This window comes from Arthrobacter sp. efr-133-R2A-120 (assembly GCF_030209835.1).
GTDB lineage: Bacteria > Actinomycetota > Actinomycetes > Actinomycetales > Micrococcaceae > Arthrobacter.
In genome coordinates this window covers 1-54,970 of sequence record NZ_JARVRF010000032.1, presented here as the reverse complement: position 1 = coordinate 54,970, position 54,970 = coordinate 1, and the positions used below count along the sequence as shown (strand labels likewise).

Here is a 54,970-nt window from a genome sequence, read left to right as displayed (position 1 = left end):
CCAAAGCGATCCGTGCGCTTGCGCATGCCGCCCGGCTTGAGGTCATCTCGGAACTGTATTCCACGCAGCTGAGCCGTACGGCTACCGAGCTCGCGGCACAGACCGGGCTCACGCCGAGCGCCATGAGCTACCACCTGCGGGCCCTCCAGAAGTGGGGGATTGTGACTGCCGCGGACAACGAGGGCGATGCACGCGAACGCCGTTGGAAGGCCGCGGGCTCGGACTTCACCATCAAATCCGGCGGCAACGCTCCGAGCCCGGAGATCGCCGTCGTCGAACTCGAACTGGACGCTTTCCGGCGTCGGGCGACTGCCTTCACCCGGGCCCGTGGTGAGCGGCGCCAGCGGGGCGAGGCCGCGAACGAGGCAGCCGCCATGGTGTTGTCCAGCGATCTGCTGTACTTGACCCCGGATCAGCGGACGGATCTCAAGGCCAAATTCCAGGACCTCATCAGGTCATATGAACTTGAGGATCCCACGCGGATTCCCGAAGGAGCGGTGCGAATCGCTACGATGTGGTCGATGATTCCGGACGACCGGACGCCGGCTTCAAGCTAACCCAGACACCGTTCCTCCACAGCACTTGTGCACATGGAAACGCACGATTCTGCAAAATATGGTGAACTAGGCCAATATGGGCACGAGCCCAAGCAATTCATTTTTCTGTAGGAGAACCGTGCCCAGCAAGGCAAAAACCGGCAAGAAACTCGTGATCGTGGAGTCTCCGGCCAAGAGCAAGACCATCGCCAAGTACCTGGGCGAGGGCTTCATTGTCGAGGCCTCGATCGGCCACATCCGCGACCTCCCGCAGCCGTCGGACCTCCCTGCAGAACTGAAGAAGACCTCGGTTGGCAAGTTCGCCGTCGACATCGAGAACGACTTCAAGCCGTATTACGTGGTGTCTCCGGACAAGAAGAAAAAGGTTGCCGAACTCAAGGCCCAGCTGAAAGACGCTGACGCGCTTTACCTCGCAACCGATGGGGACCGCGAGGGCGAGGCCATCGCGTGGCACCTCCTGGAGGTCCTGAAACCCAAGGTTCCCGTCTACCGCATGACCTTTGGTGAAATCACCAAGGAAGCCATCCACCGGGCCATGGATAACCTGCGCGACGTTGACAGCGCCCTCGTGGACGCCCAGGAAACGCGCCGCATCCTGGACCGGCTATACGGTTACGAAATCTCCCCGGTGCTGTGGCGCAAGGTTGCCCGCGGCCTGTCCGCCGGCCGTGTGCAGTCGGTCGTGACCCGCATGGTGGTTGACCGCGAACGCGAACGCATGGCGTTCAAGTCTGCCTCGTACTGGGACCTGACTGGCCAGTTCGGTACCGGCTCCGCGACTTTCAAAGCGAAGCTCGCTGCGGTCGACGGCGCGAAGGTAGCCAGCGGCCGTGACTTCAACGACGACGGCGTCCTCACCTCCGCAAATGCGGTTCACCTCAACGAGGAACTCGCGACGTCGTTGGCCGCCGGGCTGGAGAACGCGGACTTCCGCGTCCGCTCCGTCGACACCAAGCCGTACACGCGCCGTCCCGCGGCGCCGTTCACGACGTCGACCCTTCAGCAGGAGGCCGGCCGCAAGCTGCGCTTCACCTCCAAGAGCACCATGCAGATTGCCCAGCGCCTGTATGAAAACGGCTACATCACTTATATGCGTACCGACTCGTCCGCCTTGAGCGACGAAGCCCTCACGGCGGCACGCCGCCAGGCCGCCGAGTTGTACGGTCCCGAGTACGTGCCGCAGTCTCCCCGGGTCTACGCCAACAAGGCTGCGAACGCGCAGGAAGCCCACGAAGCCATCCGCCCCGCGGGTGACTCCTTCCGAACCCCGGCCCAAGTGGCCAACCACCTGACCGGTGACGCTTTCCGGCTCTACGAACTCATCTGGAAGCGCACCATCGCCTCCCAGATGGGCGACGCCAAGGGCTCCACCGCCACCATCCGCCTCGGCGCAGTGGCTAGCGATGGGCGCGACGCCGAATTCTCGGCCTCCGGCACGGTCATCACCTTCCCGGGCTTCCTCGCAGCCTACGAAGAAGGCAAGGACGAGAGCCGCGGCGACGACGACTCCGACGAAGCCCGGCGCCTGCCCAACGTGGCCAAGGACGATTCCCTCACCGCTTCGGAAATCGTTGCTGTTGGCCACGAGACCTCGCCGCCGCCGCGGTACACGGAAGCATCGCTGACGGCGGAGCTGGAAAAGCGCGGCATTGGCCGCCCGTCCACCTACGCGTCGACGATCTCCACCATCCAGGACCGCGGCTACGTCCGGAAGCAGGGGTCTGCGCTGGTTCCCAGCTGGATCGCCTTCTCCGTGATCCGCTTGCTGGAGCAGCACTTCACCGACTACGTGGACTACGAATTCACGGCGGACATGGAAGGCGACCTGGACAAGATCGCCAACGGCCAGGCAGTCGGTGCCGCTTGGCTCAAGCACTTCTACTACGGTGAAGACGCCGATCCCGGCCTGCTGAGCATCGTCAACAACCTCGGTGAAATCGATGCACGCGAGATCAACTCCGTGCCGATCGCCGAGGGCATCACGTTGCGCGTGGGCAAGTTCGGCCCGTACCTGGAGAGCTCGATCCCCACTGTCGACCCCAAGACCGGCGAAGTCGTAGAGTCGGCGCGTGCCAACGTTCCCGAGGACCTTGCTCCGGACGAGCTCACTGCGGCCAAGGCCGTGGAGCTCATGGAAACGGCTGCCCCCGAGGAACGTGTCCTGGGCGCGGACCCGCACACCGGGCACACCGTGGTTGCCAAGAACGGCCGCTACGGCGCCTACGTCACCGAGGTCATCCCGGAGATGACGGAGGAGCAGCTGGCAAACCAGCCGGTGGAGTACTACAAGAACGGCAAACCCAAGCCGCCGAAGAAGCCCGTCAAGGCCAAGCCGCGCACAGGCTCGCTGTTCAAGTCGATGTCTGTTGACTCGATTACCCTCGACGAAGCCGTGCAGCTCATGAGCCTGCCCCGAGTGCTCGGCGCGGACGCCGAAGGCAACCCCATCACCGTGCAGAACGGCCGCTTCGGGCCTTACTTGAAGAAGGGCACGGACTCGCGGTCCATCGGATCCGAAGAAGAGATCTTCACCATCACGCTGGAACAGGCACTCGAGATCTACTCCCAGCCGAAGCAACGTGGTGCCCGTGCAGCCGTGCCGCCTCTTGCCGAGTTCGGTCCGGACCCGGTCTCGGAGAAGAACATCGTGGTGAAGGAAGGCCGCTTCGGCCCGTACATCACCGACGGCGTCACCAACATCACCGTTCCGCGTGCCACGTCCCTCGAGGAGCTGACCCGGGAGCAGGCGATCGAGCTGCTTGCCGAGAAGCGTGCCAAGGGCCCGGTCAAGCGGACCACCACGGCCCGCAAGGCGCCTGCGAAGAAGGCTGCGGCGAAGAAGTAGCCGTTGCCGTGGATGCCCCAGAGCGCTAAGGACACGCATATTCCCTGAGGACACCGGAATTCGGGCGTCCTCAGGGAATACGTGTGTCCCGGGGAATTATCCGTGTCCTCAGTGCAAGGGCGGGCGGCGGGCCGGCAGCGAGACCGCCGGGAATTGCTTCGGGCGGGGGAACCGTGATCGAGTGGAACCATGACAGATCAGCCTGCAGCCCCGGAATCCCTGCCCCTAAACGACCTTGAGTCCAAGCTCGCAAAGGCCGGGCAACCCGACGCGAACCCGGTGGACGTCATCCTGGCCTTCCTGAACAACGAGGTCTACATCCTGAGCACCGACTCCTTGGATCAGCCTGACGCGGCCGTGGAGCCACTTGTCCTTGCCAACTCCGAGGGCCAGCCTGTCCTCGCAGTGTTCAGCCACCCGAGCCGGGTGGAATCGCACTTCCTCAAGGCCGCGCCCAACGTCCTTGGCACCCACGGCGCTGCGATTCTGGACAGCATCGGTGACGAGCTGGGCCTCGTGATCAACCCCGGCAGCGAGCACGGCTTCGAGATGGGCCCGGAAGGCATCGCCAACGTCCGACGCGACTTCACCCGCGCCGACGAAGCCGACGACGCCGACGCAGAAGCGGACACCGAGCGCCCCCAGGACTAATTGACCGGCAGCCGGCACGAATCGGCAGTCGTACTTGCTTCACACGCTTCGAATCGGGGAATAATGGCAGAATGCGTCTTGGCGTCCTAGACATCGGTTCCAACACCGTCCATTTGCTTTTGGTGGACGCGCATCCGGGCGCACGCCCGGTCGCGTTTGCCTCCCACAAGCGACCACTTTCGCTGGTTCAGTTCCTGGACGCCGACGGTAACATCAACGACGCCGGGCAACACGAGCTGATCGAATTCGTCCTCGAAGCGTGGGAGTTCGCAGCCCGCCACAAAGCCGAGGATCTCCTGGCTTTTTGTACCTCGGCCATCCGCGAAGCGACCAACGGCGTCGAGGTCCTTGCCCGGGTGAAGCACGAGACCACCGTGACCCTGCAGGAACTGACAGGCAGCGAAGAAGCTTCCATGACGTTCTTCGCGGTTCGACGCTGGTACGGCTGGGGCGCCGGTCCGATCCTGGACCTGGACATCGGCGGCGGCTCCTTCGAAATGGCGTTTGGCCAGGACGAACTGCCCGAGCTCGCGGTCTCAGTGCCGCTTGGAGCGAGCCGCTTGACGAGGGACTGGCTCCACAATGACCCGCCCACGGCCAAGAGCGTCAAAGAGCTGCGTAAGTACATCCGCCACACACTCAAGCCCGTCGTGCGCGAGTTCAAGCAATTGGGCCGGGCCAACCTGGTGGCCGGAACCTCCAAAACCTTCCGTTCGCTTGCACGCATCGCAGGCGCGGCCCCCAGCGGCGCCGGTCCATACGTCAAGCGCGAACTCCACGCCACGGACTTGGGCCTCTGGGCGCAGCGGATCTCGGCCATGACCGTCGAGGACAGGCTGTATCTCCCTGGCGTGTCCGATGCACGGGCGGCGCAAATCCTCGCAGGAGCCCTCGTGGCCGAGGCCGCATTGGAGATGTTCGAGTTTCCCACCATGGAGATCTGCCCTTGGGCCCTGCGCGAGGGATTGATCCTGCGCCGACTCGACCAGCTGATCTTCGATGGCCCGCTGGCCCCGGCCCCGCATGTCGGGCTCGGCGGCGCGGTCCCGGTGCCACGCCTGGGCGCCAACACCGGAACGGCCGCGCCCGCGGCAGTATCTATACCGATCCCCACCGCCGGGAGGCAGGCCAACTAACATGAGTACCGACGTCGAGCACTCCGAAGAAGACACGCCGAGGATCCCGGTGGCGCTATCCAGCGCTTCTGTCTATCCGCTCAGTGTCCACGACGCCTTTGCCGTGGCCCAGGACCTGGGGTACGACGGTGTCGAGGTGATGGTGACCAACAACGCCACCAGCCAGAACCCGGATGCACTCATCCAGCTAAGCCATCGATACGAGCAGCAGATCGTCTCCATCCACGCGCCCACCCTGCTGCTGACCCAGCAGGTTTGGGGTCCGGCGTGGAACAAGATCGAGATGTCTTGCCAGATGGCGCGCGAAGTCGGCTGCAACACTGTGGTGGTCCACCCGCCGTTCCGGTGGCAGTCGAACTATGCGGAGAACTTCGCTGCCGGCGTGCGCGAGATCGCGGCGATGTACCAGGTTCATATCGCGGTAGAGAACATGTACCCGTGGCGTGTGCGCGGCCGGGAGGCGCTCGCTTACCTTCCGCACTGGGACCCGATGGGCCAGGATTACGACGACGTCACGTGGGACTTCTCGCACGCCGCCACAGCGGGTGCCAACAGCCTTGAGGCGATCCGGGCGCTCGGGAGCAAGCTCCGCCACGTCCACCTCACGGACGGTTCGGGCTCGGGCAAGGACGAGCACTTGATCCCCGGTTATGGGACCCAGCAGTGCGCCGAGGCACTGCAGTATCTCGCATCGAACGGATTCGAAGGCACCGTGGTTGCCGAGATTTCCACGCGCAAGGCCAAAGCTGCCGGTGAACGCGAGGAGTGGCTCGCCGAGACACTGCGCTTCGCGCGCCAGCATTTGGGGGCGCCGCTCGTGGGAGCCTTCGAGATCTAGGGTTCCCGGGGATTCGGGACCCCGACGACGGGCGGCTGGGGCGCGCCGTGGCCGCTTGCACCGCGTGGCCGGTTCCGCCGCCGCACGCGTTGCGGCCGGTCTCCGTCGTATCCGCGGCTTCGTTCCTTAAACGCGAAAGCACCGGCGGTCGATACGGGAAAATGGGGGGAAACCCGTTCGACCACCGGTGCTTGTGGCGGACATCCCCATGCCCGCCTCATCACTCGCACCCTCAATGAGGTAATTACTAAGTTACGGAGCGATATTGGGTGCAGCCTGCAATAACCTTGGGAACTAGCTGGGAATCCTGGCTCCCCGAGAGTCCTGCAATTGGTTCTGCAGCGGCGCGGCTGAACTGGCATCATGGACCCATGAGCAACCGAATCGCATTCCTTGGCTGTGGGTCCATGAACGAGGCCATTCTGGGTGGTTTGCTTGCCGCCGGAATGGATCCTTCGGACGTCGTCGCCACCGTCCGCCGCGCAGAACGCGCCGCCGAACTGGCTGAGCGCCACCATGTCATGACCATCGCCGGAGCCGAGGAACCAGACAACAACAAGCTGGCTACGAAGGGCGCTTCGGTTGTCATCCTGGGTGTCAAGCCTGTGGGCATCGCTGATCTCGCCCGTGAAATCTCCCCATCGCTGGCCAAGAACACCATTGTGATCAGCGTTGCCGCGGCCGTGTCCATCGCCCAGCTGGAAGCTGCCCTGCCGGCGGGCCAGCCGGTCATCCGCACGATGCCCAATACGCCCGCCAAGCTGGGACGCGGGGTAGTCTCCGTTTCGCCCGGAACCAACTGCACTCCAGCGCAGCTCCAGCAGGCCAAGGACATCCTCGCCGCGGCAGGAACCGTCGTGGAAATCCCCGAGGAACAGGTGGATGCCCTGTCCGCCATCAGCGGCTCGGGCCCTGCGTACGCGTTCTACCTTGCCGAGGCCATGGCGGCCGCCGGCGTCGAACTTGGCCTGGATCCTGAGCTCTCCCTCATGATTTCACGCGAAACCGTGGCAGGCGCCGGGTTCATGCTTGCCGAGCCGGGAGCGGACCCGACCGCCCTGCGCATCGCCGTGACCAGCCCCAACGGCACCACGGAACGCGCCATCGCGGCGTTCAACGACGGCGGGATACCCGCGATCATCGCCGACGGAGCCCGCGCCGCAGCGGCCCGGGCGGCGGAAATCACGCAGCAGCTCGCTTAGTCCCTCCCGGCGAGGCTACGGCTCCATTCGCACTGCAGCTACGGCCGCGCCGCGAACCGTTCCAGCAGGTCCACGTGCCCGGACACAATCAGCATGTCGCGGCCGGAAACCTTCGTGTCGGGCCGGGCATAGGTGAAGTCTTCGCCCGGGGATTTCACGCCGACAATGGTCACTCCGTATTTGGAACGGACCTTTGACTCGTCCAGCGTGAAGCCCACGGTTTCCTTGGGCGGGTACATTTTCACGATGGCGAAATCGTCGTCGAACTCAATGAAGTCCAGCATGCGCCCGGAGACCAGGTGCGCAGCGCGGACTCCGGCGTCGGCTTCGGGGTAGATGACGTGGTTGGCGCCGATGCGCGTGAGGATCTTGCCGTGCGAAGCAGTGATCGCTTTCACCCAGAGGTGTTCGATGCCCAGATCCACGAGGTTCACCGTAATGAGCACCGAAGACTCGATCGACGTTCCGACGCCTACGACGGCGGAACTGAATTCCTGCGCGCCGAGCTGGCGGAGGGCATCGATGTTGGTGGCGTCCGCCTCGACGACGTGGGTCAGCACGGAAGCCCAATTCTGCACGAGGGTGCGGTCCCGCTCGATGGCCAGGACTTCGCGTCCCTGTTTGACGAGCTGCTCGGCGGTGGCTGCACCGAATCGGCCCAAGCCGATCACCAGCACGGGCGCGTTGTGCGCCGGCCGGTTGGGGGCGCCTGTTGAATTAGCCAATGATCGGCCTCTCTTCCGGGTAATGGAATAGCTGCCTGCGCTGGCGGAGGGCCAGGGCGGAGGCAAGGGTTATGGTGCCGATACGGCCGGCGAACATGAGGGCGGCGAGGACGTAGACCCCCGACGGCGGCAGTTCGGCACTGAGGTTCGTGCTGAGGCCCACGGTTGCAAAGGCTGAAATGGTTTCGAAGAGTACCCGGTCCAGGCTGGCGCCGCTGATGGCCAACAGCAAGAATGCTGATGCGCATACCAAGGTGGCACCAGCGACGATCACTGAGATGGCTACCCGCATGGTGCCTTCGGGGATCGTGCGGCCGTAGACCTTGACGTCGTCGTCGCCCCGGGCCTCAGCCACGATGGCGAGGAACATGACCGCGATGGTGGTCACCTTGATGCCGCCCGCCGTTGACGCCGAACCGCCGCCGGCGAACATGAGCGCGTCCGACAGCAGCCTCGTGGTGGAATCCATATGGCCCTGGTCGACCAGGTTGAAGCCACCGGAGCGCGTCATGACCGAGGCGAAAATCGAATGCGTGATCTTGTCACCGACGCTCATGTTGGCGATGGTGTTGGTGTTGTCCCACTCCATCAAGGCCCAGAGGACTGCGCCGGCAATGAGGAGGATCACGGAAACCTGGATGGTCAGCTTGGTGTGGAGGCTCCACTTCCTCCAATTGAGGCCGTGCCGCCTGAGCACCAGCATCACCGGGAAGCCGAGGCTCCCGAGGAACACGCCAAGCATGAGCGGCACAAGAATCCACAGGTCCGTTTCGTACGGAACGATTCCGTCGGAATGCGGCGTGAAACCGGCATTGTTGAAGGAGGAGATCGAGTAGAAGATCCCGTGCCAGACGGCCTGCCAGAAGTCCTCGCCGAGCGTCAGGAACCGGGGAATCATTGCGATGGCCAGTATGGCCTCGATGGTCACGGACGTCGAGATGACGATCCGCAACAATGTACCCACTTCGCCCAAGCGCCCGGCGTTGTTCATGGCCTCTTGGGCAATGAGCTTGCCCCTCACTCCCAGCCGTTTGCTGACCATGAGCGCCAGGAGGGATGCGAGTGTCAGGGTTCCCAATCCACCCACGAAGATGCCCACGAGAATTACGAGCTGTCCGAAAAAGGTCCAGTGCGTCGCCGTCGACACAACCGTCAAACCGGTCACACAAACGCTGGAGACAGCGGTGAACAGGGCTTGGTGGATGGGAGTGACCGCACCGTCGGCCGATGCCGCTGGCAGGGAAAGCAGACCGGTGAACAAGATAATCGCGAAGACGTACGCCGTCAGCGCCAATCGGGCCGGTGAGGAGTTGGCGATGTTGTCGATGAAGTCGCGGATGCCCGTGAAAATCCACAGGCCTCCCCGCTCCGGCTGGACGGTTTGCCAGCTGGCCGGGTCTCGGGACCTCGACTGGCTCTGAGTCATGGCAGTGCTGTTCGCTTCTGGTCGATTGATTCTGCTTTCTTGAGTAGTAAACCACTAATCGCCCGCCGTAACGGGGCAGGTGGGTTCCGCCGCTCGGGTAGCCTGTCATTGATGACTTCCTGGGCAGGCCTCCGTCCGTCCGCGCTGCCAACGACGGTGGCGTGGGATCCCGCCATGACCGCATACAATTTCGGTCCCTCGCATCCGATGGCCCCCGCCCGGCTTGAGCTGACGGCCAGGCTCGCCGCGGCGCTCGGACTGTTTGATTTGAAACACGTCTCGGTCCAAGCGCCCGAGGTGGCGTCCGACGTTGAACTCCTGGCAGTGCACAGCGCCGAATATGTCTCCGCGGTGCGGCGTGCAAGCGAAGACCCGACGACGCCGGACCCGGAACGCGGGCTCGGCACCGAAGATGATCCGGCTTTTGCCGGGATGCACGAAGCCAGCGCCCGGCTTGCTGGTGGTTCGCTGCTCGGGGCCGAGGCGATCCTGTCCGGGACCGCGGTCCGGGCCGTCAACTTCGGCGGCGGCCTGCATCATGCCTCCCGCGAGCGGGCCAGCGGCTTCTGCATCTATAACGACGCCGCACTCGCCGTGCAGAGGCTGCTCGACGGCGGTGTGCGGCGGGTCGCGTACATCGACGTCGATGCCCACCACGGCGACGGCACCCAGAGCATCTTCTGGAACGACCCCAGGGTACTGACGATTTCCCTGCACGAAAGCGGGCTCTCGCTGTTCCCCGGAACGGGATTCGCCAACGAGATCGGCGGCCGGGACGCCCTGGGCACGGCCGTCAACGTGGCGTTGCCTGCTTGGACGGGGGACGCCGGGTGGTTGCGCGCCTTCCATGCCGTGGTACCGCAACTCGTGCAGGCCTTTGAACCGGAAGTCATCGTGAGCCAGCATGGCTGCGACTCCCACAAAGTCGATCCCCTCACGCACCTCAACCTCAGCGTGGACGGCCAACGCGAGGCGGGCACCGCCGTCGCGGGCCTCGCTGCCAGGTTCTGCGAAAACCGTTGGATCGCCACCGGGGGAGGGGGCTACGACATTACGGGCGTGGTACCGCGCACGTGGAGTCATTTGATAGGCATCGTGGCCCAACATCCCGTCCAGCTGACGGCTCCGGTCCCGGAGGCTTTCCGGAGCTATGTCAGGGAAAAGTACGGAGAGTCGGTGCCGGAACTCATGGGCGACGGCGCGGACACATGGTGGCGTTCGTGGGAGATCGGCTATGATCCCGCCGACGCCGTGGACCGCACCATCATCGCCACCCGCAAGGAAATCTTCCCGCTTTACGGGCTGGATCCTTGGTTCGACTGATGGCTGCTCGGCCGGCTGGCCCAAGGCTCGGTCAACGCCGCGCGCATATGCGAAATAGTTGATGCCTTTTGGCGTATATGTCGCTAGGGTGGGAGGCATGGTGACTGACGACGTATTTGCCGTCATTGCTGAGGCAACCCGGCGTGACATTCTGGTTTCCCTCCGCTCTGGGGATAAGGCTGTGGGGGAACTGGTGGAGGAGCTCGCAGCGAGCCAGCCCACCATCTCAAAGCATTTGAAGGTGCTCCGCGAAGCGGATCTCGTCAGCATGCGCGCGCAAGGACAGAAACGCTATTACGCGTTGAACCCCAAGCCGCTCGCCGGCGTTGCCAGCTGGCTGGAGACGTTCGACGTCGGACCCGCCAAGCCAGCGGTCGAGGCCGCCACCCCGGCCCGTAACCCCCGGCCACGTTCGGCAGGCCAGCAGGGCGCAGGCGCTGCGAATAAGCAGCTCACGCAGCCCGACGGCGAGCCGCTCGTCGCTTCTCTGGCGAGCACCGACGTCGAGCGCTCGACTGAAGCCGTTCCCGCCACCGGAGCTGTTGCTGCCGTCGCGGGAATCGACGACACCATGCCGCAGCAGATCGGCCGCACGGTTGGCCGTGCCGCCACCAAGGCTGCAGACCTCCTGGCGAACCTGCCGAACCTGCCCAACCTGCCGAAGTTCGGGCGGAAGAAGTAAAGGAGCATCGGTCGTTCCAACTGGCGATGAGGATGCACTCCCCGCTCCTGTCCAAAATGGGCCTGCATGAAAAGCCAGCATGCTGTCCCGAGCTATGGCGTGGAGTCCGCAGATTACTCTTCGGCAGCAAAAGATACGGACTCTACCGGGAAATTGGTCGATGTGCAGCCTGACGGCCCGGCGCTGATCCTGACTGACGGGATACTCCGGGTCAGATACGCTCCCCCGCCACCGATGAACGCGGGGACATCGTGGTCGCCGCCAACACGATCCTCCATGTCGCAATCCACCCCTCCCGGCTCATATTGCCCATTATTGACCTGAGCTAAGAAGCGCCGGACCCGTCCCCCGGCCGCGCTTTTTGCTTACCTCTGCCCTGAGGGCTGCCTGGTCTTATTCGGTTCGGATGGAGACTGGCGTGCGTCTGATGCGAGCATGGCGGGGTCGTTGCAGATCCGCCGTTCGGCGCAGAAGTTGTAGGGAGTCACATGGATTCGAGGCTGGAAGCAGTCCGGGACACCGTCTTGGCGCGGAACCCGGGCGAGCTGGAATTTCACCAAGCCGTCACCGAGGTCTTTGAAAGCCTTGGCCCGGTGCATGACCGCCACCCGGAATTCCTCGAGGGCGCCGTCCTTGAGCGCCTGTGCGAACCGGAGCGCCAAATCATCTTCCGCGTCCCGTGGACCGACGACGCTGGCCGTGTTCACGTCAACCGCGGTTTCCGCGTCGAGTTCAATTCAGCCTTGGGCCCCTACAAGGGCGGACTGCGCTTCCACCCCTCGGTCTACTTGGGCATCGTCAAGTTCCTCGGTTTCGAACAGATCTTCAAGAATGCCCTGACAGGCATGCCTATCGGTGGCGGCAAGGGAGGCTCGGACTTCGATCCCCGCGGCCGCTCGGATGCCGAAATCATGCGCTTTTGCCAGTCCTTCATGACCGAGCTATATCGCCACATCGGCGAATACACGGACGTTCCTGCCGGCGACATCGGCGTGGGAGGCCGCGAGATCGGCTTCCTGTTCGGCCAGTACAAGCGCATCACCAACCGCTACGAGTCGGGCGTGCTGACGGGCAAGGGAATGTCGTGGGGCGGCTCCTTGGTCCGTCCGGAAGCCACTGGTTTCGGCACGGTCATCTTTGCCCAGGAGATGCTCAAGACCAAGGGGAGGTCTTTCGATGGCCAACGGGTCGTGGTCTCCGGTTCGGGAAACGTGGCCATCTACGCTATCGCCAAAGCCCAGGCGCTTGGCGCCACCGTGGTGGCCTGTTCCGACTCCGCGGGCTATGTGGTTGACGAGGCCGGCATCGACGTCGCACTGCTCCGCCAGATCAAGGAAGTCGAACGGGGCCGCCTCACTGAATACGCGGAGCGACGCCGGGGCGCCAGCTACGTGGCCGGCGGCTCGGTCTGGGACGTCAACGGCACCGTTGCCCTGCCGTGCGCGACGCAAAACGAGCTCGACGGCGACGCGGCAGCCAAGCTCGTCAGCAACGGTCTGCTGGCAGTCGCCGAAGGCGCCAACATGCCCTCCACTCGTGAAGCCGTTGCGGTTTTCCAGGATGCGGGCATCCTGTTTGCGCCGGGCAAGGCAGCCAACGCCGGTGGTGTGGCGACGTCTGCCTTAGAGATGCAGCAGAACGCCAGCCGCGATTTCTGGTCCTTCGAACACACGGAAGCACGCCTCACGGAAATCATGGTGGGCATCCACGATCGTTGTGCCGAAACCGCGGAGGAATACGGTGCGCCGGGCAACTATGTCCTGGGTGCCAACATCGGCGGCTTCGTGAAGGTCGCCGACGCCATGTTGGCGCAAGGCCTCATCTAGCCCCAACTAGCTCGCAGTAGGTGTCGTTTACAGGGCTGAAAACGACACCTACTGCGAGTCAGTTGGGCAGCCCGACCTAGTGCTCCAGCAGGCGAACGTGGTCCGGGTTGAGTTCCGAAATCCTGGTGACTCCGAGCAAGGCCATCGTGCGGGCCATGTCCTTTTCCAGGATCTGGATGGTGCGGTCCACGCCTGCGCGCCCGCCGGCCATGAGTCCGTAAAGGTAGGCGCGCCCGATCAACGTGAAGTCGGCACCGAGGGCCAGAGCTGCCACGATGTCGGCGCCGCTCATGATGCCCGTGTCCAGGATGATGGCCGCGTCGCTGTTGTCGGCCTTCAGCGCCGCTGAGACCTCCGGAACGAGGTGCAGCGGAATCGGTGCCCGGTCCAGTTGGCGCCCGCCGTGGTTGGAGATCACGACGCCGTCCGCGCCGTGGTCCACCACCTTGCGGGCATCTTCCACCGTCTGGATTCCCTTGACCACGAGCTTGCCCTTCCAGGTTTCGCGCAGCCAGTCGAGATCGTCGAAGGTCAGGGTGGGATCGAACATGGAGTTGATGAGGTCTGCCACCGTACCCGTGTAACGGGAGAGCGAGGCGAACGTGAGTGGCTCGTGGGTGAGGAAGTTGAACCACCAGGCGGGCCGGTACGAGGCATCCAGGACGGTTTTCACCGTGAGCGCCGGCGGAATGGTCATGCCGTTGCGGACGTCCCGCAGCCGGGCGCCCGCGACGGCGGTGTCCACCGTGACCATGAGGGTGTCGTTTCCGGCCTTGGCGGCGCGCTCGATCAGTTCCAGGGAACGGTCCCGGTCCGTCCAGAGGTACAGCTGGAACCAGTTACGACCATTCGGAGCCGCTGCTGCAACGTCTTCGATGGACGCCGTTCCCATCGTGGACAGCGTGTACGGAATGCCCGCTGCTTCGGCCGCCTGCGAGCCCGCGTACTCACCCTCGGACTGCATCATGCGGGTAAATCCCGTGGGTGCGATACCGAACGGAAGCCGGGATTCCTTGCCCAGGATCCCGGTGCTGAGGTCGATGCTGGAGACGTCGCGCAGGATCCCCGGCCGGAACTCGATGTCCTGGAAAGCCTGGCGGGCCCGGCGAAGGGTGATCTCCGCCTCCGCTGCACCGTCCGTGTAGTCGAACGGCGCCTGGGGGGTGCGTCGCTTGGCCATATCCCGCAGTTCCCAAATGGTGGATGCGCGGCGCAGCTTCGCCGCGTTGCTGAACTCGGGCTTCTTGAACTTCATGAGCGGCGCCAGGTCCGCGTATTTGGGAACCCGGCGCTTGAGTGCCGCGGGGCGCCCGACGACGGTGGGGACGTTCGCGGGCACCTCAAGGGAAGGGGCGCTGCTCGGCTGGACGGTCTGCGTCATGGTGCTGTCTCCCGTGTGCTTGTGTGGTTGGACCACACTCTATGCCATGTGGTCCAACCACATCAACTACTATTTATCCATGCGAACGCACGAGCTCGTCCTGAGTTGGATCGAAAAGCAATTGTCCGACGGGCATTTGGTGCTTGGCGGACGGCTCCCCGCCGAGCGGGCGCTGGCCGAACAACTGGAGGTCTCGCGGACTTCGGTCCGCGAAGCCATCCGCATCCTGGAGGCCATGGGCTTGGTGCGGGCAGGCGTCGGCTCTGGCAAGGACGCCGGGACGGTGGTCATCGCGGAACCGGCCGCGGCACTTGGCTCCGCGCTCCGCCTCCACGTGGCCACGCAGCATTTGCCCGTCGCCGACATTGTGGAGACCCGGGTCCTGCTCGAATCATGGGCGGTGTCCCGCGCCAAGGCCGACGCCCCCGAACTCAAGGAAGCAGCGAGGCTCCTGGACGAGATGGACGTGAGTGCCGCCGTCGATGATTTCCTCGCGCTGGACGTCGCCTTCCACTTGGCGCTTGCGGAAGCCGCGGGAAATGCCGTGGTGAGCACCATTATGGGCTCGCTGCGTGAAGCGATCGAGGGTTACGCCGCCGCGCTCACGGCGAACCTGCCGGATTGGGATCACACCGCCGATCGCCTGCGGTCCGAGCATCGCGCCATTTTGGAGGCGGTGAACGACGGCGACGGCGGCCGGGCGGCGACGCTCGTTGCCGCGCACATCGAGGGGTACTACCGGGAGGCCGGACTGGGGAAGGCCCCTGCGGAAACTAAGCCTTGACCGGTCCGGTGCTGCCCCTGAGCTCAATCCGCGGCGGGAAGTAGTTCGTGGGGGAAGCGGCGTCGTTGGTCTGGATCTGCTCCCGCATGCGTCGCCACGCAAGGTCTCCGAGGTCGGAGATCGGCACGGCGGCAGTGGTCAGCGGCGGCATGGTGTACCGGGCAAAAGGCATGTCATCGAAGCCCGTGAGTGACAAATCTTCCGGGACACGGATCCCGCGCTCACTCAGACCGCTTAAGAGGCCCATCGCCGCGACGTCATTGAAGACGAGGATTCCAGTAGCCCCGCATGAGGCGACGGCATCGCTCGACTCGAATCCGGCGTCGAACGTGTTGCCGCCGGGAATGAACTGCAACTCGACGTTCGGGAATTCGGCCGTGAACTTCTCGAGCCCGCGGAGGCGCTGCACGTTGGAGGCGCTGCGGTCCGGTCCCGTCAGATAAGCCAGTTTGCGATGACCCAGCTCCACCAGATGGGCGGCAAGTTCCTGGATGCCTTGGCCGTAATCCACCACGAGGCTGGGAGTCGGTACCGACTCGGTGGTCCGGTTGATGAGGACGAGCGGATAGAGCGTGGGGGCGAGTTCCTCCAGATCGGCGTCACTCATTCGGGGGGCGCAAAGAACGACGCCGTCGCATCGCCTCCGGGCTTCCCCGGCCAGGATTGCCTCTTCGCTGGAGACTTCGGACGAGTCGGCGATCAACACGCGGTAGCCGTCGCGGGCGGCGGCAATACTCAGCCCGCGAAGAATGGCCTGGAAGGTGGGGTTGGACAAGTCCGGCACCACGATTCCGATGGTGTCCGTTTTTCCCAGGGCCAGGCTCCGCCCCACCGGGTTCGGCTTGTACTTCAGCTCGGACGCGGCCGCGCGCACGCGAGCGGCAATGTCCGCGTCCACGGTGGTATTTCCGTTCATGACGCGGGAAACGGTGGCATGCGAAACGCCGGCCATGGATGCCACATCTGCGATGCCCACCCGCCGGGTGTTCCTTCTGCCTGGCATGGCTTCCTTCCTGGAGCTGCTGGCGCCCTTGCTCCAACGCGGCGGCGACATGTGTTCTGAAATGAAGTTTATAGTGCGTGGGGAAACGGTTTCCCTTGATGTCGTCGCATTTCGATTTGCAGGCATCCGGAACCTGACGCTATGGTTTGGCTATGACTAACCGTTGGTATGCGTATTTTTCGTTGGCTCTGGAGGGGCCCGCGTCTAACTGACACGCATCCAACATTCCTTCAGAGCCAACAGGGCAGAGATCATTCTCTGCCCTTCGCCATTTCCAGGCGGGCTCTGAGTAGGGTCCGCTCCTCTCCGGAACAGGACCCCTTTCATGACCAGCATCGCCGCAGAGCCCACCACACTAAATGCCGACGTCGAGAATGCCGGGGCGCAGTCGACATCGAACCTGCGCGTCAGCCGCTTCGAGCCGCTCCCCACGCCGCAGGAAATCATCGCGGAACTGCCGCTTGACGCGAGGGCCTCCGCCGTCGTCGAGCGCGGACGCGATGGAGTCCGCGCCATCATGGACGGCGTGGACGACCGCCTCCTGGTGATCGTGGGCCCGTGTTCCATCCACGATCCGAAGGCCGGACTGGAATACGCGCGCAGGCTGGTTAGCCAGGCCGAGAAGCACAAGGAAGACCTGCTGATCGTCATGCGGGCGTACTTCGAGAAGCCGCGCACCACGGTGGGCTGGAAGGGCCTCATCAACGATCCCCACTTGGATGGCAGCCACGACATCGCGGCCGGACTCCGTGCGGCGCGTGGATTCCTTCAGCAAGTCACAGCCCTCGGCCTGCCGACCGCCACCGAATTCCTGGAACCTATCAGCCCGCAATACATGGCCGACCTTGTGGCGTGGGGCGCCATCGGTGCGCGCACCACCGAGAGCCAGATCCACCGCCAGCTCGCCTCCGGACTGTCCATGCCGATCGGCTTCAAGAACGGGACCGACGGCGACCTGCAAGTCGCGATCGATGCCTGCGGCGCCTCTGCGGCACCCCAGGCGTTCTTGGGGATCGACGGCGATGGCCGCGCCGCCCTCGTGGCGACCTCGGGAAATCCGGACACACATGTGATCCTGCGCGGTGGCCGCAAGGGCCCGAACTACGCCGCCGACCACGTCGCTGATGCCTCGGAGAAGCTTTCGGCGAAGGGGCTGAACCCGCGGCTCATCGTTGACGCGAGCCATGCCAACAGCGGCAAGAGCCACCATCGCCAGGCCGAAGTCGCCTTGGAGATCGGCGCGCAGTTGGAAGATGACGTTGCTTCGCCGATCGCCGGCGTCATGCTGGAAAGCTTCCTTGTGGGCGGGGCGCAGAACCTGGATGTGGAGCGGCAGCTGGCTGGCGAACAAGGGTTGGTTTACGGCCAGAGCGTCACTGATGCCTGCATGGAATGGGACGTCACGGTGTCCGTCTTGGGCCAGTTGGCGGCCTCGGCCCGCAAGCGCCGGATGGCCGCCTCCAACTAAGGGAAACCCGATCTTCAGTTGGCCGAAAGACTTTCACTTTGGTACCAGCAGCCTCTAGAGTATCTAGCACATGGTTGTTTGATGGCTCAGCATCGGCACACCAGGTAATGAATGCTGGGGTTCGCCGCTAACCGCTGAGAGCAAAGGAATATGGAGAAATGTCCGCAGAGGCTAACTTCTCGAACGCGCGTTTCATGACAGTGGCTGAAGTCGCCGAAGTCCTCCGGGTTTCCAAAATGACCGTGTACCGCCTGGTCCACTCGGGAGAAATGCCAGCCGTCCGATTTGGACGATCATTCCGTGTCCCCGAAGAAGCCGTGAGCCAATACCTCAAGGGCGCGGTTGTCGACGGACACTCGGAGACAGCTTGAGTCTTGCTTGGTTCCCTAGGGGCCAACGGTCATTGGGTGCCCCCGATAGGCGGTACCCTGTTAAGGAACGTTTTACGTCATTGTAAGAATCTGTCAGTTGTAAAAGTCTGTTGCTCAGTTCAAGGACCTCACCCAGCAGACAGAATCTCAATCTAGTTTGGTAAGGAACTTACGTGGGTTCAGTTATTAAGAAGCGCCGCAAGCGTATGGCCAAGAAGAAGCACCGCAAACTGCTTCGTAAGACCCGCCACCAGCGTCGCAATAAGAAGTAGAGATACTTCCTACAGCGTGAATGCCCGTTGCCTCTCGAGGCGGCGGGCATTTTTGCGTGTACGCCCCCTGTGACGCTCGCTCACGTATGCGGGTTTTTTCCCGAACGCTCGCTCACGTATGTCGGTTGTATCGGCGAACGCTCGCTCACGTATGTCGGGCGTTCGGCGGCTATATGTGAGCGAGGGTTGCTGGATCGGCGGCTTTATGTGAGCGAGGGTTGCTGGGGTTAGCCCCTCGGACTGCGGAACTTGGAGAAACCCCGCCACAAACCGTAGACAGCGCCTCCGACAGTCGCGGCTTTGAGGCCGAGCGTGGCTGCCCGGCGGCCGGAACGGAAGTCATAAACCGGCCAGTTGTTCTCGCGCGCATGGCGGCGCAGCCCGGCGTCGGGATTGATGCACACCGGGTGGCCCACCAAAGTGAGCAGCGGGATGTCGTTATGTGAATCGCTGTATGCCCAGCAGCGCTTCAGGTCCAGGCCTTCTTCGTCCGCTACGCGCTGCACAGCCACGGCTTTGGCTGGACCGTGGAGGATCTCGCCCACGAGCCGGCCCGTGTAGGCACCATCTTCAACTTCGCCCACGGTACCCAGGGCGCCCGTGAGGCCGAGGCGCGTGGAAATGACGGTGGCGACTTCGATGGGTGTGGCGGTTACGAGCCAGACCTTGCGGCCAACCCGCAGGTGCTGTTCCGCCAGGGCCTTGGTACCAGGCCAGATCCGCGACTCGATCATCTCGTCGTAGACTTCTTCGCCCAGTTCCTTGATGTCGGACACCTTGATACCGGCCGCGAGGACGAGCGCGGAATCCCGGACGGAATGGACGTCCTCCATCTTTTCGCCCCGTAGCACGAACTTGAATTGCTTCCAGGCAAAGCCCGCGGCTTGGGAAAGGGTGAAGGCCTTGCGTTCGTACATCTTCCGCGCGACGTGGAAGAGGCTGGCGCCCTTCATGAGGGTGTTGTCGACGTCGAAGAATGCGGCTTCGCCGTGCTGCTGCGTTGCGGCCGGCGCGGTGGCCACAACGGCGTTCTTCTCGACGGGCATGCCCTGAGTCTAGTCAATCGCCCGGCCTCCTGCCGTTCGCACGGCTGTGCCGACGCTAAAGCGATACCTTTGAACCATGCCAAATCCCGACGTCGTACTCCTCACCAAAGCTGACTGCCACCTCTGCGCCGCGGCGCGTGACGCCGTCGAACGCGTGACCTCAAGCCTTGGGCTCACGTGGACGGAACAATCGATTGACACCGACCCTGTACTGCGCGAGCGCTACGCCGAGGAGATCCCGGTGGTATTCGTGGACGGTATCCAACGGGATTTCTGGAAAATCGATGAGGCACGATTGGTTCGGGTCCTGAAGAAGGCCATCGCAGCCTGAACATGCGTGCAGTGCTTTGTTGGCAATAGAGTGGGAAAACAAAGCGACGCAATGGAGAAGAACGTGACTGCGCTGGAACCGTCCGCCGAAGCTGTATCCGGGGACAAGGACTCTGCCGCGAAGCAGATACCACCCGCGGCTGTGGCCCGGATGACGCTTTACCTGCGCGCTCTGAACTCCCTGCTGGGCGAAGGCGTGGAACGGGTTTCCTCCGAGGCGTTGGCCGAGGCGTCGGGAGTCAGTTCGTCCACGTTGCGCAAGGACCTCTCCTACGTCGGCTCCTATGGAACGCGCGGCGTGGGATACGAGGTCCAGTACCTGAGCCGCCACATCGCGGCGGCGCTCGGCTTGACCCACGACTGGAAAGTGGCCATTGTGGGCGCGGGCAACCTTGGAAAGGCGTTGGCGCGCTACGGCGGATTCGAGTCGCGCGGTTTCGACGTGGTGGCGATCCTTGATGCCGATCCTATGGTCATCGGGAACGAAGTGGGCTGGCTGCGGGTCAGCGACGCCGCCAATCTTGAAACGGTCCTTCAGCGGACCGGCACCAACATGGTTGTGCTGGCCCTCCCGGCCGCGGTGGCGCAGGACGTTTGCGACCGCGTGATCAGCGCGGGTATCCGCAGCATCCTTAGCTTTGCGCCCGTCCTCCTGCAGGTTCCGCCGTACGTGAATCTGCGAAAGGTGGATATGGCCACTGAGCTTCAGATCCTGGCGTATCACGCACAACGGGCGCAGACCCCGGGCCAGGCCATTTAGGCCGAGCCGGGTCTGCGCCCGTTGTTTGTTCTTGGCGGTGGGCCGTGGACCGTACGCCGCGTGGCCTAACGGCCGTACGCTGCGTGGCCCGGCGGCCGTACGGCGCTGTGCTTAACGGCCGTACGGCGCCTGGCCGTAGGGGTTCGCGAAGGGCTGGGCCTTCCGGAAATACGGCGCCGAGGCCGGCACGTACAACAGCACGATCGCGGCGACGCCCAGGAGGATGGTGATGGTGCCCATGCCGATCTGGGTCAGGCCGAGCAGGGAAATCGCCGCAAAGACCGTGCCCAGGATCCGGGCCCAGTTCCTGCCCTGGCGGACCTTGAACGCAACCAGTGCGTAGAGTCCGGCAAAAATCACCGAGAAAATAACCAGGACGGTGATCAAAATGCTGATGAAGGTGCTGGTGTCTATGCCGGATGCGTTGCTTCCTTGTGCCGACAACGCCTGATCGAGCATGTTCTTGCCTGCCGGCGAGTTCAGCGTAGCGATGGTGAAGGGAATGCCGATCAAGGTCAGCAAACCAGCGGCAAGTATGAGCCAGAACGAGATGTTGACCAGCTGGGGGACTCCGGACGTCGCAGCGGGCTGCTGGCTGGGCCAAGCGACGGGGCCGCCCTGCCCGTACTGCGGGACGGAAGGCTGGCCGTACTGCGGCTGCTGAGGTGCCTGCTGCCCGTACTGCGGAGCCTGCTGCCCGTACTGCGGAGCCTGCTGGCCGTATTGCGGCTGCTGACCTTGCTGGGGTGTCTGCTGGCCGTATTTCGGCTGCTCAGGTGTGGGATTTTCGCCCGGAGTGGACGGTGGGTACGGAGGGGTGCTCATGGCATTCCTTTGCGTGTCGACTGCAGATACGGCTGCCGGGTGCAACGTGCCCTGCCCCCAGCTCGGCTTAATTCCACCGTACCCCGGAGGCACAGTGCTGGTGATGATTCGCGGTAAGAATTCTCGCTGAACAAGGTTCGGCGGATCTCCCGCGAATCGCGCGGGGACAAAGGGAAGGCCGCGGGGTCCTCTCGGGACCTGCCGCGGCCTTCAGCCATATGTGCTGCGTTGTTCCTATACGAAGTGCTTCCGGGACTCCGGAAGCCACATCAAGACCGTAGCCGCGACGGCAACCGCCGATCCGATGAAGTTGAGGTTAAGGGTAACCACCTGGACCAGCAGGGAAATCACCGCAAACGCTCCCAGGATGGTCAGGACAAGCCGTGCCCAGCGGGAGCCCTCCTTGAGGCGAATGGCAATGAAGATGTAGAGGGCAGCGAACACCAGGCTGAAAATCAGGCCCACAATACCCGGGCCCACCATCATCTCTCCGAACAGGCCGCGCATCGTGAAGATGTTGGCGAAGCTGGCAAGAACACCCAAAGCGGCAGCCGCGACCCACAACCAGTAGGAGATGGTCAACTGCTGCGGCACTCCCGTGGTGTCCCGGAAGCGCTGCGCGACGTTGTTGAAGTCGAGTCCAAAGGTGTTCCGCGCTGGCGCAGCGTAGCCGAGCCCTGCCGGCGGTGCGCTATTCGGGCCCGTTGGCATGCCATAGGCGGGTTGGCCGGGCTGCTGGTATCCGGGGCCGGGCTGCGGGTAGGCGGGAGGCGCTTGGTAAGAAGGAGGTGCTTGGTATCCCTGCGGAGGCTGGTAACCCGCAGGAGGGACATTGCCGGGCTGCGGTGGCTGGGCTCCGGGCTGCTGAGGCTGAGGAGCTTCGTTTGGGTTACTCATGGCATCACTTTAGACCTGAGGTTTAAGGATTCATAGGAAATTCTTGGCTAATTCGCCGCTAAGTATCGGCTTTTCCCCGAACAATAGGCGGGTGACACCGCAAGCAACGAAATGGCGCCTCCGGTGCTGCACAGGGGATCGTGTGCAGCACCGAAGGCGCCATTCAGTCCGGAAACCCGGTGGATTAGGAGTCCGGTGGATTAGGCGGCGGGTGCGATGAAAGCCAGTTCCAGGTTGATGACAACCTTGTCGCTGACCAACACACCGCCGGCCTCGAGCACTGCGTTCCAGGTCAGGCCGAACTCCTTGCGGCTGATGGTCGTCTCACCCGAGACGCCTGCGCGGGTGTTGCCGAACGGGTCAACGGCCACGCCGTTGAACTCAGTCTCGATGGTGACCTCTTTGGAGACGCCCTTGATGGTCAGATCGCCCACGAGGTCGAAGCTGTCGCCGTTGGCCTTGACGTGGCGGGAGACAAACGTGATTTCCGGGAACTTCTCCACGTCGAAGAAGTCCTCGCCCTTGACGTGGCCGTCGCGGTTGGCGTCGCCCGAGTCGAAACTGGCGGTCTGGATGGTTGCGGCGACCTTGGAGTCGGTCAGCCCATTGCCGAGTTCAAGGGTGGCCTCGGCTTCGGTGAACTGGCCGCGGACCTTGCTGATGCCTGCGTGGCGGACGGTGAAGCCGATCTCGCTGTGGGAGTTGTCGAGGGTCCAGACGCCGGTGGTGACGTTTGCGGGAAGAGTCATGGGGTTCTCCTTGGGAAGGTGTGGTCGTAGCTTCACTGGGCGTTCGGTCGTACTTAGTTGAAGTGTCAACCGAACCTTGTGTCAAGTATAAACATGCAAATGCATCTTTTATTCCACCTTCAGGGAACATTCTGAAGAAACTTTCAGTTCTACGAAACGTAGAAGATTTCAGATCGCCCGCCTTCTTTGAGAAACTGGTAAACATGCCCCAAGCAACTGTCCATCTGCTCCGCCATGGCGAGGTCTACAATCCCGACGGCATTCTGTACGGCAGACTGCCCGAATTCCACCTCTCCGAACGCGGCCGCGAGATGGCCAAGATGCTCGCGGACCACTTCGCTGCCCGCGTCGCGCAGGGGGCGAACATCGTCCACCTGGTCTCTTCGCCGTTGACCCGTGCCCAGGAAACCGCCCTTCCCACTTCCCAGGCATTGGACCTCCAGATCCACACCGACCCCCGGATTATCGAGGCCGAGAACCACTTCGAAGGGCTCAAAGCCGGCGTCTCCGAATTCATCAAGCCCAAGCACTGGTTCGAGTACCGCAATCCGCTGCGTCCGTCCTGGGGCGAGTCTTACCAGGACCAGGTCACCCGCATGCGTGCCGCCGTCGAGGATGCCCGGCTCAAAGCGATCGAACTCGGCGGCGATGGGGCCGAAGCCATCCTCGTCAGCCACCAGCTCCCCATCTACGCCACGCGCCTCAGCGCGGAGGGCCGACCCCTGTGGCACGATCCGCGCAAACGCGAGTGCACGCTGACGTCACTGACGTCCCTGGTGTTCGACGACGGCAAGGTTGCGCGGGTGGACTACAGCGAACCCGCGGCCGTGCTGCTGCCCGGTGCCGCGAAGACCCCCGGAGCATGACAATGGACCGCAACACCACCAGCCGCAAGACCAGCGGCCAGAAGATCAACGCAGCCCTGACTTCGCGCCGCAGCTTCCTTGCTGTCGGGGGAGTGGCACTCTCTGCATTGACCATGGGCCTGTCCGCCTGTGCCCAGGAAGACGCCCTGGCCCAGCAAGCCAAAGCGGGCGACAACAAGAACTACGTCGCCGGGGACGGCTCGGTGACCGAATTCGCCAAAGCGGACCGTAAGGCCGCCGTCGGGATCAAAGGCACGTTGTTCGACGGAACTGCCGTGAACCCGCAGGACCTGCTTGGCAAGGTAACCGTCCTCAACTTCTGGTTCGCCGCGTGTGCGCCGTGCCGGGTTGAAGCGCCGATCCTTGAAGAACTGCACCAGGAGTTCAAGAGCAAAGGTGTCCAGTTCTACGGTGTGAATCTCCGGGACGAGAAGGCCACGGCCGACGCGTTCGACCAGACGTTCAAGCTCACGTACCCCAGCTTCAACGACAAAGACGGCGCCGTACTGCTGTCCGTCTCTGGCATTGTGCCACCGGGTGCGGTGCCCACCACGCTGGTTCTGGACAAAGAAGGCAAGGTTGCCGCCCGAGTCCTGGGCGAGATCGAGAAGAGCACCCTCAAGGCACTCATCACCACCGCGGTTGCCGAGTAGGTGGCCAGGACAGCGTGAATAGCCCTTTCGCCGAGACCATCCTGAGCGGTTCCTTGCTGCTGGCCATCCCTGTGGCTTTGCTGGCCGGACTCGTTTCCTTCCTGTCGCCGTGCGTCCTGCCCTTGGTACCGGGCTACCTTGGCTACGTAACCGGGCTGAGCGGCGTCGACCTCCAGAAACAAAAGCGCGGGCGCATGCTCGCGGGAATCGGCCTGTTCGTCCTCGGATTCTCGGCGATTTTTGTCCTGCTCGGTGGCGCCTTCGGCCAATTGGGGACCCTCATCACCGGCCCGCAGAACGCGTGGATCACGCAGTTGCTGGGCGTGCTGGTGGTCATCATGGGCGTCGTGTTCCTGGGCGGCTTCGGGTGGTTGCAGCGTGACGCCAAAATCCATGCCAAGCCGCCTGCCGGGCTGTGGGGTGCGCCGTTGTTGGGCATCACGTTCGGACTCGGCTGGGCGCCCTGTATAGGTCCCACCTATTCCGCCGTCCAGTTGCTGAGCCTTTCCGGGGGATCGTCCGCGGCGAAGGGGGCTCTCCTGGCGTTTGTCTATAGTCTTGGCCTTGGCATTCCCTTCCTGTTGATAGCCCTCGCAGTCCGCCGGGGGATGGGTGTGATGTCCTTTTTCCGCAAGCACCGCCTCGCCATCCAGCGGATGGGCGGGGGCATCCTGATCCTCCTGGGACTCCTGATGGCCACTGGAGTGTGGAGTGCCTGGGTAACCGGGCTGCAGTACTGGTTCCAAACCGATGTGAAGTTGCCGATCTGATGAGCGAGCCCGTGCAAGGTAAAAAGAAGTCCAACAAGTCCACCAGCGAATCCGCGAAAGCTGGCAAGGAAGCTGGCAAGGCCATTGATAAGGCCAAAGCTGAGGCGGCACTGCCGGCCCTGGGGATCATAGGGATGCTGCGCTGGGCCTGGACCCAGCTGACCAGCATGCGTACAGCGCTGTTCCTTCTGCTGCTCCTGGCCGTCGCGGCCGTTCCCGGCTCGTTGTTCCCGCAGCGCCCGGCGAACCCTTCGATCGTGACGCAGTACATCAGCGACCACCCGGACTACGGCAAGCTCCTGGACTCCGTGCAGCTCTACGACGTGTACTCCTCTGCCTGGTTCTCGGCGATCTACATCTTGCTGTTCATCTCCCTGATCGGCTGCGTCACGCCACGGGCCATCGCCCACTACAAGGCAATGCGCTCCCAGCCGCCGCGGACCCCGAAGCGTCTCTCCCGCCTCCCGGAGTACGGGACGCTTGTGCTGCCCGCCGACGCCGGGATCCCGGCGTCGAAGGCTATCTCGGACGCCGCCGCGGTGCTGAAGAAGCGCGGCTACCGCGTGGAGGTGCGCGACGTCGACGCCGCTATGCCGTCCTTGGGTGCCGAGCGCGGCTTCCTCAAGGAAGTGGGAAACCTCGTGTTCCACGCTTCGCTGATCGGAGTGCTGGTTTCGGTGGCGGTCGGCGGGCTTTTCGGCTACAGCGGCCAGCGCATCCTGGTGGAAGGCGACACGTTCGTGAACACCCTGGTGGGCTACGACCAATTCAGCCCCGGCACCAACTTCCAGAGCAGCTGGCTGCAGCCGTACTCCATCCAGCTGAACAAGTTCGACGTCAAATTCGACCGTGAATCGTCGGCGCACTTCGGCCAGCCCATCGACTTCACGGCGGACGTCACCACCAAGGACACCCCGGACGCGCCCGCCAAGAAACAGGTCCTCAAGGTCAACGATCCCGTGTCGCTTGGCGATACCAGCATTTACCTGACGGGCAACGGCTACGCTCCCGTGGTCACGGTCCGGGACGGGGCCGGCAACGTCGCGATGCAGGGGCCTGTCGTGGCCAAGCTGCAGGGTGACAACTACTACTCCTCGGTGGTCATCAAGGTTCCCGATGCCAAGCCCGATCAGCTCGGTTTCGCGGGGTTCTTCCTGCCGACGGCCATGGTGACGGACAAAGGTGTCGCCTACAGCGGCGATCCCGAACTCTTCAACCCGCAGTTGAACCTCAACTCGTACTACGGCGACCTCGGCCTGAACAAGGGCGCCCCGCAGAACGTCTTCGAGCTCGATGTAGCCAAGCTGACCCCGCTCAATGGCCGCGGCATGGCGGAGAAGGCCATCGCGCTCGCCCCGGGAGGCACCTACACGCTTCCTAATGGCAAGGGCAGCATCACTTTCGACGGCGTCAAGAAGTACGTCGGCGTCGACATCCACCACAATCCGGGCCAGGCCACCGCGCTCGTGTTCGCCTTGCTTGCGGTCGCCGGACTGATTCTCTCCCTCTACCTGAACCGCCGTCGCGTCTGGGTCCGCTCCGGAACCCACGACGACGGGCGCACAATGGTGGAGTATGGTCTCCTTGCCCGCGGCGAGGACCACAGGCTGGCCGGCGAAGCTGCCGCGATCCGCGAACTGCTGCAACGAGAATGGCTGCTCCACACAGATCAGTCCACCGACACCGTTTCTTCCTCAACCTCGAAGGACCAGTAATGTTCCCCATCAACGAAACCATGGGCCAATACAGCGAGCTTTTCATGCTGCTCGCGGCCGGCACCTACACGGTGGCGTTCATCGCTTTCGCGTGGGACCTCGCCAAGAGCAGCAAGATGCTGAAGGCAGTGGACCTGAAGGCAGCCTCTTCCGTGGCAGCCGAGGTTAAGGTTCCGGTCGCCGCCGGGCGTGCCGGTGGAAACGACGTCGGCGGACCGGCCGGCCGTACTGAGCGCCCGACGTCGGCCATCACCTCCGTCAACCAGACCGCCGGCGGTGACATGAAGTACGCCGCCGAGCGCCGCATTCCCGCCCGCGTGGCGGTGGCGGTCGCGATCATCGGCGTGGCAATCCATGGTGCCGGAGTCATCACCCGCGCGATCGGCGCAGGCCGCGTGCCGTGGGGCAACATGTACGAGTTCCTGACCACCGGCGCTTTCCTGGTGGTTGCGGTCTTCCTGCTCTCGCTCATCCGCCGTGACCTGCGCTTCCTGGGCACCTTTGTGCTGGGCCTCGCCGTGATCATGATGGTGGCCGCGTCCGTGACGTACTGGACCCCGGTAGGCCACTTGGTTCCGGCACTGCAAAGCTATTGGCTGGTCATCCACGTCTCCATCGCCGTGATGTCCGCGTCCCTGTTCACTTTGACGTTCGCCATGTCAGCCCTGCAGTTGCTGCAATCGCACCGGCAGAAGACCCTGGCGGCCGGCGGCGTGGACAAACTGGGCTTCATGCGGCTCGTACCGAACGCGTTGAGCCTGGAAAACCTGTCCTACCGCATCAACACCGTGGGATTCGTGGGCTGGACCTTCACCCTCATGTTCGGCGCCATCTGGGCAGAGAAAGCCTGGGGCCGATTCTGGGGCTGGGACACCAAGGAAGTCTGGACCTTCGTGATTTGGGTGGTCTACGCCGGCTACCTGCACGCGCGCGCCACCCGCGGCTGGACGGGAACCCGCGCTGCCTGGTTGTCGATTGCGGGCTACCTGTGCGTGATCTTCAACTTCACGGTGGTCAACGTATTCTTCAACGGCCTGCACTCTTACTCGGGTCTCTCGCAGTAGGGCTGCTCTTCCGAAGGGCGCCGTGCCGTCCTGACCCTTTTTGAATTGACGACGACGGCGACACTCCGCACTTGCGGGCGTGTCGCCGTCGTTCGCGTTTCAAAAGAGGTCAGGAAGGGAGCCCACTCGTGCCGCGGGTTCTGTCAGCTGTTGACGTCGCCGCTGTCGTCGGCCTTGGATTCGCCCTTGAGCTTGCGTTCCTTGGCTTCGAGCTCGGCCTTGAGCTTCTTTAGCCGTTCGGCTTCGGCCTGGTTGCGGCGGCGGACCTCCAGGTTGCGGAGAAAGTCGGGGTCGTCGTCGGGGGCAGTGGGGTGGCTCGCGGGCTGCGGGGTGGGTCGGATGTTGTAGGGGCGGCCGATGAGGAACCAGAGAACCGCGCCGACAACGGGCAGCAGGATCATCACCACGATCCATGCGGTTTTGGAAATTCCCCGGGTAGAGCGGCGGTCGGTGCGAATGACGTCCACCAGCCCATAGACGAACACGAGCAGGACGGCGACAACTGCAACAACGCGGAGCATACCGTCAAGTCTAGTCGCCGCCGGGTCCAACGATAGCTGTGCGATCAGGGTGCAATCAGGCTGTGAGGCTAAACTTGATCCGTGGCTTTCCTCAAATACTCCCTGATCCGTCTGGCGCTCTTCGTACCGCTCTTCGTCCTCTTCGCGCTCCTGCAGACGGGTTTGTTGCTCGCGGCGGTTTTCGCGGGCCTTATCGCGTTCGCCATCAGCTACCTGTTTTTCAAGAAGCAGCGCGATGCCGCCACTGCCGCCATGCGGGAACGTTTCTCCGGGAAGGCCAAGCCCATCCGCTCCGCCTTGGAGATTGAAGACGCCTCGATCGAGGACCGGCTGGTCGCTGAAAACCCCGCGGTAAAGGTCGAGAACGACCGCCGCCCCAAAGAAGCCTAGAAGCTCATTTGTGAGCGAGGGTTCGGGAAAACCGGTCGATATGTGAGCGACGGTTCGGGGGAGGACGCTCGCTCACCTATGTGGGGCTTCCCGCGGACGCTCGCTCACATCATGTGAGCGAGGGTTGGCGAAAACCGGGCTATAAGTGAGCGAGGGTTGGGGAAAAGCGGCCTCTATGTGAGCGGGCGTTAGAAGCCGTGGCTCAGGATGAGGCCCAGGGAGAACAGCACGCTGTAGCCAAGGTTGATCATTCCGGTCTGCTTGAGTACGGGAATGAGGCTCTTGCGCTTGCGGCCGTTGACCATGAGCCAGGCCGGCATGAGGCAGGCGGGGATCAGGAGCAGCACAATCAGCATCCAGGGCCTGGTGGGCGCCAGCACCACCACCAACAGGATGGCGAGGGCCAGCATTAGGACGTAGCTCTCGCGGGCGTGGCGGTCGCCCAGCCGCACGGCCAGTGTCCTCTTGCCCGCCGCCATATCCGTGGGGATGTCGCGCACATTGTTGGCCATCAGCAGGGCGCAGGCGATCAATCCTGTTCCAATGGCGCCGATGACCGCCGGAAGGCTCACTTGCCCGGCCTGCGTGTAGGTGGTGCCCAGCGTTGCCACCAGGCCGAAGAAGACAAACACGAACAGGTCGCCCAGGCCCATGTAGCCGTACGGGTTCTTGCCGCCGGTGTATCCCCAGGCAGCAAGGACGCAGCCAATACCCACCAGGATCAGCCACCAGCTCTGCGTAATGATCACCAGGACCAGGCCGAAAATCATGGCCAGGCCGAACGCACCGAACGCGGCCCATTTGACGCGGTCCGGTCGTGCGGCGCCGGAACCGACCAGCCTGAGCGGACCCACCCGGTCCTCATCGGTGCCGCGGATGCCGTCCGAGTAGTCGTTGGCGTAGTTGACACCGATCTGCAGCAGCAGCGCCACGAGGGCGGCGAGGATGGCATTCAAGAGCCGGAAAGATTGCAGCTCGTAGGCGGCCGCTGTGCCGATCAGCACCGGCGCGATCGCGGCCGGCAGGGTGCGCAGGCGGGCGCCTTGAATCCATTGTGCAGCTGTTGCCACGTTCAGTACCTCGTGTTGTTTCGCGTTGGGGAAGGCAAATGACGGTCAGGGAGGACGTGTCTATTCTCCCTGATGCACCTCGGTGAGCAGCTCGATCATGGCCAGCCGGTCAGGCTTTCCATTGGGGAGCATGATGAGGCCATCCGTGGTCAGCACTGTTTTGGGAGCGAGGGTCCCTAGCGATTCCTGGCAGCGGGCCTTGTAGTCCGCGATGGCTTCCGGGGAACTGTCCTCGACCGCAACATAGGCGGCCACCGCCTGGCCCCACTCACGGGAAGGCACCCCGGCCACGAAAGCCGCCTGGACGCCGTCGAACTTTTCAAGCTCCGCCTGGATGAACGCGGCGGAGGCTTTCACGCCGCCGGTGATGATGACGTCGTCGGCGCGCCCCAACACTGTGAGGGTTCCGTCATCGGCAAGCTCGCCGAGATCGTTGGTGCGGTACCAGCGGGTACCTGCCTCGTCGAAGAATGCCTCGGCAGTCGCCTCGGGAGCGTCGAGGTAACCGGAAGCCACCGTGTCGCCGCCCAGGAGGACCCGACCGTCGTCGTCGAGCATGACCCTGACGCCCTCCAGCGGGCTTCCGTCGTACACGCAACCGCCGCACGTCTCGGCCGAGCCATAGGTAGTCACGACCTTCAGTCCGGCCTCCCTGGCGGCGTCCAGCAGCGCGGCGGGTGCAGGTGCCCCGCCCAGGAGGATGGCGTTGAAACGGCGCAGGGCTGCGAGGGTCTGCGGCGAGGGCGAGTCCAGGAGCCGCTGCAGTTGGGTGGGCACCAAGGACGTGAACCGGATCTTGTCGGTCAGTTCTTCGGCGGCGGCGGTGAAGGCCTCCGGAGTGAAGCCATTCGAGAGGTCCATGGCCCACGGACGGGTGCCCGCGAAAAGCGAGCGGACCAACACCTGGACCCCTGCAACGTATTGCAGGGGCAGGGCCAGGAGCCACTGTCCCTCACCTCGGAGCGCGATGGCCGTGGCCATGGAAGAAGCAGCGAGCTCATCGACTGTAAGGACCGTGGCCTTGGGCGTGCCGGTGGAACCGGAGGTCCGGACCACTACCGCGGCGTCCTCGAATCCGGGCGTTTCAACGGGGACGGCCACCGGGGTGCCGTCTTCCGGGATGATGATTTCGACGGCGGGTCCCTCGTCGTGGAGGGCGGCGGCCAGGGCTTTGAGAACGGGATCGATGTTCACGGGCGAGTCCTAGAAGTAGTAAGGGAAGTTGGACCAGTCCGGATCGCGCTTCTCGAGGAAGGCTTCCTTGCCCTCCGCGGCTTCGTCCGTCATGTAAGCCAGGCGCGTGGCCTCGCCGGCGAACACCTGCTGGCCGGCCAGGCCGTCGTCGGCGAGGTTGAAGGCGAACTTGAGCATGCGGATGGCCTGCGGGGATTGGCGCGCGATGTCCGCGGCATACTCCAGGGCGACCTCCTCGAGCCGCTCATGGTCCACGGCTTCGTTCACTGCACCCATGCGGACCATGTCCTCCGCGGAATATTCACGGGCAAGGAAGAAGATCTCGCGTGCGGCTTTCTGCCCGATCTGGCGGGCGAGCAGCGCCGAGCCGTAGCCGGCGTCGAAACTTCCCACAGTGGCGTCGGTCTGCTTGAACTTTCCGTGCTCGCGGGAGGCGATAGTGAGGTCCGAGACAACGTGCAGTGAGTGCCCGCCACCGGCGGCCCAGCCGTTCACAACGGCGATGACCACCTTGGGCATGGTCCGCATGAGCCGCTGGACTTCCAGGATGTGCAGGCGGCCGGCCCGGGCAGGGTCGATGCTCTCCTGCGTCTCGCCGTCTGCTGTTTTTTGTACTACGTACCGGTAGCCGTCGCGGCCGCGGATCCGCTGGTCCCCGCCGGAACAGAAGGAATGGCCGCCGTCCTTGGGAGAGGGGCCGTTTCCGGTGAGGAGCACAGTGGCGACATCCGGGGTCATCCGGGCGTGGTCCATGGCGCGGTAAAGCTCGTCAACGGTGCCGGGGCGGAAGGCGTTGCGGACCTCCGGACGGTTGAAGGCGATCCTGACTGTAGGAAGGTCCCTCGCTACTTTGCCGTCTGCGTCCCGCTCGACCTGCCGGTGGTACGTCATGTCCTGGAAGTCGTCGAAACCGGACACGGTACGCCAGCGCGACGGGTCAAAGACGTCGGATACCTTGGCGGGGAAGTCGTTGCTCACCCTCAGAGTCTAGTAATCCCCTTAGCTGATGCAGAACTCGTTGCCTTCGGGGTCGGCCATGGTGTGCCATTCGTGCGGCCCTTGCTTGGCCGTCCACAGGTATTTCGCGCCCCGCGCTTCGAGGGCGGCGCGGACCTCGTCCTTGTCCTGTCCGTTCAGTCGCACGTCCCAGTGGACGCGGTTCTTGACGGTCTTGTCCTCCGGAACGGTCTGGAAGAGGAAACGCCTGCGGGTGTCCTTGTCCTGGTCCTCCGCCGGGCCAATGGCCGCTCCGTCCTTCCACACGAGCTTGCCGTTGTGGGTGGTGGTCTCTTCCTCCGCGGCGAAGCCTTGATCCACCATGGACCGGATGAATGCCTCGTCCTGGGGTTCCACGATCCACTCGAGCGTTTCGGCCCACCAATCGGCCAGGTCATGCGGATTCTTGCAGTCGATCACTACCTGAAAGTTCAGTGCCATGGACTGAACCTACGACGACGGCGCGTGGCCGCGGAAGTGCCTAGCGGACAGTTCCAGTCCGGGTTACCCAACTAGCTCGCATTAGTTGTCGTTTTGAGGGCTGAAAACGACAACAACTGCGAGCTAGTTGGGTGGGTTGGGCAGGTGGGTGGGTTGGGCAGGTGGGGGGTTGGGTCAGCCGCCCAGGAGTTGCGGCGGGATCGCGTAGATCAGCACGACGGCCAACAGGTTCTTGGCAGCGTGGACGAAGTAGGAGAACATCACGTTCTTTCCGGTCCAGACGTAGACGGCCACCAGGACAACTCCCATTCCGAGGTACGGCGCCAGGGCGGGAAGCACCAGGCCCTCACGTCCCACCACGTGGATGGCGGCGAAACAAACCACGGACAGAACGCAACATAGCCAGATATTGACGCGACGGGACAGCTTGCCGATGAGCAGGTGCCGGAACAGGTATTCCTCGACGAAAGGACCCACCACCACTAGCAAAGGCACCACGAACCAGGCCGGCAGTTGCAGGACCAAGGACTGGAGCCCCAGCTGGTTCTGCGACTCCTTGGCCGAGCCGGTGACTGTTACCAGGATGGCGGTGATCATCAGCATCGCCACGATGGACAGCGGAATCATGGCGAGCGTGAACCACGGACGTGTGGCCAGTATCAGGAGGTCCCGGGCTATGACGCGCCACGCAGCCGCAACTGCGAAGAGGCCGACCGAAGCGTAGAAGGCGAGGTTGATGGCGTAGACGGCGGTTGCGGGGTCGGGAAAGACCCGCTGCACGAAAGCCGTCACCGGGGCGGTGGCGAGGCTCAGAACAGCCGCCAATGACACATAGAGTCCGAAAGCCGCAGCGTCCAAGCCCGTGAAACGGTATAGCCTGCCGGCTGGCGGAATGGTGCCCATGTGTCCAGCGTAGCGCCCTGTTTGTTGCCCGCGTCACGCTCCGCCGAAATCACCGGGTACGATGGTTTTGCCGGATTTACCTTCGACGCTTCCGTGTTTTCGCTACTGATTCGACGTGCCAACAGGCCGAAAGCTCGAATTGCCTGTGCCGATGCGCGTGAAGCCAGGGCCGGTATCTCCTCAACCCACAAGGAACAGCTGTGCCTCAAAACACCACAACCGACCTTCAGCGTGAGCCGGGAACCCTGGCTGCGCCCAGTACCGCTACAACTTCCGAAAACCTCAGCGCCGAGGGCTACCAGAAGACCCTGAGCCGCCGCCACGTCACGATGATCGCGATGGGCGGCGCGATCGGTGTCGGCCTCTTCATGGGCGCCGGTGGACGCCTCGCCTCCACCGGGCCGGCCCTGATTTTCTCGTACGCCATCGCCGGCGTCATCGCCTACCTGCTGATGCGGGCCCTCGGTGAACTGATCATGTACCGCCAGACCTCCGGCTCCTTTGTCAGCTACGCCGGTGAAATGTTCGGCAAAAAGGGCGCTTTCCTCTCCGGTTGGATGTATTTCATCAACTGGGCCATGACGGGCATCGCCGAACTCATCGCCATCGGCCTGTATTTCCAGTTCTTCTTCCCGAATGTTCCCGTTGAACTGTCCGCCATCGCCGCACTGGTGCTGCTGGTGGCAGTGAACCTGTTCAGCGTCAAGGCCTTCGGTGAGTTCGAATTCTGGGCTTCCTGCCTCAAGGTTGCCGCGATCCTGATCTTCCTGGCCGTGGGCACCTTCATGGTGGTCACGAACGCGCAGGTCGGCACCGGCCACGCGTCCGTCGGGAATCTCTTCGCTGCCGACGGCGGTATGTTCCCCAAGGGCGGACTGGTGATGATCCTGGTCCTCAATGCTGTGATCTTCGCGTACAACGCCATCGAACTGGTCGGCATCACCGCCGGCGAGATGAAGAACCCGGAACGCGAAGTGCCCAAGGCGATCCGCGCCGTCGTAATCCGCATTGTGGTTTTCTACGTCGGTTCCGTCACCCTGCTGGCGATGCTCCTGCCCTCGGACCAGTACCACGCAGGCACCTCTCCGTTCGTCACGGTCTTCGGCCAGATGGGCTTGCCGTGGATGGGCGACGTCATGAACATGATCGTCATCACCGCCGCGCTGTCCTCATGCAACTCGGGCCTGTACTCGATCGGCCGCATCTTCCGCACCATGGCCAACAATGGACATGCCCCCAAGTGGCTCACCAAGATGTCCACCCGCCACGTGCCGTACGCGGCCATCCTGGCAATCGGCGCCGTGTACCTCGTGGGCATCCTGCTAAACATTTGGCTGGGTGGCTCGCACGCCTTCGACCTCGCGCTGAACACCGCTTCGATCGGGGTCATCTTCACGTGGGGAGCGATCTTCGCGAGCCAGATCGCGCTGCGCAAGAAGAAGGGCAACGTCTCCAGCCTCCCCATGCCGGGTTCGCCGTGGACCAGCTGGGTCGGCCTGGTTGCCCTGTTGGCCATCACCGTCCTGATCGGCATGGACACCATGACGGACAAGGCCACGGGCGAAGTGTTCCTCCTGGGCCTCTGGACCTTGGCCACCATCCCGTTCTTCGCCCTGGTGCTGTGGCTCGGCTGGCAGAAGGTCAAGAACAACGAACCCAAGAGCGAGCTGTTTAGCTAATCCCAGAATCCACTGCTCCCCACCGGCTCCCAGCCTTCGCAAGCTCAGGCCGGGGCCCTCGCCGGCGTGGGCCCCCGTAACTGCCGTTTTGAGTGCTCAGAACGGCAGTTACGGAGCAGTTGATGACCCCTTCAGGTGCTTCGCGAAGTGGTCCTCGATACGCTGCCAGGCTTCCGGGGCGGCGGCCGGATCGGGTTTGATGCCCATCACCCGCATCAATGGCCGCAGCGGCCGGGGCCCGACCGGAACGTCGTTCATGAAGGCGTGGCCCGCCGTCGGGAATTCCTTGACGTCGTGCTCGATCCCGAGTTTTGTCAGCGCGGCCTCCAGCTTCGCGGCCGCTCCCGGCATCGTCCGGTCCTTGCCCCCGTAGTTGGCCACCACCGGGCATGCACCTTCCAAAGCCTGCTCCAGGTGCCGAGGCAATTGGCCATAGTTGACCGATGCGGCGTCGAAGTCGTCATGGGCCGCGAGCAGGGCGAACGCCCCTCCCATGCAGAACCCGATGACCCCCACTTTTCCGGTGCACCGGGCATCGTTGCGGAGCCAGGACCGCGCCGTGGACACATCCGTGAATGCCCTGCCCGTGCCCGACCCCAGGGAGCGCATGGTCGCCACGAGGCAGCGCCTCGCGCCGCCGTCGCTGTAGAGGTCGACGGCGAGCGTCAAGTAACCGGCCGCGGCGAGCCGGTCCGCGTGGCCGCGCATCACATCGTCGAGCCCGAACGCTTCATGGATAAGTACGACGCCGGGAAACGGCCCCTCACCGTCGGGCTCGGCAAGGTACCCCTGCAGGGCCCGCGAACCCCCTGCCGCCGCACTGTCCGCGCTCAAGTCGATGTGCACCATGGTGCAATCCTGCCAGACCGCGCAAGTGTCTTTGTCGGCGGTCGCAGTTAGGCTCGATGCATGGACCACAGCACCACTCTCAGCCAGCACGTCAACGCCTCCCGGGAGAAAGTGTGGGCCGTCATCTCCGATATTCCGGGCTCGGCCAAGACGCTCTCCGGCGTCAAAGCCATTCAGATGCTTAGCGAGGGACCATATGGTGAGGGCACGCGGTGGAAGGAAACCCGCGCCATGATGGGCAGGGAGGAAACCGTCGAAATGTACGTTTCCCAGTGCGATCCTCCGTGCGGGACCACGGTCAAGGCCCGGCAGGGCGGTGCGGACTACACCACCCGCTTCACCCTGGAAGAGCGCGACGGCGGGACCGAACTGGCGTTGTTCTTCGGCGCCGAGGTCCTCAAGCCGACTTTCTTCAGCAAGGTCATGATGGTCGCCTTCGGAAAGCTCGGGATGAGCATTACGCGCAAGGCGCTCGCAAAGGATCTCGCGGAGATCGCGGCGAAAGCGGAGGCGCTCTGATGGCGGCGGTCGCCAAGGTGACGGCGCCCCGGATTTCCCCGATCAGGCTTGACGAGCTCCGCGACGATCCATCCCCGGATTTCCGGCGCGGCGAACGGTACGACGGCGTCCGCCTCACCCGCGCCGTGGCCGACGGAACCGAGCTGAGCGGGGCGGATTTCATCGAGTGTGAATTCAACGGAGTCTCCTTCAACGAAGCCCAGCTGCGCGGCGCTACGTTCCGGGACTGCATCCTGAATGAGCCCTACGCGCCGGTGTTTACCGCTGCACGCACCTCGTGGCGTGAAGTGGAGATCAGCAACCCGCGCTGGGGTTCGGCGGAAATGTACGAGGGAGCCTGGCATTCGGTAAAGATCGACGGCGGCAAGCTGGACTTCCTGAACCTGCGTGGATCCAAACTCACGGACGTGGTGATCACGGGCTGCATCATCAACGAGCTCGATCTCGGGGCCTGCACCGCGACGCGCATGGTGCTCAAGGATTGCACCATCGGGACGCTGGATGTCTCAGGGGCCAAGCTCAAGGACGTGGACCTGCGTGGCTCGGACTTCCGGATGATCAACGGACTTGGTGGACTGTCCGGCGTGGTCATCGATGATTACCAGCTCAGCCTGTTGGCACCCCTTTTGGCCGGACACCTGGGTATCCGGGTGATCTGAGCGGAGCAGTGGCACGCGATGCGGGGAGTTGGCTACGTGACGGTTGATCGCGCGACAGTTGACCGTGGCGCGGCGCCGTGTAATCTTTATAGAACGAACGGTCGGTAAATTATTCGCCGACCCCGCTCCCTTCGCGAAGGATGTTCTCATGGTCGAGGCTTTTCTTGTTGGCGGTGCCCGCACCCCTGTCGGCCGGTATGGCGGTGCGCTTTCCGCGGTCCGGCCTGATGACCTGGCAGCCCTCGTGGTCCGCGAAGCCGTGGCTCGTGCCGGCGTCGACCCTGACTCCATTGATGAAGTCATCCTGGGCAACGCCAATGGCGCCGGTGAGGAAAACCGCAACGTCGCCCGCATGGCAACCCTTCTCGCGGGACTGCCCCTCCACATCCCCGGCATCACGGTCAATCGCCTTTGCGCCTCCGGAATGAGCGCCATCATCATGGCCAGCCACATGATCAAGGCCGGTGCGGCGGACATCGTGGTGGCGGGCGGCGTCGAGTCCATGAGCCGGGCCCCCTGGGTTCAGGAGAAGCCCTCCACTGCCTTCGCCAAGCCTGGCCAGATTTTCGACACATCCATCGGCTGGCGCTTCGCCAACCCCCTGTTCACCAAGGGGGAGCTGTCCCGCGGCGGCAAGATGACCTATTCCATGCCGGAAACGGCCGAGGAAGTCGCCCGGGTGGACGGCATCTCCCGCGAGGATGCCGATGCCTTCGCCGTCCGCTCCCACGAACGCGCCCTTGCTGCCATCGCCGGGGGCCGCTTCAAGGAAGAGATCGTTCCAGTCACTGTGAAAACCCGCAAGGGCGAAACCGTGGTGGACACCGACGAAGGCCCACGCGAGGGAACCACCATGGAGGTACTCGCCGGGCTCCGCCCGGTGGTTGCCGGCGGCTCCGTTGTCACGGCGGGCAACTCCTCCTCGCTCAACGACGGCGCGTCCGCCATCATCGTTGCGTCCGAGGCTGCCATCGAAAAGTTCGGCCTCACCCCGCGGGCGCGCATCGTCGACGGCGGCTCGGCCGGCTGCGAACCGGAAATCATGGGCATAGGCCCCGTTCCGGCTTCCCAGAAGATCCTGGCCCGTTCCGGACTCACGGTCGGTGACCTTGGCGCCGTCGAACTCAATGAAGCCTTCTCGACGCAATCGCTCGCGAGCATGCGGCGTCTGGGCCTCGATCCGGACATCGTGAACCTCGACGGCGGCGCGATCTCCCTGGGGCATCCGCTCGGTTCCAGCGGCTCGCGTATCGCTATCACCTTGCTGGGCCGCATGGAACGCGAGCTGGGCGGCGCCGACCGGAAGATCGGCCTCGCGACCATGTGTATCGGCGTCGGGCAGGGCGCCGCCATCCTCCTGGAAGGCATGTAATGGCGTTGAACCCCGAGGAATTCCGAACGTTGCTCATCGAGGAACGCGCGGACCGCGTCACCGTCCTCCTGAACCGGCCCGAGGTCCGCAATGCGATCGACCAGCAGATGGTGGACGAACTCCACAAGGTGTGCGATTACCTTGAGCGCGAGCCGAAAATCCTGATTATTGCCGGCGTCGAAGGCGTCTTTGCGTCAGGTGCGGATATCGGCCAGTTGAGGGAACGCCGCCGCGACGACGCCCTGCGGGGTATCAACTCCACCATCTTCGTGCGGATCGCGAAGCTGCCCATGCCCGTCATCGCGGCCCTGGATGGCTATTGCCTAGGCGGCGGGGCCGAACTCGCCTACGCCGCGGACTTCCGCATCGGCACGCCCAGCCTGCGGATCGGCAACCCGGAAACCGGCCTGGGCATCATGGCCGCAGCCGGGGCCACGTGGCGCCTCAAGGAACTCGTGGGGGAGCCGATCGCCAAGGAAATCCTCTTGGCGGGCGCCGTCCTCCGTGCCGAGGAAGCCCTTCGCATCAACCTGATCACCCAGATCCATGAAGCGCCCGTGCTCATGGAAGCTGCCCACAACCTTGCCGACCGGATCGGCCGGCAGGATCCCCTGGCCGTTCGCATCACCAAGTCCGTGTTCCACGCCCCGGTCGAGGCGCACCCCGTGATCGACACCCTTGCGCAGGGCATGCTTTTCGAATCGCAAGCCAAGTTCGACCGCATGCAGGCGTTCCTGGACAAGAAGAGCGCAAAGCAATCCAGCGACAACCCAGACAGGACCTGAAAATGACAGCAACGCCCGCCATCCCGCATGTCGTCGGTGTCCTCGGCGGTGGCCGCATGGGTGCGGGTATCGCCCATGCTTTCCTGATCAAGGGCGCCACCGTGATCGTCGTCGAGCGCGACCACGACTCCGCCGCCGGTGCGCAAGGCCGCGTTGCCGAGGCCGTGGCCAAGTCCGCTGCCCGCGGCACCCTGACTGAAACCGCCGAACAGGCCTTGTCCCGGTTCAGCACCTCCACCGACTATGACTCTTTCGTCCATTGCGGGCTCGTGGTCGAAGCCGTGCCCGAAGATTACGAGCTCAAGGTTGCTGCCCTCAAAGCGGTGGAGGAGCACCTCTCCGCCGACGCCTTCCTGGCCTCCAACACCTCGTCGCTCTCCGTCACAGGCCTCGCCTCTCAGCTCCGGAGGCCTGCCAACTTCGTGGGCCTGCATTTCTTCAACCCGGTCCCGGCTTCCACGCTCATCGAGGTGGTTCTGGCCAAGGAGACGTCGCCGGAACTCGCCGCCACGGCGAAAAGCTGGACCGAGGCACTCGGCAAGACCGCCGTCGTCGTCAATGACGCGCCCGGCTTTGCCTCCTCGCGGCTGGGCGTGGCGATCGCACTCGAGGCGATGCGCATGGTTGAAGAAGGCGTGGCCTCCGCGGAGGACATCGACGCCGCCATGGTGCTCGGCTACAAGCACCCCACGGGACCGCTTCGCACCACCGACATCGTGGGCCTGGATGTGCGCCTGGGCATCGCCGAGTACCTGCATTCGACGCTGGGGGAGCGATTCGCCCCGCCGCAGATCCTGCGCGACAAGGTTGCCCGCGGCGAGCTGGGCCGCAAGACCGGCAAGGGTTTCTTCGACTGGACTGACTAGCTTTTTCGGGCCACCCAACTAGTCCCCACCGCCCCCTCGCGTCGCAAGCTCGGCCAGGGAACCCTGGCGGCGTGGGCCCACGCAGTTGTTGTCGTTTTGAGGCTCGATAACGACAACAACTGCGAGCTACTTGGGCGTCGAACTGCTACTTGGGGGTCCAGCCTCGGTCGAGGAGCACGGCACGGACTTTCGCGACGGCGGACCGTGCGTCGTTCTCCATGTGCCGTTTGGAGATCCTCACCAAGTGCCAGCCGGCACGGGCGAAATCCTCTTCGCGGGCGATGTCCCGGACTATCTGGGCCGGCTCGGAATGCGGCTCGCCGTCGTATTCGACCGCCACACGGTGTTCCGGGTAGGCCAGGTCCGGTTGACGTACGACGCCGGCGCCTAGCTCAGCGGCCACGTTCAGTTGCGGTTCGGGCAGTCCGGCGTTTTCGAGGGCCAGCCGGAGCCGGGTTTCGGGTGCCGAGTCCGAGCCGATCCGTGCCTGTTCGAGGGCCAGGCGTGCCTTCCGGATGCCAGGCGTGCCTTTGTGCCGGTCCAGCATGTCGGCCAGTTGTTCCAATGTTGCGTACGGCTCTGCCCTGCCCTCAAACTCCGGCCGAGGGATCCGCACCAAATAGTCGGCCACGACCGTCAGTTCATCCACACTCATCTTCCGGGACACATCAAGCCACGTCCGGGTGCGGGTGGTGATCAAGAGACCGTCAAGACTGGTGATTTCGTCGTCGAAGAACTGCCCCACATGCCCAACCACCCCGGTTCGTCGAGGAATGGCCATGGTGTCCGGACGCGAAATGTGGATGCGCGGATCATCGCTGCCTGGCAGGAACCCCGGGAACGACCAAAGGGTGAAGGCTGTGGCGTGCGAGGCAGCCGAGAACTCGGTCACCGCAGTGAAAGGCCGGACGAAACGGACGTCCCTGGGCTGCCCCTGGACCAATGCGCGATCCGGAATCCTGATGCCGCGGCTTGGCGAGGGGAGCGATCGGTGCCGCAACCGCCGGAGGCTCACGCCGGCGTCGACCGCTTCTTGAAAGGTGAACGGGGCGCACGCCAGCAGCGCCGGCAAGGGTTGCGGGGTCCTCATCGCCTTATCGTTGCAAATCCTGGAACGCCTTTTTGAGTTATCCACAGGCAATTGCCCCGACACCCCAACTGACTCGCAGTTGTTGTCGTTTACAGCCCCCAAAACGACAACAAATGCGAGCTAGTTGGGTCGGTAAGGCTGCCTAGGTGTCTCGCCCATTGTTGGCGCGGCAACAACGGCGGTTGCAAATAAGGGAAAATGCACGAACAACCGTCAACTGAAGATGCATGTCAGTACCCTGTACAGCTCCTGCGTCTAGTCGTCTAGCTCAAAAATGTCTTCGACGCTGACCTCGAAGAACTTGCCCAGGCGCAGACCCAAGGGAAGGCTCGGATTGAACCTCCCCTTTTCGATCGCGATCACCGATTGCCGTGAGATGCCGACGGCCTGGGCAAGTTCTTCCTGCGAAAGATTCTTTGAGGACCGAAGTTCGGCTACCCGGTTCTTCATCGAGCGAGCTTCTTCAAGATGACTGCGTGCCGGACGAAATACATCACGATCAGCGTCGCCAAAAGGACAAGCGTCATAAATGCCGGGTGCGCATAGTTGCCAAAAATTAGATAGGACGCCCCAAGGGCGGTGATGAGAACGAGGGCGTCGTAGAAGGCAGCCGAAGAGGCTTTGAGTGCCACTTCACTCTCGATCCCCTCCGCGGAATCCGAACGGACCATCCTCGCGTCCTGTTTCTTGATGACCATCACTGCGGGGCCTGTGAGTACTACAACGCAAACCATCAATACCCGGGGGACTCCATTCCATGGTCCGTCCTGAACGGCAGCGCTCCATGCGGCCAGTACGGCGATGAGCGCAAGAGCAACGCCAACAATGGCAAGGTATTTCAGGGCCAAAGGGGAACTCTCCATGGAATGTAAAGTACACTTTACATTCCGCTTTTGCAAGGGAACTGCGGTGCGTCTGCGAGGCCTGGCCCCTGGCCCGATCAGCGACTGGAAACCGCTTGGGCCTGCCTCCGGTTAGGCTAACCACGTGACTCTCATTGCACCCGTGACCCTGGATGGCCGCTTCGTAACCCTGGAGCCCCTTAGCGCCGAGCACCACGACGGCCTGGTAGATGCCGCCAAAGACGGCGAGCTGTGGAATCTTTGGTACACCTCGGTACCGACGCCGGAGGGCATGGCCGCGGAGATCGACCGCCGGCTCGGGCTGCAGGAGCAAGGATCCATGCTGCCGTTCGCTACCCGGTTGAAGGCGAACGGCAAGCTCATTGGCATGACCACATACATGAACATCGACGCCGCCACCCCGCGCGTCGAGATAGGTTCCACGTGGAACGCAGCCTCGGCGCACGGCAGCGGCAGTAACCCGGATTCCAAGCTGCTGCTGCTTCGCCACGCTTTCGAGACCCTCGGCTGCCCCGCCGTCGAATTCCGCACGCATTGGCTCAACCACCAGTCCCGCGAGGCCATCGCTCGGTTGGGTGCCAAGCAGGACGGCGTCCTCCGTAACCACTCGCGGACTTTGGACGGGGTGCTCCGCGACACCGTGGTGTTTTCCATCCTCGAACACGAGTGGCCGGCTGTCCGCACAGGCCTTGAGTTCAGGCTCGCGAAGCGGTCCTGAGCGCGCTCCGGCCGCGCCTGGGGGCGGTTACTTCTTGAGTGCGCTATTGACCGCCGTACGGTAGCCCTGGGAGTAGCCGGCGTCGTTGGGATGGAAGTTTTCCAACGCGAGCTGAGGCGGATCCAGGGGTGATGGCTGGGTGTAGTGGATCCACGGATTGTTGGAACCGATGCCGTGCCCGATGAACCGCTCCGTCACGCTTACGTAGCCCACATCCGCGGCGGAAGCGGCGCCGGCGATTGTCGCATTCAATTGGTCAGCCATTCCGTTCAGAGTGGTGGCCAGCTCTTTCTGCGCGGGAGGCATCTTGGGGCCGATAGTGAACAAGCGCGGGTAGCCGGTCAGCACGATCTCGGCGTGGGGTGCCTTCTGCCGGATGGACTGGACCATGGCCACGATGTTGCCAGGTAGCGCGGGCAGCGCATTCGCCACGCCCTGCACGGCCGAAGCGCACGCGAGGGCATCGGCGCTGGTGCAGGCCACCGCCACGGCTCCCGTGCCGACGTCGTTGCCGCCAACAGTGACCGAGACTTCAGTAGCGGACCCCAGGACGATCGCAACAGGGTCGGCTGGCGACAGATTGTCCAGACCTGCCTTGACGGCAAGCGACGTGGCGCCGAAGCAGCCCAGGTTCAGCCCGTTCAAGAGGGCCGCGTAGCTGTCCAGGCTCTGATGGCAGCCCGGCAATGAGCCCGGAGCCGGACTGCTGCCGCCCGTCCCGGCGGCATAGGAATCGCCCAGTGCTACATAGACATCGGTCGGGTTCGCCTGTGCCGGTCCAGTTCCGAGCCCTGCCAGGAGTACGACGGCGGCGACGGCGCCCGCCAGGCGGCCAAACCGGCGTCGCGAATTCGCTGGTTGCATGATTGATATCCCCTCGTCTCGATCTGCGGTGCCGCTTGGCGGCGCGGGCTACCCCAGCCCGGCAGTCTTGCGGCCAGACTACGCGAGCTGCGCGCGCACGACTACGAAAACCAAACTAGCTGACAGTTGTTGTCGTTCTGAGCCTTCAAAACGACAACAACTGTCAGTCAGTTGGGTTGGTGGGCGGGAGGGGCCAGGGCGCTGCGGACCGAGGTCCAGGACTTGAGGACCTCCAGCACGTCCGGGTCGCGTTCGGTCAGGACGGCCTGTGCGTAGGATTCCTCAAGCAGCGTATCAACGGAAACGCGGGTGCCGGTAGAAGCGCTGAGGATGGCCGCTTCCACCATGGCCAGGCTCATGATGTTCTGGTGGACCTGCCCCATGGGAGTATTCCCGGTACGCAGGGCCACCACGAAGTCACGCAATGAACCGGCGATCTCCTGGCCCGGATCCTCCGAACCGGCTCCGGACGGAAGAGGCAGCGAGGACTCAGGATCGTTGTCGCCGTCCCACAGGACAGTCCCGTGTTCGCCGCTGATCCGCCACGCGGCGTTCCAGGAGGTCTCCTGGCCCGGGCTGCACCAGCTTCCGGTGAACACGAAGCGCTCCCCGCCGGTCATTTCGAAGATGGCGGTGGCCCCCGCATCGCCGCGGTACCAGCTCCAGGACGGGTTGTACTCCTCGCAGAACACCGAGACAGGATCCGCGTCGAGCAGGAATCGGGCCATGTCGAACTGATGGATGGCCATGTCCAGGAGCAGTGGGTGGTCCATCGCATCCCGGAAACCCCCGAAATGCGGGCCCTTGAAGAACTCGGCGGAGACAATGCCCACGCTGCCTAAAGAAGCGGCGAGGCGTTTGGCCTCGAAAAGCTGCCTGTTGTACCGGCGCGACTGGCTGACCATGAACAGTTGGCCGCTCAGCTCCGACGCCGCCGCAAGCGAGAGCCCCTGGGCTACCGTCGAGGCCACGGGCTTTTCGCCCAGCACCGGGAGCCCCGCCGCCAGCGCCTCGGTGGTCACCGGATGGTGCGCCACCGGAACGGTGACGTTGATGACTGCTTGGGCGCCGACGTCGGACGCCAGCTGTGCGGTCCCGGAGCCCACCGGCAGATCGCGACGCCCGATCGCCGCCGCTCCGGCGCGGGCGGCGTCCAGGTCCAGGTCGACGATGCCCGCGAGCTCCACGAGCGGCGACTCCTGGACCGTCCGGAGCCACGCGCGGCCCATCCCCCCGGCGCCGACGACGACGACGCGAAGGGGAGTGCCGTCGTCGGGAAGGGTGGCGAAACGGGTACTCATGCGTTGGCTCCCTGGTAGCTCTTGCCGTTGAAGAAATCGTTGGTCTCATAGCGCAGCAGTTCGGGGTAGGCGCGCTCCGGCCGATCGGTGACTGCCCATTCGACGGCGTTGGAGATGACCCTGCGGACGTCCTTGTGGTGGTAGACCGGGTAGTCCTGGTCGCCAGGGCTGAAGAAGAAGATCTTGCCGTGGCCGCGGCGGAAGGTGCAGCCCGAGCGGAAGACTTCGCCGCCGCTGAAGGAACTGATGAACACGAGTTCCTCGGGAGTGGGGATGTCGAAGAATTCGCCGTACATTTCCTGCTGATCGATCACAATGGGGTGCGGCACGCCCTTCGCGATGGGGTGGGTGGGGTCCACGGTCCAGACCAGTTCGCGGTCCTGCTCACTGCGCCAGCGCAACGTGCACGAGGTGCCCATGAGCTTGGTGAAGATCTTGGACCAGTGCCCGGAGTGCAGGACGATCAGGCCCATCCCGGACAGGACGTGGCGGTGCACGCGCTCGACAATCTCGTCGTCGACATCACCGTGGGACATGTGCCCCCACCACGTGAGGACGTCCGTGTTGGCGAGGACTTCCTCGGTGAGGCCGTGCTCCGGCTCGTCGAGGGTGGCGGTGCGGACGCTGGCCTTGTCGCCGAGGTTCTCCTCGATGCCGGACTTCACGGCCCCGTGCATGCCCTCCGGGTAGACGCGGGCCACCAGTTCGTCGCGCTTTTCGTGCCGGTTTTCGCTCCACACGGTGACGCGGATTGATTCAGTCATGGCTTCTCCTTTGTTGATGTTGAAGGGCGGTCTACTTGACCGCGCCGCCAGTGGTTCCCGCCGCGATGTACTTCTGCGCCGCGACCAGCAGGATGATGGCAGGGATGGAGGCGAGGACCGCCGTCGCCATGACCGAGCTCCAGTCGTTCACATAGGCGCCGATGTACTGGAAAATTCCCAGGGTCACGGGGCGCACGGCCTCGGTGGTGGTCAGGGTCAGGGCGAACAGGAAGTCGCTCCAGGTGAACAGGAAAGTGAACAGCCCCGCGGTGATGAGCGAGTTCCTGCTCAGTGGCACCACGATGGACCAAAACGCCCTCACATGCCCGGCGCCATCCACGCGCGCCGCCTCGATGACCGACGTCGGCATGCCGTTCATGAAGGCCCGGATGATGAGGATCGCGAAAGGTATGCCGTGCGCGGAGTCGGCCAGGATCAGGCCCGGGATCGAATTGAGCAGGCCAAGATCGTTGTAGGCCGTGTACAGCGCGTTGGCCACGACGATTCCCGGAATCATCTGGCTGATCAGGATCGCGAAGAGGACCACGCCGGCGCCTTTGACCTTGAAATAGGCCAAGGCATAGGCCGCCGGCGCGGCGATGGCCAGGCTGAGTACAACGCTGCCCAGCGAGATCACCAGGCTGGTGGCCAGGTTCCCGCCCTGTTCGCTGATGGCCGTGGCGTAGCCGGTGAAGTCCGGCTTGAGCGGCAGCCATGAAGTTTCCAGCGTGGTGCCGTTGGGCTGCAACGAAGCGTTGATCATCCAGTAGACCGGGAACAGCATGATGGCCAGGAAAAAGATGGCCAGGACGGTGTAGCCCCACTTTTTGTGCTCGGGTCCGGAACCGGAGCGCTCCGGTCCCGCGCCTTTTCGGGCATTCCCTTTCCGGGCGCCTCCTTTCGGGGCGCCTCCTTTCCGGGCGCTCGCCGGCGCCGAGCGGCGGATGGTGATTTTCGTCGTCGTCATGGTTTCCTCACTCATCGACGGACCGCCGGCTGGCCCGCAAGTACAGGACAGCGAAGACGAGGGAAATGACCACCAGGACGTTTCCCAGCGCGGCGCCCTCGCCGAATTTGAACTCGTGGAAGGACAGATCGTAGGACTGCGTGGCGATGGTCTGGGTCGAATTCGCCGGGCCACCGTTGGTCAGGCCCAGGATGATGTCCAGCACCTTCAGGGTGTAGACGACGCCGAGCACCAGGACCACGCTCACCACCGGACGCAGCATCGGCCAGGTGATGTGCCGGAACGCCTTCCAGCCGGTGGCGCCATCTAGGGAACCGGCTTCATAGAGCTCATCCGGGATTTCTTGGAGGCCGCCGTAGAGGATGGTCAGGTTGAACGGGATGCCGATCCAGATGTTCACGCCAACTACCGCGATCAGCGCCAGCGAGGTGCTGGTGAGCCATGGAACGCCCGTGTTCACGATGTGCAATTCGCCGAGGAAGCGGTTCAACGCTCCGCTGTCCTTGTCCAGGATCCATCTCCACACCGCGCTGGACACGATGAGCGGAAGCAACCAGGGGAGCAGGAGCAACGAACGCAGGATTCCGTTGAGCGGGAACTTGCGCTGGAAGAAGATCGCCAGCGCCAGCCCGATCACGAACTGCCCCAGGATGGATCCCAGCGTGAACAGCGCGGTGTTCACCAAAGACGTTGAAAACAACGACGACGACAGCACCTTCGCGTAGTTCGCCAACCCCACCCAGGGGGCCTCGCCCGTGAAGAACGTGGCCGTGGTGTAGTCCTGGAAGCTCATCACGATGTTCTTGACCACGGGGTAGCCGAAGAACAGCGCCATGTAGATCACGGCAGGAACCAGGAACAGCCATTGGAAGAGACGCTCGCGGCGTTTGCGGCTGCGCCGGCGGGGGGACGGGCTTTCCTCCCGGGCACGGACGCTGTCTGACCCGGGTTTGGCCCGCTGGTTGGCGCGCGACCTGGCCTGCTGGTTGGCTTGCGACGAATCTGTTGTGAGGGACATGTCCAGCCGCTTACTGTCCTTGGGCTTGCTTGAGGGCGTCGGCCGGGGAGGCCTTGCCCGTCAGTGCGGTCTGGATAGCGGTGTAGATTTTGGTCGCTTGTGCCGGCCATCCTTCTCCGAGTTCGCCGGTGCGGGCACGGGCGGTCTTGATGAGATCGGTGAAGGTGGAGAGCTTGGGGTTGTCGGCGGCGAACTTCGCGGCCAGCGAAGTCTTGGAGGGGATGGTGTTGCGAACCTTGGCCAAGGCCAGCTGGTTTTCGTCGCTGTTCATGCAGGCCACCACTTCCGCGGCCTTGGCCTGGCGGGCTTTGTTGCCTGTCTGCGGAACGGTCCACACTTCGCCGCCAAGCGGGGCGACGGCTGTCTGGCTGGCGTCACGGACCGGAATCTTTACGACGCCGTAGTGCAGCGCGGCGTTCTTATCGAGCGCCGGAATCTGCCAGGGGCCGTTGACCATCATGGCTGCCTTGCCTGCCATGAACTGGTCCTTGACGTCTGCTTGTGTCCAGTTCAGGGCTGAAGAGGACACGGACCCGTCCTTGACGAGGTCCGTCCAGAGCTGGAGGGCCTGGGCGGTCTCGGGGGTGTCGATGTTCTTCTCGTCGCCACCGTTGGACCACATGACAGGGAGGAACTGCCACGTGCCCTCATAGGTGGGGTTGGCGTTGAAAGCCAGGCCATACTGCTCGCCCGACGTGAGCTTGGTGGCCGCAGTCTTCAGCTCATCCCAGGTGGTGGGCGGGGTGACTCCGGCCTTGGCCAGAATGTCCTTGTTGTAGAAGAGCGCGATCGTGTTCACGGTGGGGGCGAGCCCGTACACCTTGTCCTTGTAGGTGCCGGCGCTCAGGACGCCGGGCGCGAAATCGGTGGTGCTGATGTTGAAATCGGACAGCGGAGCGAGCGCTCCGGTGGCGGCAATCTGTTGCAGATCCGGGTTGTCGAGCATGAGTACATCCGGCAGCGTCTTCGAAGAGGACTGCTGGAGCACCTTGGAGACCAACGACTTGCCCGGCACGGTCTCGCGCTTGATCGTCACGCCGGCCTTGATGCCGCAAGCCGTCAGGGCGTCGCCGATGAAGGACTTGTCCGGCTCATTGTTGTAGTAATCCATCACGGAGATTTCCTTCACGGCATCCGTGGAGGAGGCGGAGGAAGTGGTACCGCAGCCCGTGATGGCGAGCGGGAGTCCGACCAAGGCTGCCACGGCCAGGGCGAGCGGGCGGCGTGTCCTGATAGCTGACTTCATTGTCTGTTCCTTTGTTGGTGGGAAAGGGAATGGTGCGTTTGTTGAGGGGAAGCGAATCGAATTATCGATGCGTATCGACGATGGTGAAACGAAAGGGGGGTCGTGAAACGAAGGAGCAGGCCCGGTGGATCAGGGGTGGCGATTCACTGTGGGCGGAGCGTGCTGGAACGGTGCGTGATGACCGTGGGCACCAACTCCAGGGATTCGTGTGGTCCCTGGGAGTCGGATTCGAGGAGCTGGCACATGATTTTGACGGCCCGGCGAGATACTTCCGCCGGGCGCAGATCGATGGTGGAAAGCGGAATGGGTTGGAGCTCGGCAAGCGTGGGGGAGGCGCTGCCGATTACTGAAACGTCCAGTCCCAGGGTCAGGCCACGACCGCTCAAGTCGCGGCGCAGAATGTCCTGGATGGTGCGATCCGGCACGATGAAGGCAGGGTTGCCGGTGGTGCTGGCGAGGGCCTTGTCCACCGATTCGGAAATGGTGGCGCGGTCCGTCCCGCCGGGAAGATGGAGCACGGTTACGCCTAGGGCTTTGGCCGCGACATCCGTGCCGTGCAAGAACCGGTCGACGTAGTTCACATGCCGGTCCATCACGGCGGGCTGCCAATCAATGACGGAAATTACAGAGTGGCCTGCGGCCGCAAGATCCCGGACGCAGTGCTCCCCGGCCATTTCGAAGTCGGCGTCGATGCAGACCAGCCCGGACGGATCGCGGGGGATACCGATGAGCACCACGGGGACGTGCAGGCTGCGGGCCACAGGGAGGCGCTCGTCCTCGTCCTCAACCTGCATGAGGATCAGGCCGTCGCAGATTTGCTGCCCGACGACGCGGCGCAGTCCGGCGGCCCCTTCGTCGTCGGTGACGAGGAGAATGTCGTGGTCGAATTGCCGGGCGGTGCTGGCAATGACCGAGACGAATTCCATGATCGATCCCATTTCCAGCTCCGGGATGAACGGAATAACTAGGCCGATGACCCGGGTTTTGCGGCTTGCCAAGGCCCTGGCGCCTGCATTGGGCTGGTATGTCAACTGCTCTATGGCGGCCTCGACCTTTTTCCGGGTCTTCTCGGAAATGGGCCGCTTGCCGCTGAGCACATACGAAACGGTGCTTTGGGCTACGCCGGCAGCCTGGGCGACATCCTTGCTAGTGGGCACGATCCAGGCCTCCTTGCCGGGTCCAGTGGTCTTGATCTGATGTGTGGTTCTGTGTGTCGTCGATACGTATCGTCGATACGCATCGTCGATGCGTATCGAAGAAAAGTATGACATGGGTCACGTAAAGCACGCAAGACCCAACTCCCGTCTTTCTTCCCAACCCTCGCTCACATATCTGGGCCTTCTCGGAATCCCTCGCTCACATATGGCGCCGTGTGGTTAGCTGTCCGGTATGGATGGGATCTCAACCGCCGCCAAGCAGCGGGGCGTCCATTGGGACGGTGCGGTGAACGCCTGGCACATCGCCGGGGGCGTGTATCGGATGGGTCGGCGGGAATGGCTCACCGACGCCGGCTGGCGGCAAATGTACGACGCCGGCATCCGCACCGTGATCGACTTGCGGACCCTTCGCGAGCAGCAGCCGAGGGAGGTCGATCCCGAGGTTTCCGCGGAGGCGACTTCACGCTTCGACATCGTCCATTGCCCCACTGAGGACCCGGATGACAAAGAGTTCACCGCGCGCTTTGGGCCGTACCTGAAGGACCCTGCACACTACGCCGACTATGTGCGGCTCTTCCCGGACAAGCTCGCCGCGGTTTTCAAAGCCATCGCCGCGGCACCCGGCGGGGTGGTGGTGCACTGCGCGGCCGGGCGCGACCGTAGTGGGATCATCGCCGTGATGCTGCAGAACCTGGCAGGAGCCAACGACGAGGAAATCGTTCGGGGTTACCAGCAGGGAATGCGAGGAATCAATGAGCGCCATCGCCACCATCGCGCCCCGCACGCCCACGATCCCTTTCTCGAGGAAGACGCACTGGAGGCCATGCTGGCCGAACGCAGCGTGAGCCTCTTGGAATTCGCGCACTCCCTGGACACGCTTGCCTTCCTGGGAGCGAACGGGGTCTCCGAGGCCGAAATCGCAGCCATCCGCGCGAAGCTCAACGCTCCGGCGCGGTAGAAGGTACGGCAGAAACAGGGACGACCACGCGCCGTCGTGACCTTCTTTGAACTCGGAAAGCGCTTACGACACGGCGAGTCGTAACTTTCGGGCGCTAGGACACGTCAAAGAAGGTCAGGAAGGGCGCAGCTCCAAGCGCCATCTAGTGTGCAGATCGGGGCTCTCATGTATTCTGTCTATATTACCGAACGGCCGGTCAGTAATTTGCGGCCGTTCAGTCCATATCGTGCCCGTGCCTTGGAAGGACCCGTCGACGATGACCAGTACCGCAGTCGCTCCGGAAGCCACAACCGTTGAAACCGTGCCCAGTTTCGTCCAGGGCGAGTGGTGGACCCCCAGCGCCGACGCCTCCGCGGGCGTGCCTGTCCGTGACGCCAGCACAGGCGAGATCCTCGCAACGGTCAACACCGACGGACTGGACCTTGCCGGCGTCGTGAACTACGGCCGCACGGTGGGCCAGCGCGAGCTCGGCAAGCTCACCTTCCACCAGCGCGCCCTCAAGCTCAAGGAACTGGCCCAGTACCTCAACGGCCGCCGCGAGGAGTTCTACACTTCCTCCTTCAAGACCGGCGCCACCAAGATCGACTCGATGGTGGACATCGACGGCGGCATCGGCGTGCTCTTCACCTTCGGTTCCAAGGGCCGCCGCGAATTGCCGAACTCGCAGGTTGTGGTGGACGGTCCCATGGAAGTCCTGTCCAGGGACGGTTCCTTCGCCGGCGAACATATCTACACCCGCATCCCGGGCATCGCGGCTCAGATCAACGCCTTCAACTTCCCCGTGTGGGGCATGCTCGAGAAGTTCGCGCCTGCATTCATCGCCGGTGTCCCCACCATCGTCAAGCCGGCCACCCCCACCGGTTACGTTGCCGCCGTCGTGGTCAAGGCAATCGTTGAGTCGGGCATTCTGCCGGAAGGCTCGCTGCAGCTCATCTCGGGATCCGCCCGCACCCTGCTGGACCACCTCGACTACCGCGACATTCTCGCCTTCACCGGCTCCGCCTCCACCGCCAACTCGCTGAAGTCCCACGTCAACGTGGTCCAGGGCGGCGTCCGCTTCACCTCCGAAACCGACTCGCTCAACGCCGCCATCCTCGGACCCGACGCCGTGCCCGGCACCCCTGAGTTCGACGCTTTCATTAAGTCGGTCGTCACCGAAATGACCGTCAAGGCCGGCCAGAAGTGCACCTCGATCCGCCGCACTATCGTGCCCCAGGCCCTGGTGTCCGACGTCGTCTCCGCCATCGGCGCGCGCGTGGACGAGCGGGTCGTGGTCGGCGACCCCCGCGCTGAGGGCGTCACGATGGGCGCCCTTGCGTCCCTCGAGCAGCTCGCCGACGTTCGCGCCGCGGTGCAGTCAATGCTCGACGCCGGTGGCGAGCTTGCGTACGGGACGCTCGATTCGCCGTCGGTCACCTCGCTCGACGGCACCGTTGGTGTCGTGGAGGGCGGCGCGTTCATGTCGCCGGTCGTCCTGAGCTGGGCTGACGTGGACTCTGAAGCTGTCCACTCACTCGAAGCGTTCGGTCCGGTGTCGTCCGTGATCGGGTATGCGGACCTTGACGACGCCGTCCGCCTTGCCGCCCGCGGTGGCGGCTCCCTGGTGGCCTCCGTCTGCACCAACGATCCTGCAGTTGCCCGCGAATTGGTGACCGGAATCGCGGCGCACCACGGCCGTGTCCTGATGCTCAACCGCGAGGACGCCCGCTCGTCAACCGGGCATGGTTCGCCCGTCCCGCACCTGGTTCACGGTGGGCCGGGCCGGGCCGGTGGTGGCGAGGAACTCGGTGGTATCCGTTCCGTCATGCACCACATGCAGCGTACCGCCATCCAGGGCTCGCCGAACATGCTCACTGCTGTGACCGGCGTTTGGCACACCGGCGCGGACCGCAACTTCACGGTGGAGACGGAAGGAACGCACCCGTTCCGGAAGTCGCTTGCTACCCTGCGGATCGGCGACGCCGTTCGCTCCGAACTGCGACAGGTCACCCTGGACGACATCACGGCCTTCGCCAACTCCACCGGCGACACCTTTTACGCCCACACCAACCAGGAAGCAGCCGAAGCCAACCCCTTCTTCCCGGGAATCGTGGCGCACGGGTACCTCCTGCTCAGCTGGGCCGCGGGGTTGTTCGTGGAGCCCGCCCCGGGCCCCGTCCTGGCCAACTACGGCCTGGAGAACCTGCGCTTCATCACTCCCGTGGCCGCGGGGGATTCGATCCGCGTCACGCTTACGGCCAAGAAGATCACCCCGCGCGAGACCGACGAATACGGCGAAGTAGCCTGGGACGCCGTGCTGACGAACCAGAACGACGAAATCGTAGCCACCTACGACGTCCTGACCCTCGTGGAAAAATAGCCTCCCCTACCGACGCTCGCTCACTTGTGTGGGTGTTTGGCCGGACGCTCGCTCACTTGTGTGGGTGTTTGGCCGGACGCTCGCTCACGCGGAACGCTCCCCATAACCGGGGAGCGTTCCGGACCGATGGTCGTTTTATTGCCCGGGGGCGCGGTATGTCGGGGTCTTCTTGGCAGCTTCGTCGAGATCCTCAACCGTCATGAGCGGCTTCAAATGCAGGCGCACAGCGCCTGTCGCATTGATCATGAGTGAGAGGGCGGCGGCGCTAGCCGCGTCCGGGATCTCGAAGACTCCGACGACGTCGGTCTCCCCGAAAGCGTAGTAGAAACTCTCGAGCGATCCGTCTACGGATTTGAGTGCATCGACCACAGCATCGCGGCGCTTGGTGCCACCCTCGCGCAACAGCCCCTTGATTCCGTCGCCTACGTAGTTTGCTTCGAATAGATATTTGGTCATTGTCTTCCCGTCCCGTGATGTCCAGGACTCGGGCCTCCTAAGGTGCTCCCATCACCCGTTGAGGGAAGGTCCCGGAGTTGTTCCCCTGCGAGGGGGCTGTGCACATAGTAGGCCGAGGCTGTCGCCCTGACAACGGTCTAGGCGGACGCTCGGCCAGAAGGTCTTTCCGATCCCGTCCGGCGTAAGATTTTTTGCGTAGGAGGTGGCGAAATGAACCTAGCACTCAGGACAGCCACAACCGTCTTGCCCGTCGATGACATAGCCCGAGCCCGCAGCTTTTACGCAGAGAAACTCGGCCTTCCTCATCGCGGCATGACGTGGGATGGGAATGATTTGTTTGGCATCGAAGGCGGCCCCATGCTGCAGTTGATGCCCATCAAGGACGGCATGCACTCATCGCACACCGCCCTTTCCTTTGAAGTCAGTGACATCGAGCGGACAGTCGACGAAATGGAGGCGAGCGGCGTCGAATTCCGGGACTATGACCTCCCCGATCTCAAGACCGAACACCACATTTGTACTACTGACGCCGATCGTTGCGCCTGGTTCATGGACACGGAAAACAACGTCCTCTGCGTCCATGAAAGCTTGGGTATCCAAGCCGAATACCAGCTCTGATTGGCTAAAAAGCACTCACAGCACCACGCAGAACGCTCGCTCACTTTTTATTGAGCGAGCGTTCTGTCATCTGGCCATATATGTGAGCGGGCGTTGGGGGAGGGTGCCGTGTAGGTGAGCGGGCGTCGGGGGAGGGTGCCGTGTAGGTGAGCGGGCGTCGGGGGAGGGTGCCGTGTAGGTGA

Annotated in this window: 57 protein-coding genes (1 of these 57 cut by a window edge); 31 read left to right on the top strand and 26 right to left on the bottom strand. The window is 63.7% G+C overall.

Annotated features, from left to right (window positions below):
• The 6 genes from QRN52_RS15610 to proC form a co-directional block, all read left to right on the top strand.
• A protein-coding gene (locus tag QRN52_RS15610; RefSeq protein ID WP_284754081.1) for an ArsR/SmtB family transcription factor crosses the window boundary here: on the top strand, window positions 1-557 show its 3' portion. It extends 85 nt beyond the left edge of the window; 557 of the gene's 642 nt are visible here — the last part of the coding sequence; its start codon lies off the left edge, out of view; it ends in the stop codon at window positions 555-557.
• Between the two features lie 118 nt (window positions 558-675).
• A complete protein-coding gene (gene topA / locus QRN52_RS15605) occupies window positions 676-3,402 on the top strand; it encodes a type I DNA topoisomerase (RefSeq protein ID WP_284754080.1) in 2,727 nt (908 codons plus the stop codon).
• Between the two features lie 189 nt (window positions 3,403-3,591).
• Window positions 3,592-4,053: an SseB family protein gene (locus QRN52_RS15600; protein ID WP_284754079.1), complete on the top strand. Its 462-nt coding sequence runs from the start codon at window positions 3,592-3,594 to the stop codon at window positions 4,051-4,053.
• Between the two features lie 71 nt (window positions 4,054-4,124).
• The gene (locus QRN52_RS15595) at window positions 4,125-5,189 is read left to right on the top strand and encodes a Ppx/GppA phosphatase family protein (RefSeq protein ID WP_284754078.1); all 1,065 of its coding nucleotides are present in this window, start codon (window positions 4,125-4,127) and stop codon (window positions 5,187-5,189) included.
• A gap of 1 nt (window position 5,190) precedes the next feature.
• Window positions 5,191-6,027 carry a sugar phosphate isomerase/epimerase family protein gene (locus QRN52_RS15590; RefSeq protein WP_284754077.1) on the top strand — a complete coding sequence of 279 codons (837 nt, stop codon included), beginning with the start codon at window positions 5,191-5,193 and terminating at the stop codon, window positions 6,025-6,027.
• Window positions 6,028-6,398: 371 nt separating this feature from the next.
• Window positions 6,399-7,229 (top strand): pyrroline-5-carboxylate reductase, encoded by an 831-nt coding sequence (gene proC, locus QRN52_RS15585; protein ID WP_284754076.1) that lies wholly within the window; start codon window positions 6,399-6,401, stop codon window positions 7,227-7,229.
• A 38-nt stretch (window positions 7,230-7,267) separates the two neighbouring features.
• Here proC and QRN52_RS15580 read toward each other — a convergent pair whose 3' ends face one another.
• Both QRN52_RS15580 and QRN52_RS15575 read right to left on the bottom strand, forming a co-directional pair.
• Window positions 7,268-7,906: a potassium channel family protein gene (locus QRN52_RS15580; RefSeq protein WP_171983496.1), complete on the bottom strand. Its 639-nt coding sequence runs from the start codon at window positions 7,904-7,906 to the stop codon at window positions 7,268-7,270.
• Between the two features lie 40 nt (window positions 7,907-7,946).
• Window positions 7,947-9,380: a TrkH family potassium uptake protein gene (locus tag QRN52_RS15575; protein WP_284754075.1), complete on the bottom strand. Its 1,434-nt coding sequence runs from the start codon at window positions 9,378-9,380 to the stop codon at window positions 7,947-7,949.
• A gap of 111 nt (window positions 9,381-9,491) precedes the next feature.
• Between QRN52_RS15575 and QRN52_RS15570 the strand changes: the two genes are divergently transcribed.
• The 3 genes from QRN52_RS15570 to gdhA all read left to right on the top strand — a co-directional run bounded on the left by QRN52_RS15570 (window position 9,492) and on the right by gdhA (window position 13,211).
• On the top strand, window positions 9,492-10,703 hold the full coding sequence (locus QRN52_RS15570; protein ID WP_284754074.1) for an acetoin utilization protein AcuC: 1,212 nt from the start codon (window positions 9,492-9,494) through the stop codon (window positions 10,701-10,703).
• Window positions 10,704-10,800: 97 nt separating this feature from the next.
• The gene (locus QRN52_RS15565; RefSeq protein WP_284754073.1) at window positions 10,801-11,385 is read left to right on the top strand and encodes an ArsR/SmtB family transcription factor; all 585 of its coding nucleotides are present in this window, start codon (window positions 10,801-10,803) and stop codon (window positions 11,383-11,385) included.
• 488 nt (window positions 11,386-11,873) lie between these two features.
• Complete coding sequence (gene gdhA / locus QRN52_RS15560) at window positions 11,874-13,211, top strand: NADP-specific glutamate dehydrogenase (protein ID WP_284754072.1); 1,338 nt, start codon at window positions 11,874-11,876, stop codon at window positions 13,209-13,211.
• Between the two features lie 76 nt (window positions 13,212-13,287).
• Here gdhA and QRN52_RS15555 read toward each other — a convergent pair whose 3' ends face one another.
• Window positions 13,288-14,592 carry an alpha-hydroxy acid oxidase gene (locus QRN52_RS15555; protein WP_284754071.1) on the bottom strand — a complete coding sequence of 435 codons (1,305 nt, stop codon included), beginning with the start codon at window positions 14,590-14,592 and terminating at the stop codon, window positions 13,288-13,290.
• A gap of 79 nt (window positions 14,593-14,671) precedes the next feature.
• Here QRN52_RS15555 and QRN52_RS15550 point away from each other — a divergent pair, with 79 nt between their 5' ends.
• Window positions 14,672-15,376 carry a FadR/GntR family transcriptional regulator gene (locus tag QRN52_RS15550; RefSeq protein ID WP_284754070.1) on the top strand — a complete coding sequence of 235 codons (705 nt, stop codon included), beginning with the start codon at window positions 14,672-14,674 and terminating at the stop codon, window positions 15,374-15,376.
• On the opposite strand, the gene QRN52_RS15545 is transcribed toward QRN52_RS15550, so the two are convergent.
• The gene (locus QRN52_RS15545; protein ID WP_284754067.1) at window positions 15,366-16,379 is read right to left on the bottom strand and encodes a LacI family DNA-binding transcriptional regulator; all 1,014 of its coding nucleotides are present in this window, start codon (window positions 16,377-16,379) and stop codon (window positions 15,366-15,368) included. The two genes, QRN52_RS15550 and QRN52_RS15545, sit on opposite strands and share 11 nt — an antisense overlap.
• Before the next feature lie 325 nt (window positions 16,380-16,704).
• Here QRN52_RS15545 and QRN52_RS15540 point away from each other — a divergent pair, with 325 nt between their 5' ends.
• The 3 genes from QRN52_RS15540 (at window position 16,705) to QRN52_RS15530 (ending at window position 18,490) form a co-directional block, all read left to right on the top strand.
• On the top strand, window positions 16,705-17,847 hold the full coding sequence (locus QRN52_RS15540; protein ID WP_284754065.1) for a 3-deoxy-7-phosphoheptulonate synthase: 1,143 nt from the start codon (window positions 16,705-16,707) through the stop codon (window positions 17,845-17,847).
• A 158-nt stretch (window positions 17,848-18,005) separates the two neighbouring features.
• Complete coding sequence (locus tag QRN52_RS15535; protein ID WP_184738709.1) at window positions 18,006-18,218, top strand: helix-turn-helix domain-containing protein; 213 nt, start codon at window positions 18,006-18,008, stop codon at window positions 18,216-18,218.
• A 173-nt stretch (window positions 18,219-18,391) separates the two neighbouring features.
• Window positions 18,392-18,490: a 30S ribosomal protein bS22 gene (locus QRN52_RS15530; protein WP_003792170.1), complete on the top strand. Its 99-nt coding sequence runs from the start codon at window positions 18,392-18,394 to the stop codon at window positions 18,488-18,490.
• Window positions 18,491-18,717: 227 nt separating this feature from the next.
• Here the strand turns inward: QRN52_RS15530 and QRN52_RS15525 are convergent, their stop codons facing one another.
• Entirely contained in the window at window positions 18,718-19,536 is an 819-nt protein-coding gene (locus QRN52_RS15525; RefSeq protein WP_284753818.1) for an HAD family hydrolase, read from the bottom strand.
• Between the two features lie 76 nt (window positions 19,537-19,612).
• Between QRN52_RS15525 and QRN52_RS15520 the strand changes: the two genes are divergently transcribed.
• Both QRN52_RS15520 and QRN52_RS15515 read left to right on the top strand, forming a co-directional pair.
• Window positions 19,613-19,867: a glutaredoxin family protein gene (locus QRN52_RS15520; protein WP_234748772.1), complete on the top strand. Its 255-nt coding sequence runs from the start codon at window positions 19,613-19,615 to the stop codon at window positions 19,865-19,867.
• 51 nt (window positions 19,868-19,918) lie between these two features.
• Window positions 19,919-20,626 carry a redox-sensing transcriptional repressor Rex gene (locus tag QRN52_RS15515; protein WP_390278014.1) on the top strand — a complete coding sequence of 236 codons (708 nt, stop codon included), beginning with the start codon at window positions 19,919-19,921 and terminating at the stop codon, window positions 20,624-20,626.
• Between the two features lie 111 nt (window positions 20,627-20,737).
• On the opposite strand, the gene QRN52_RS15510 is transcribed toward QRN52_RS15515, so the two are convergent.
• The 3 genes from QRN52_RS15510 to QRN52_RS15500 all read right to left on the bottom strand — a co-directional run bounded on the left by QRN52_RS15510 (window position 20,738) and on the right by QRN52_RS15500 (window position 23,097).
• Complete coding sequence (locus QRN52_RS15510) at window positions 20,738-21,451, bottom strand: ZIP family transporter (protein WP_284753814.1); 714 nt, start codon at window positions 21,449-21,451, stop codon at window positions 20,738-20,740.
• A gap of 234 nt (window positions 21,452-21,685) precedes the next feature.
• Window positions 21,686-22,348 (bottom strand): hypothetical protein, encoded by a 663-nt coding sequence (locus QRN52_RS15505; RefSeq protein ID WP_284753813.1) that lies wholly within the window; start codon window positions 22,346-22,348, stop codon window positions 21,686-21,688.
• 200 nt (window positions 22,349-22,548) lie between these two features.
• A complete protein-coding gene (locus QRN52_RS15500; RefSeq protein WP_284753812.1) occupies window positions 22,549-23,097 on the bottom strand; it encodes a YceI family protein in 549 nt (182 codons plus the stop codon).
• A 203-nt stretch (window positions 23,098-23,300) separates the two neighbouring features.
• On the opposite strand from QRN52_RS15500, the gene QRN52_RS15495 reads away from it, so the two are divergent.
• From QRN52_RS15495 to ccsB, 5 genes are read left to right on the top strand one after another with little or no spacing between them, the layout of a single operon-like run.
• Complete coding sequence (locus tag QRN52_RS15495) at window positions 23,301-23,963, top strand: histidine phosphatase family protein (RefSeq protein ID WP_284753810.1); 663 nt, start codon at window positions 23,301-23,303, stop codon at window positions 23,961-23,963.
• A gap of 2 nt (window positions 23,964-23,965) precedes the next feature.
• A complete protein-coding gene (locus QRN52_RS15490) occupies window positions 23,966-24,616 on the top strand; it encodes a TlpA family protein disulfide reductase (protein WP_390278020.1) in 651 nt (216 codons plus the stop codon).
• A gap of 14 nt (window positions 24,617-24,630) precedes the next feature.
• The gene (locus tag QRN52_RS15485) at window positions 24,631-25,386 is read left to right on the top strand and encodes a cytochrome c biogenesis CcdA family protein (RefSeq protein ID WP_284753809.1); all 756 of its coding nucleotides are present in this window, start codon (window positions 24,631-24,633) and stop codon (window positions 25,384-25,386) included.
• A complete protein-coding gene (gene resB / locus QRN52_RS15480) occupies window positions 25,386-27,101 on the top strand; it encodes a cytochrome c biogenesis protein ResB (protein ID WP_284753808.1) in 1,716 nt (571 codons plus the stop codon). Before QRN52_RS15485 ends, resB begins: the two co-directional genes overlap by 1 nt.
• The gene (gene ccsB / locus QRN52_RS15475) at window positions 27,101-28,165 is read left to right on the top strand and encodes a c-type cytochrome biogenesis protein CcsB (RefSeq protein WP_236812673.1); all 1,065 of its coding nucleotides are present in this window, start codon (window positions 27,101-27,103) and stop codon (window positions 28,163-28,165) included. Before resB ends, ccsB begins: the two co-directional genes overlap by 1 nt.
• A 143-nt stretch (window positions 28,166-28,308) precedes the next feature.
• Here the strand turns inward: ccsB and QRN52_RS15470 are convergent, their stop codons facing one another.
• A complete protein-coding gene (locus QRN52_RS15470; protein ID WP_284753805.1) occupies window positions 28,309-28,686 on the bottom strand; it encodes a PLD nuclease N-terminal domain-containing protein in 378 nt (125 codons plus the stop codon).
• Between the two features lie 81 nt (window positions 28,687-28,767).
• On the opposite strand from QRN52_RS15470, the gene QRN52_RS15465 reads away from it, so the two are divergent.
• Window positions 28,768-29,076: a DUF4229 domain-containing protein gene (locus QRN52_RS15465; protein WP_284753804.1), complete on the top strand. Its 309-nt coding sequence runs from the start codon at window positions 28,768-28,770 to the stop codon at window positions 29,074-29,076.
• A 188-nt stretch (window positions 29,077-29,264) separates the two neighbouring features.
• Here QRN52_RS15465 and QRN52_RS15460 read toward each other — a convergent pair whose 3' ends face one another.
• The 5 genes from QRN52_RS15460 to QRN52_RS15440 all read right to left on the bottom strand — a co-directional run bounded on the left by QRN52_RS15460 (window position 29,265) and on the right by QRN52_RS15440 (window position 33,680).
• Window positions 29,265-30,146, bottom strand: coding sequence for a 1,4-dihydroxy-2-naphthoate polyprenyltransferase (locus QRN52_RS15460; protein WP_284753803.1), 882 nt, complete (start codon window positions 30,144-30,146; stop codon window positions 29,265-29,267).
• A gap of 60 nt (window positions 30,147-30,206) precedes the next feature.
• A complete protein-coding gene (locus QRN52_RS15455; protein WP_284753801.1) occupies window positions 30,207-31,340 on the bottom strand; it encodes an AMP-binding protein in 1,134 nt (377 codons plus the stop codon).
• Window positions 31,341-31,349: 9 nt separating this feature from the next.
• A complete protein-coding gene (locus QRN52_RS15450; RefSeq protein WP_284753800.1) occupies window positions 31,350-32,318 on the bottom strand; it encodes a 1,4-dihydroxy-2-naphthoyl-CoA synthase in 969 nt (322 codons plus the stop codon).
• Between the two features lie 21 nt (window positions 32,319-32,339).
• The gene (locus QRN52_RS15445; RefSeq protein ID WP_284753798.1) at window positions 32,340-32,777 is read right to left on the bottom strand and encodes a VOC family protein; all 438 of its coding nucleotides are present in this window, start codon (window positions 32,775-32,777) and stop codon (window positions 32,340-32,342) included.
• A gap of 174 nt (window positions 32,778-32,951) precedes the next feature.
• On the bottom strand, window positions 32,952-33,680 hold the full coding sequence (locus QRN52_RS15440) for a CPBP family intramembrane glutamic endopeptidase (protein ID WP_284753796.1): 729 nt from the start codon (window positions 33,678-33,680) through the stop codon (window positions 32,952-32,954).
• Window positions 33,681-33,880: 200 nt separating this feature from the next.
• Between QRN52_RS15440 and QRN52_RS15435 the strand changes: the two genes are divergently transcribed.
• Entirely contained in the window at window positions 33,881-35,359 is a 1,479-nt protein-coding gene (locus QRN52_RS15435; RefSeq protein WP_284753794.1) for an amino acid permease, read from the top strand.
• Window positions 35,360-35,467: 108 nt separating this feature from the next.
• Here QRN52_RS15435 and QRN52_RS15430 read toward each other — a convergent pair whose 3' ends face one another.
• On the bottom strand, window positions 35,468-36,208 hold the full coding sequence (locus tag QRN52_RS15430; protein ID WP_284753793.1) for a dienelactone hydrolase family protein: 741 nt from the start codon (window positions 36,206-36,208) through the stop codon (window positions 35,468-35,470).
• Window positions 36,209-36,268: 60 nt separating this feature from the next.
• Here QRN52_RS15430 and QRN52_RS15425 point away from each other — a divergent pair, with 60 nt between their 5' ends.
• From QRN52_RS15425 to QRN52_RS15405, 5 genes are all read left to right on the top strand, one after another.
• A complete protein-coding gene (locus QRN52_RS15425) occupies window positions 36,269-36,727 on the top strand; it encodes an SRPBCC family protein (protein ID WP_284753791.1) in 459 nt (152 codons plus the stop codon).
• Entirely contained in the window at window positions 36,727-37,386 is a 660-nt protein-coding gene (locus QRN52_RS15420) for a pentapeptide repeat-containing protein (RefSeq protein ID WP_284753789.1), read from the top strand. Before QRN52_RS15425 ends, QRN52_RS15420 begins: the two co-directional genes overlap by 1 nt.
• 148 nt (window positions 37,387-37,534) lie before the next feature.
• Complete coding sequence (locus tag QRN52_RS15415; protein WP_284753787.1) at window positions 37,535-38,758, top strand: thiolase family protein; 1,224 nt, start codon at window positions 37,535-37,537, stop codon at window positions 38,756-38,758.
• A complete protein-coding gene (locus QRN52_RS15410; protein WP_284753786.1) occupies window positions 38,758-39,543 on the top strand; it encodes an enoyl-CoA hydratase/isomerase family protein in 786 nt (261 codons plus the stop codon). Before QRN52_RS15415 ends, QRN52_RS15410 begins: the two co-directional genes overlap by 1 nt.
• Window positions 39,544-39,545: 2 nt before the next feature.
• Window positions 39,546-40,409: a 3-hydroxyacyl-CoA dehydrogenase family protein gene (locus tag QRN52_RS15405; RefSeq protein WP_284753784.1), complete on the top strand. Its 864-nt coding sequence runs from the start codon at window positions 39,546-39,548 to the stop codon at window positions 40,407-40,409.
• A 145-nt stretch (window positions 40,410-40,554) separates the two neighbouring features.
• Here the strand turns inward: QRN52_RS15405 and QRN52_RS15400 are convergent, their stop codons facing one another.
• The 3 genes from QRN52_RS15400 to QRN52_RS15390 form a co-directional block, all read right to left on the bottom strand.
• On the bottom strand, window positions 40,555-41,499 hold the full coding sequence (locus QRN52_RS15400; RefSeq protein ID WP_284753783.1) for an endonuclease domain-containing protein: 945 nt from the start codon (window positions 41,497-41,499) through the stop codon (window positions 40,555-40,557).
• 255 nt (window positions 41,500-41,754) lie between these two features.
• Complete coding sequence (locus tag QRN52_RS15395) at window positions 41,755-41,949, bottom strand: helix-turn-helix transcriptional regulator (RefSeq protein WP_234758296.1); 195 nt, start codon at window positions 41,947-41,949, stop codon at window positions 41,755-41,757.
• Entirely contained in the window at window positions 41,946-42,362 is a 417-nt protein-coding gene (locus tag QRN52_RS15390; RefSeq protein ID WP_284753781.1) for a hypothetical protein, read from the bottom strand. Before QRN52_RS15390 ends, QRN52_RS15395 begins: the two co-directional genes overlap by 4 nt.
• A gap of 124 nt (window positions 42,363-42,486) precedes the next feature.
• On the opposite strand from QRN52_RS15390, the gene QRN52_RS15385 reads away from it, so the two are divergent.
• Window positions 42,487-43,080, top strand: coding sequence for a GNAT family N-acetyltransferase (locus tag QRN52_RS15385; RefSeq protein WP_284753780.1), 594 nt, complete (start codon window positions 42,487-42,489; stop codon window positions 43,078-43,080).
• Between the two features lie 27 nt (window positions 43,081-43,107).
• On the opposite strand, the gene QRN52_RS15380 is transcribed toward QRN52_RS15385, so the two are convergent.
• The 7 genes from QRN52_RS15380 to QRN52_RS15350 all read right to left on the bottom strand — a co-directional run bounded on the left by QRN52_RS15380 (window position 43,108) and on the right by QRN52_RS15350 (window position 50,397).
• Window positions 43,108-43,944, bottom strand: coding sequence for an SGNH/GDSL hydrolase family protein (locus QRN52_RS15380; protein ID WP_284753779.1), 837 nt, complete (start codon window positions 43,942-43,944; stop codon window positions 43,108-43,110).
• Between the two features lie 167 nt (window positions 43,945-44,111).
• Window positions 44,112-45,245, bottom strand: coding sequence for a Gfo/Idh/MocA family protein (locus tag QRN52_RS15375; protein WP_284753778.1), 1,134 nt, complete (start codon window positions 45,243-45,245; stop codon window positions 44,112-44,114).
• On the bottom strand, window positions 45,242-46,009 hold the full coding sequence (locus QRN52_RS15370; protein ID WP_284753777.1) for a ThuA domain-containing protein: 768 nt from the start codon (window positions 46,007-46,009) through the stop codon (window positions 45,242-45,244). Before QRN52_RS15370 ends, QRN52_RS15375 begins: the two co-directional genes overlap by 4 nt.
• A gap of 31 nt (window positions 46,010-46,040) precedes the next feature.
• Window positions 46,041-46,793 (bottom strand): carbohydrate ABC transporter permease, encoded by a 753-nt coding sequence (locus QRN52_RS15365; protein ID WP_284754176.1) that lies wholly within the window; start codon window positions 46,791-46,793, stop codon window positions 46,041-46,043.
• Between the two features lie 190 nt (window positions 46,794-46,983).
• A complete protein-coding gene (locus QRN52_RS15360; RefSeq protein WP_284753776.1) occupies window positions 46,984-47,994 on the bottom strand; it encodes a carbohydrate ABC transporter permease in 1,011 nt (336 codons plus the stop codon).
• A 10-nt stretch (window positions 47,995-48,004) separates the two neighbouring features.
• On the bottom strand, window positions 48,005-49,240 hold the full coding sequence (locus QRN52_RS15355) for a sugar ABC transporter substrate-binding protein (RefSeq protein ID WP_284753774.1): 1,236 nt from the start codon (window positions 49,238-49,240) through the stop codon (window positions 48,005-48,007).
• A gap of 143 nt (window positions 49,241-49,383) precedes the next feature.
• Entirely contained in the window at window positions 49,384-50,397 is a 1,014-nt protein-coding gene (locus tag QRN52_RS15350; RefSeq protein WP_284753772.1) for a LacI family DNA-binding transcriptional regulator, read from the bottom strand.
• A gap of 232 nt (window positions 50,398-50,629) precedes the next feature.
• Here QRN52_RS15350 and QRN52_RS15345 point away from each other — a divergent pair, with 232 nt between their 5' ends.
• Both QRN52_RS15345 and paaZ read left to right on the top strand, forming a co-directional pair.
• Complete coding sequence (locus tag QRN52_RS15345; protein WP_284753771.1) at window positions 50,630-51,355, top strand: tyrosine-protein phosphatase; 726 nt, start codon at window positions 50,630-50,632, stop codon at window positions 51,353-51,355.
• Window positions 51,356-51,611: 256 nt separating this feature from the next.
• Window positions 51,612-53,714 carry a phenylacetic acid degradation bifunctional protein PaaZ gene (gene paaZ / locus QRN52_RS15340; protein WP_284753770.1) on the top strand — a complete coding sequence of 701 codons (2,103 nt, stop codon included), beginning with the start codon at window positions 51,612-51,614 and terminating at the stop codon, window positions 53,712-53,714.
• 135 nt (window positions 53,715-53,849) lie between these two features.
• Here the strand turns inward: paaZ and QRN52_RS15335 are convergent, their stop codons facing one another.
• Window positions 53,850-54,170 carry a GYD domain-containing protein gene (locus tag QRN52_RS15335; RefSeq protein WP_284753769.1) on the bottom strand — a complete coding sequence of 107 codons (321 nt, stop codon included), beginning with the start codon at window positions 54,168-54,170 and terminating at the stop codon, window positions 53,850-53,852.
• A 210-nt stretch (window positions 54,171-54,380) separates the two neighbouring features.
• On the opposite strand from QRN52_RS15335, the gene QRN52_RS15330 reads away from it, so the two are divergent.
• Complete coding sequence (locus QRN52_RS15330) at window positions 54,381-54,788, top strand: VOC family protein (protein WP_284753768.1); 408 nt, start codon at window positions 54,381-54,383, stop codon at window positions 54,786-54,788.
• Window positions 54,789-54,970: the final 182 nt, after the last annotated feature.

Bases quoted from the DNA above. Each gene is read 5' to 3' on its own strand.
- QRN52_RS15600 (WP_284754079.1), top strand. From the start codon at position 3,592: ATGACAGATCAGCCTGCAGCCCCGGAATCCCTGCCCCTAAACGACCTT.
- QRN52_RS15595 (WP_284754078.1), top strand. From the start codon at position 4,125: ATGCGTCTTGGCGTCCTAGACATCGGTTCCAACACCGTCCATTTGCTT.
- QRN52_RS15590 (WP_284754077.1), top strand. From the start codon at position 5,191: ATGAGTACCGACGTCGAGCACTCCGAAGAAGACACGCCGAGGATCCCG.
- proC (WP_284754076.1), top strand. From the start codon at position 6,399: ATGAGCAACCGAATCGCATTCCTTGGCTGTGGGTCCATGAACGAGGCC.
- QRN52_RS15575 (WP_284754075.1), bottom strand. From the start codon at position 9,380: ATGACTCAGAGCCAGTCGAGGTCCCGAGACCCGGCCAGCTGGCAAACC.
- QRN52_RS15570 (WP_284754074.1), top strand. From the start codon at position 9,492: ATGACTTCCTGGGCAGGCCTCCGTCCGTCCGCGCTGCCAACGACGGTG.
- QRN52_RS15565 (WP_284754073.1), top strand. From the start codon at position 10,801: ATGGTGACTGACGACGTATTTGCCGTCATTGCTGAGGCAACCCGGCGT.
- gdhA (WP_284754072.1), top strand. From the start codon at position 11,874: ATGGATTCGAGGCTGGAAGCAGTCCGGGACACCGTCTTGGCGCGGAAC.
- QRN52_RS15555 (WP_284754071.1), bottom strand. From the start codon at position 14,592: ATGACGCAGACCGTCCAGCCGAGCAGCGCCCCTTCCCTTGAGGTGCCC.
- QRN52_RS15550 (WP_284754070.1), top strand. From the start codon at position 14,672: ATGCGAACGCACGAGCTCGTCCTGAGTTGGATCGAAAAGCAATTGTCC.
- QRN52_RS15545 (WP_284754067.1), bottom strand. From the start codon at position 16,379: ATGCCAGGCAGAAGGAACACCCGGCGGGTGGGCATCGCAGATGTGGCA.
- QRN52_RS15540 (WP_284754065.1), top strand. From the start codon at position 16,705: ATGACCAGCATCGCCGCAGAGCCCACCACACTAAATGCCGACGTCGAG.
- QRN52_RS15535 (WP_184738709.1), top strand. From the start codon at position 18,006: ATGTCCGCAGAGGCTAACTTCTCGAACGCGCGTTTCATGACAGTGGCT.
- QRN52_RS15525 (WP_284753818.1), bottom strand. From the start codon at position 19,536: ATGCCCGTCGAGAAGAACGCCGTTGTGGCCACCGCGCCGGCCGCAACG.
- QRN52_RS15520 (WP_234748772.1), top strand. From the start codon at position 19,613: ATGCCAAATCCCGACGTCGTACTCCTCACCAAAGCTGACTGCCACCTC.
- QRN52_RS15515 (WP_390278014.1), top strand. From the start codon at position 19,919: ATGGAGAAGAACGTGACTGCGCTGGAACCGTCCGCCGAAGCTGTATCC.
- QRN52_RS15510 (WP_284753814.1), bottom strand. From the start codon at position 21,451: ATGAGCACCCCTCCGTACCCACCGTCCACTCCGGGCGAAAATCCCACA.
- QRN52_RS15505 (WP_284753813.1), bottom strand. From the start codon at position 22,348: ATGAGTAACCCAAACGAAGCTCCTCAGCCTCAGCAGCCCGGAGCCCAG.
- QRN52_RS15500 (WP_284753812.1), bottom strand. From the start codon at position 23,097: ATGACTCTTCCCGCAAACGTCACCACCGGCGTCTGGACCCTCGACAAC.
- QRN52_RS15495 (WP_284753810.1), top strand. From the start codon at position 23,301: ATGCCCCAAGCAACTGTCCATCTGCTCCGCCATGGCGAGGTCTACAAT.
- QRN52_RS15490 (WP_390278020.1), top strand. From the start codon at position 23,966: ATGGACCGCAACACCACCAGCCGCAAGACCAGCGGCCAGAAGATCAAC.
- resB (WP_284753808.1), top strand. From the start codon at position 25,386: ATGAGCGAGCCCGTGCAAGGTAAAAAGAAGTCCAACAAGTCCACCAGC.
- ccsB (WP_236812673.1), top strand. From the start codon at position 27,101: ATGTTCCCCATCAACGAAACCATGGGCCAATACAGCGAGCTTTTCATG.
- QRN52_RS15470 (WP_284753805.1), bottom strand. From the start codon at position 28,686: ATGCTCCGCGTTGTTGCAGTTGTCGCCGTCCTGCTCGTGTTCGTCTAT.
- QRN52_RS15445 (WP_284753798.1), bottom strand. From the start codon at position 32,777: ATGGCACTGAACTTTCAGGTAGTGATCGACTGCAAGAATCCGCATGAC.
- QRN52_RS15440 (WP_284753796.1), bottom strand. From the start codon at position 33,680: ATGGGCACCATTCCGCCAGCCGGCAGGCTATACCGTTTCACGGGCTTG.
- QRN52_RS15430 (WP_284753793.1), bottom strand. From the start codon at position 36,208: ATGGTGCACATCGACTTGAGCGCGGACAGTGCGGCGGCAGGGGGTTCG.
- QRN52_RS15425 (WP_284753791.1), top strand. From the start codon at position 36,269: ATGGACCACAGCACCACTCTCAGCCAGCACGTCAACGCCTCCCGGGAG.
- QRN52_RS15420 (WP_284753789.1), top strand. From the start codon at position 36,727: ATGGCGGCGGTCGCCAAGGTGACGGCGCCCCGGATTTCCCCGATCAGG.
- QRN52_RS15415 (WP_284753787.1), top strand. From the start codon at position 37,535: ATGGTCGAGGCTTTTCTTGTTGGCGGTGCCCGCACCCCTGTCGGCCGG.
- QRN52_RS15410 (WP_284753786.1), top strand. From the start codon at position 38,758: ATGGCGTTGAACCCCGAGGAATTCCGAACGTTGCTCATCGAGGAACGC.
- QRN52_RS15405 (WP_284753784.1), top strand. From the start codon at position 39,546: ATGACAGCAACGCCCGCCATCCCGCATGTCGTCGGTGTCCTCGGCGGT.
- QRN52_RS15400 (WP_284753783.1), bottom strand. From the start codon at position 41,499: ATGAGGACCCCGCAACCCTTGCCGGCGCTGCTGGCGTGCGCCCCGTTC.
- QRN52_RS15395 (WP_234758296.1), bottom strand. From the start codon at position 41,949: ATGAAGAACCGGGTAGCCGAACTTCGGTCCTCAAAGAATCTTTCGCAG.
- QRN52_RS15390 (WP_284753781.1), bottom strand. From the start codon at position 42,362: ATGGAGAGTTCCCCTTTGGCCCTGAAATACCTTGCCATTGTTGGCGTT.
- QRN52_RS15380 (WP_284753779.1), bottom strand. From the start codon at position 43,944: ATGCAACCAGCGAATTCGCGACGCCGGTTTGGCCGCCTGGCGGGCGCC.
- QRN52_RS15375 (WP_284753778.1), bottom strand. From the start codon at position 45,245: ATGAGTACCCGTTTCGCCACCCTTCCCGACGACGGCACTCCCCTTCGC.
- QRN52_RS15370 (WP_284753777.1), bottom strand. From the start codon at position 46,009: ATGACTGAATCAATCCGCGTCACCGTGTGGAGCGAAAACCGGCACGAA.
- QRN52_RS15365 (WP_284754176.1), bottom strand. From the start codon at position 46,793: ATGCTGTTCCCGGTCTACTGGATGATCAACGCTTCGTTGCAGCCCAAC.
- QRN52_RS15360 (WP_284753776.1), bottom strand. From the start codon at position 47,994: ATGTCCCTCACAACAGATTCGTCGCAAGCCAACCAGCAGGCCAGGTCG.
- QRN52_RS15355 (WP_284753774.1), bottom strand. From the start codon at position 49,240: ATGAAGTCAGCTATCAGGACACGCCGCCCGCTCGCCCTGGCCGTGGCA.
- QRN52_RS15345 (WP_284753771.1), top strand. From the start codon at position 50,630: ATGGATGGGATCTCAACCGCCGCCAAGCAGCGGGGCGTCCATTGGGAC.
- paaZ (WP_284753770.1), top strand. From the start codon at position 51,612: ATGACCAGTACCGCAGTCGCTCCGGAAGCCACAACCGTTGAAACCGTG.
- QRN52_RS15335 (WP_284753769.1), bottom strand. From the start codon at position 54,170: ATGACCAAATATCTATTCGAAGCAAACTACGTAGGCGACGGAATCAAG.
- QRN52_RS15330 (WP_284753768.1), top strand. From the start codon at position 54,381: ATGAACCTAGCACTCAGGACAGCCACAACCGTCTTGCCCGTCGATGAC.